Origin of the sequence: Kitasatospora sp. NPDC048194 (assembly GCF_043202455.1) — a bacterium.
GTDB lineage: Bacteria > Actinomycetota > Actinomycetes > Streptomycetales > Streptomycetaceae > Kitasatospora.
The window spans coordinates 110,954-167,331 of the sequence record NZ_JBIDAK010000013.1 but is presented as its reverse complement, the minus strand read 5'-3'; the positions used below and the strand labels follow the sequence as shown (position 1 = coordinate 167,331).

Here is a 56,378-nt window from a genome sequence, read left to right as displayed (position 1 = left end):
CAGGGCTGGACCCCGGGCCAGCCGGTCCTGATCAGCGACCACATCAACCTGACCGGGGACTCCCCGATCGTGGGCGCCAACTTCGTCGACCTCACCGACCTGTACTCCAAGCGCCTGCGCGCGCTCTGCCGCGAGGTCGACCCGAGCCTGGACGAGGCCGTCTACGTCCAGTTCCGCGGCCCGCACTACGAGACCCCGGCCGAGGTCAACATGGCCCGGGTGATCGGCGGCGAGCTGGTCGGCATGTCCACCACCCTGGAGGCCATCGCCGCCCGCGAGGCCGGCTCCGAGGTGCTCGGCATCTCCCTGGTCACCAACCTGGCCGCCGGCATGACCGGCGAGCCGCTCAACCACGAAGAGGTGCTGGAGGCCGGCAAGGCCTCCGCCGAGCGCATGGGCGAGCTGCTGGCGAAGGTCCTGGAGCGGATCTGACGCCTCCCGGGCGCAGAATCATGAGTGACGGGGCCCACGGCCGGCGTGATCCGACGATCGCGCCCTCCGGCGGGCCCCGTCCGCATGTGCACACCTCTTCCCGTCTTGCGCGGAACCCTCAGGCCGACACACCGACGCACTTCCCGATGGAGCTGGCAACATGACGCAGGCACCCACCACCGATCTCCTCGCCCGGGCCCGGACCTGGCTGGCCGAGGACCCCGACCCGCAGACCCGCGAGGAACTGACCGCCCTGCTGGCCCGGGCCGAGGCTCCGGAGGCCGAGGAGGACGGCGCGCTCGCCTGGTCCGAGCTCGCCGAGCGCTTCGCCGACCGCCTGCAGTTCGGCACCGCCGGACTCCGGGGCGAACTCGGCGCCGGCCCGATGAGGATGAACCGCGCCGTGGTGATCCGGGCCGCGGCCGGCCTGGTCGCGTACGTCAAGAAGGAGAACCTGGGCGACCTGGTCGTCATCGGCTACGACGCCCGGCACAAGTCGTACGACTTCGCCCGCGACACCGCCGCCGTGGTGGTCGCGGCCGGCCTGCGCGCCGCCCTGCTGCCGCGCCCGCTGCCCACCCCGGTGCTCGCCTTCGCCGTCCGCCACCTCGGCGCCGCCGCCGGCGTGACCGTCACCGCCAGCCACAACCCGCCGCAGGACAACGGCTACAAGGTCTACCTGGGCGACGGCTCGCAGATCGTCCCGCCGGCCGACGCCGGGATCGCCGCCGAGATCGACGCGATCGGCTCGCTGGACGACGTCCCCCGCGCCGAGGACGGCTGGGAGGTGCTCGGCGAGGACGTCGTCGAGGCCTACCTGACCCGCGCCGTCTCCATCGTCGACGCCCACAGCCCGCGCGAGCTGGACGTGGTCTACACCCCGATGCACGGCGTCGGCCGCGACACCCTGCTCGCCGCCTTCCGCCGGGCGGGCTTCCCGGCGCCCACGGTGGTCGCCGAGCAGGCCGAGCCCGACCCGGAGTTCCCGACCGTGGCCTTCCCGAATCCGGAGGAGCCGGGGGCGATGGACCTCGCCTTCCGCACCGCCGCCGCGGTCGGCCCGGACATCGTGATCGCCAACGACCCGGACGCGGACCGCTGCGCGGTGGCCGTCCCCCTGCACGGCAACGCGGCCGGCAGCGGCAACGGCACCGCCGGGTGGCGCATGCTGCGCGGCGACGAGGTCGGCGCCCTGCTCGGCTCCGCCCTGGTCGCCAAGAAGGTCGAGGGCACCTTCGCCACCACCATCGTCTCGGCCACCCTGCTCGGCCGGATCGCCGAGGCCGCGGGCCTGGGCTACGCCGAGACCCTGACCGGCTTCAAGTGGATCTCCCGGGCCGAGGGCCTGCGCTACGGCTACGAGGAGGCGCTCGGCTACTGCGTCGACCCGCAGGGCGTCCGGGACAAGGACGGCATCACCGCCGCCCTGCTGGTCGCCGAACTCGCCGCGACCCTCAAGCAGTCCGGCCGCACCCTGACCGACCTGCTGGACGACCTGGCGCTGGAGCACGGCCTGCACGCCACCGACCAGCTCTCCGTGCGGGTCCAGGACCTCTCGCTGATCGCCGACGCCATGCGCCGGCTGCGCGAGCACCCGCCGACCGTCCTGGCGGGCCTGACCGTCACCCGCGCCGACGACCTCTCGGCCGGCTCCGCGGAGCTGCCGCCGACCGACGGCCTGCGCTACTACCTGTCCGGCGAGTCCGTCCGCTCGGCCCGCATCGTGGTCCGTCCCTCCGGCACCGAGCCCAAGCTCAAGTGCTACCTGGAGGTCGTCCTCCCGGTCGACTCGGCGGCCGACCTGGCCGCCGCCCGCGGCCGGGCCGCCGACCTCCTGGACGCCGTCAAGCGGGACCTGGCCCGGGCCGCGGGCATCTGACCCGTCCGAGCCCCCGCGATCGGGAAAGGGCCCGCCGGTTCGCACCGGCGGGCCCTTCCGTACGCGTTCCCCGGGTCAGGCCAGGATCACCGCGACCAGGGCGACGAGGCCGAGCAGCGTGGGGGCGATGATCCACCAGCACCAGCGGACCACCACGGGGCCCGCGGCGGCGGGCCGGCCGGCGTTGCGCTCGGCCATCTCCTGGAGGACGTCGGTGACCTGGTCGGACCAGGCGCGGGTCGGGTCCGGCGAGCCCTGGACGACGGGGTTGCTCTGGCGGCCGAAGACCATGCCCATCCGGGAGGCGTGCTCGGAGGCCTCGGCGGTCCGGACGCGGTTGGCGCGCTTGCGCTGGCGCAGCGAGACCGGGACGGCCCACACCTGGTACTTCCTGCCGCCGGCGAGGAGCTCGACGGAGTAGCCCGCGCGCAGGGCGTCGACCGAGGCCCAAGGGGCGCTGATCGTCCGCCACGGGTTGCGGACCAGCAGGCGGCCGGCGTCGGCCCGCACCACCGGCCGCAGCGTGTAGGCGATCACCGGGAGGGCGAACACCGGTACGGCCGCGAGGGCGACGTACGGGGTCTTCCCGGTGCCGGTCGCCACGGCGTCGCCGATCAGCCAGGCGGCGATGGCCAGCAGGAACACGCCGGAGATGACGCCGGGGACGGAGCGGTACACGCGGTCCGCGTACTCGGGTTCCCCGTCGGGAGCGGCCGAGCCCGGGTGGGGCTTGCCGTCGGATTCGGTCATGGCGTCGATTCTGCCCCATGCCCCCTCGCCGACAGGTCTCGGTCCGGCCACGAATGGCTGGCACCCTAGCGGTCGGCTACGCGCGTAGATATGCTGGTCTGGTGACTATGTCCACTGTTGCAGCCAATGCCCTCGGCGTTGCGGGCAGCGGCCTCGCGGACGTTGCGGCGTCCGAGGCCTCGCTCCGCCGCTTCCTGCACGGCCTGCCCGGCGTCGACCAGGTCGGCCTGGAGGCGCGTGCCGCCACCCTCGGTACCCGCTCGATCAAGACCACGGCGAAGGCCAACGCCATCGACCTGGCGATCTCCATGATCGACCTCACCACGCTCGAGGGCGCGGACACGGTCGGCAAGGTTCGCGCCCTGTGCGCGAAGGGCAGGACCCCCGACCCGACCGACCCGACCACCCCGCGCGTCGCCGCCATCTGTGTCTACCCGGACATGGTCGCCACCGCGAAGGACGCCCTGAAGGGCACCGACATCCAGGTCGCCTCGGTGGCCACCGCCTTCCCGGCCGGCCGCGCCGCCCTCCCGGTCAAGCTCGCCGACACCGCCGACGCGGTGGCCGCGGGCGCCGACGAGATCGACATGGTGATCGACCGCGGTGCCTTCCTCTCCGGCCGCTACCTCGACGTCTTCCACGAGATCGTCGCCGTCAAGGAGGCGTGCAAGCGCGCCGACGGCAGCTCCGCCCACCTCAAGGTGATCTTCGAGACCGGCGAGCTGCAGACGTACGACAACGTCCGCCGCGTCTCCTGGCTGGCGATGCTCGCCGGTGCCGACTTCATCAAGACCTCCACCGGCAAGGTCGCCGTCAACGCGACCCCGCCGGTCACCCTGCTGATGCTGGAGGCGGTCCGCGACTTCCGCGCGCAGACCGGCGTCCAGGTCGGCGTGAAGCCCGCCGGCGGCATCAAGACCACCAAGGACGCCATGAAGTACCTGGTGATGGTCAACGAGACCCTCGGCGACGACTGGCTGACCCCGCACTGGTTCCGCTTCGGCGCCTCCAGCCTGCTGAACGACCTGCTGATGCAGCGCCAGAAGCTCACCACCGGACGCTACTCCGGCCCCGACTACGTGACGGTGGACTGATCACCATGGCCAAGAAGAAGAACATCGAGGAGCCCGTGCGCACGACCGGCCTCTTCGAGTACGCCCCGGCCCCCGAGTCCCCCGCCGCCGCGGGCGACATCGCCACCTCCTACGGCCACTTCATCGGCGGCGAGTTCGTCGACTCCTCCGGCAGCGAGGCCCTGAAGACGGTCAACCCGGCCACCGAGCAGGTGCTCGCCGAGTTCGCCCAGGGCACCGACGAGGACGTGGACCGCGCCGTCGCCGCCGCCCGGGCGGCCTTCGCCGACTGGTCGGCGCTGCCCGGCAGCGAGCGCGCCAAGTACCTGTTCCGGATCGCCCGGATCATCCAGGAGCGCAGCCGCGAGCTGGCCGTGCTGGAGTCGATCGACAACGGCAAGCCGATCCGCGAGACCCGCGACGTCGACCTTCCGCTGGTCGCCGCGCACTTCTTCTACTACGCGGGCTGGGCCGACAAGCTCGACTACGCGGGCTACGGCCCCAACCCGAAGCCGCTGGGCGTGGCCGGCCAGGTCATCCCGTGGAACTTCCCGCTGCTGATGCTGGCGTGGAAGATCGCGCCCGCCCTGGCGACCGGCAACACGGTCGTCCTGAAGCCCGCCGAGACCACCCCGCTGACCGCGCTGCGCTTCGCCGAGATCTGCCGCCAGGCCGGCCTGCCGAAGGGCGTGGTCAACATCGTCACCGGTGACGGCCGCACCGGCGCCGCGCTGACGGCCCACCCGGACGTCAACAAGGTCGCCTTCACCGGCTCCACCCCGGTCGGCCGGGCGATCGCCAAGCAGCTGGCCGGCACCCGCAAGAAGCTGTCGCTGGAGCTGGGCGGCAAGGCCGCCAACATCGTCTTCGACGACGCGCCGATCGACCAGGCGGTCGAGGGCATCGTCAACGGCATCTTCTTCAACCAGGGCCACGTCTGCTGCGCGGGCTCGCGCCTGCTGGTCCAGGAGTCCGTCCAGGACGAGCTGCTGGACGCCCTGAAGCGCCGGATGGGCACCCTGCGGGTCGGCGACCCGCTGGACAAGAACACCGACATCGGCGCCATCAACTCCGCCGAGCAGCTGGCCCGGATCACCGCGCTGACCGAGGCCGGCGAGGCCGAGGGCGCCGAGCGCTGGTCCCCGGCCTGCGAACTCCCGGGCACCGGCTTCTGGTTCAAGCCGACCCTGTTCACCGGCGTCAGCCAGGCCCACCGGATCGCCCAGGAGGAGATCTTCGGCCCGGTGCTGTCCGTGCTGACCTTCCGCACCCCCGAAGAGGCGGTCGCCAAGGCCAACAACACGCCGTACGGCCTCTCCGCCGGCATCTGGACGGAGAAGGGCTCGCGCATCCTCTGGATGGCCAACAGGCTCAAGGCCGGCGTGGTCTGGGCCAACACCTTCAACAAGTTCGACCCGACCTCGCCGTTCGGCGGCTACAAGGAGTCGGGCTACGGCCGCGAGGGTGGCCGTCACGGTCTGGAGGCCTACCTCGATGTCTGATGTCGCGACGCGTCTTGACGCCCCTGGACGCATCCAGGTCTTCAAGACCTACAAGCTGTACGTCGGCGGGAAGTTCCCGCGCTCCGAGAGCGGGCGGGTGTACGAGGTGACTGACTCGAAGGGCGAGTGGCTCGCCAACGCCCCGCTGGGCACCCGCAAGGACGCCCGCGACGCCGTCGTGGCCGCCCGCGCGGCGGTCAAGGGCTGGGCCGGCACCACCGCCTACAACCGCGGCCAGGTGCTGTACCGGGTGGCGGAGATGCTGCAGGGCCGGCGCGAGCAGTTCGCCGCCGAGGTGGCCGTCTCCGAGGGCGTCGGCCCCAAGAAGGCCGCCGCGCTGGTGGACGCGGCGATCGACCGCTGGGTCTGGTACGCGGGCTGGACGGACAAGGTCGCCCAGATCGCGGGCGGCGCCAACCCGGTGGCCGGCCCGTACTTCAACCTGTCCACCCCGGAGCCGACCGGCGTGGTCGGGATCGTCGCCCCGCAGGCCGGGTACGGGCACTCGCTGCTCGGCCTGGTCTCGGTGATCGCCCCGGCGATCGCCACCGGCAACACGGTCGTGGTCGCGGCCGCCGCGGACGCCCCGCTGCCCGCGCTGTCGCTGGGCGAGGTGCTGGCCACCTCCGACGTCCCGGGCGGCGTGGTCAACATCATCTCGGGCAGGACCGCGGACATCGCGCCCACCCTCGCCTCGCACCAGGACGTCAACGCGCTGGACCTCACCGGGGCCATCGCCTCCGACGGCCCCGGCGCGGCGGCCGCCCTGGAGGCCGCCGCCGCGGATACCCTGAAGCGGGTGGTCCGTCCGGAGCTGGACCCGTTCGCCCAGGACTGGACGCATGCGCCCGGTACCGACCGGCTACTCTCCTTCCTGGAGACGAAGACGGTCTGGCACCCGATGGGGATCTGACCCCCCGTCACCGATCGGCGACAACTCCACAGACTGGCCGTCCTCAGTGCCCTCACCCCCCCCAGGGCCCCGGACGGTCATTGGACGGACCCGCGCCTCTCCCCCCTGGCGCGGGTCCGTCGGCGTTCCGGCGGCCTTCGCCGGTGTCACGGCCGGCTTCCGGCCGGCCCAGTGCCCCGAACGATCAAACGCACACCGGTTTCGGCAACCGGCCGCCATGCGTCAGACTGGTGTCCCGTGAGCGACTCCCCCATGAACCCCGCCCCGCCGGCCCGTGCCCGGGTGATCCTGCTCTCCGGACCCTCCGGATCGGGGAAGTCCTCGCTCGCCGAGCGCAGCGGACTGCCGGTGCTCCAGCTGGACGACTTCTACAAGGACGGGGACGACCCGACCCTGCCCCGGCTGCCCGACGGCGCCGTGGACTGGGACTCCCCGCTCGCCTGGCACCGGGACCAGGCCGTCGCCGCGATCCGCGCGCTGTACGAGCACGGGCGCACGGACGTGCCCGTGTACTCGATCCCGCACAACGGGCGGATCGACACCCGGGCCCTCGACCTCGGCGGGGCGGCCGCGTTCATCGCGGAGGGCATCTTCGCCGCCGAGATCGTCGCGGAGTGCGCCGCCGAGGGCCTGCTGGGCGACGCCCTGTGCCTGCGCAACGGCGCGCTCACCACGGCCTGGCGCCGGCTGCGCCGGGACGTCCGCGAGGGCCGCAAGTCGCTGCCGGTGCTGCTGCGCCGGGGCTACCGGCTGATGCGGGCCGAGCGCTCCATCGTCGGGCGGCAGGTCTCGCTGGGCTCGTACCCGTGCGCCGGGCCGGAGGCCGAGCGGCGGGTCCGCGCGGCGGCCGGGCGGCGCGAGCTCTCCACCGTCTGACCCCGGGACCGGCCCCCCCGAGCGGGCCGGGCGGGTCGAACGCCCCCGGCGACGACGACGGACCCGGTGCGTCTCCCCCGCACCGGGTCCGTCGCCTTCCCGAACGGCTCTCGGCTCCCCACGGGCACCCGCTCCCCCGAGTCGGTGCCCCCCGAACCGCAACCGTCCGCTACCCGTCCCCCGACGGGAGTCCTCCGTGGGCGCTACGCGACCAGCTCGCCGAACGCCCGGGCGGTGTCGCCCGACTTGTTCAGGTGCTCGTCGTCGCGCAGCCGGCGCAGCGCGCGCCAGATGCTGCTCTTGACCGTGCCGACGCTGATCCCCAGCACGTCGGCGATCTCCGGGTCGGTCTTGCCCTCGTAGTACCGCAGCACCAGCATGGTCCGCTGGTTCTCCGGCAGCTTGGCCAGCGCCTGCCAGAGCACGGCGCGCAGCTCGGTGCCGCCCATCGCGTCGGTGTCGCCGGCCGTCTCCGGCAGCTCCTCGGTCGGGTACTCGTTGACCTTGCGGCGCCGCCAGGCGGAGATGTGCAGGTTGGTCATGGTGCGGCGGAGGTACCCGCCGACCGCGGCCTTGTCGGTGATCCGCCCCCAGGCCCGGTAGGTGCTGAAGAGCGCGCTCTGCAGCAGGTCCTCGGCCTCGTAGCGGTCACCGGTGAGGTGGTACGCCGTGGCGTACAGGGAGGCACGGCGCTCGCGCACGTACGCGGTGAACTCCGTGATGTGGTCCTCCGCGACGGCCGGGTGCTCCCCCTGCGCGCCTCCCTGTCCCGCCTCGGTGGTGCGGGCCGGTGCGGGGTTCAGCCGCAGCAGCGTCGCACCGGCGGCCTCGCGACCGGCCGGTTCCCCCGAACCGACCGTCCGCAGGCCGTTGTTCCCCCCGGCCCCCCTGGTCCCCCCCGGGGTGTCCGTGCCCTCGACGCGGACGGGGAGGATGCCCCGCAGCGTGAGGGTGGTGGCGGGGTCGGCCGCACTCCCCAGTCGGCCGATCCCGTACAGCTCCCCCGTCCTGCCGCCGCCGCTCACCCGGCGGGCGACAGGGTTACCACCGGTGCTGTGCGCGCACCCCCGTACGGTCACGGCACCGGAGTTCTCGTCGGTCCTGACCTCGTACCGGGTCCGATGGGCGGTCGCTGAGGAACGCGCGGTGCGGAGAGCCGGGTTGGTCCGGGTCTGAAGCGTGGCGTTCATCGTGCGCCCCCTGGGTCGGTACGAGCGGTTCCTGTGGCCGCCCTCCAGCCGGCCCTTGCGGCCCGCTGTCCTGCGGCGACAGGGAAAATCCTGCCCGGCGGTTGTGATGGCGCTGTCCGCCGACTGTCACAGGGGTGTCACAGGGGTGGGCCTTTCGTCCCGGTCCGGCTCCCTCCGTACCGGACGCCGGCGGCCGGGCTTCCGGTTCCCGTGCGCCCGGTGACCGGTCCGGGGGGTGATTCGGCGCTCCGGGTGGGCCAAAATGGGGCCGTGCCATTCCTCCTTCTGATCGAGGACGACGACGCCATCCGGACCGGCCTCGAACTCGCCCTCACCCGCCAGGGCCACCGCGTGGCCACCGCCGCTTCCGGTGAGGACGGTCTGAGGCTCTTCAAGGAGCAGCGGCCCGACCTGATCGTGCTCGACGTCATGCTGCCCGGCATCGACGGCTTCGAGGTGTGCCGCCGGATCCGGCGCACCGACCAGCTGCCGATCATCCTGCTCACCGCGCGCTCGGACGACATCGACGTGGTGGTGGGCCTGGAGTCCGGCGCGGACGACTACGTCGTGAAGCCGGTGCAGCCGCGCGTCCTGGACGCCCGGATCCGGGCCGTGCTGCGCCGCGGCGAGCGGGAGAGCTCGGACTCCTCCGCGTACGGCAGCGTGGTGATCGACCGGGCCGCGATGACCGTCACCAAGGACGGGCAGGACCTCCAGCTCACCCCGACCGAACTGCGGCTGCTGCTGGAGCTCAGCCGGCGGCCCGGCCAGGCGCTCTCCCGCCAGCAGCTGCTGCGGCTGGTCTGGGAGCACGACTACCTCGGCGACTCGCGGCTGGTGGACGCCTGCGTGCAGCGGCTGCGGGCGAAGGTCGAGGACGTGCCGTCCGCGCCGACGCTGATCCGCACCGTGCGCGGCGTCGGCTACCGACTGGACCCGCCGGCAGCCTGAGCGCCCACCTCCGGCATTCTGAACTCCCGTACGACGACAGGCTCTTGTGACTGACCATCAGCAGACTGCCCGGCGGTTCTCCGCGGGCCGGTGGCGGAAGCTGCGCTCCCTGCGGGTGCGGCTGATCGCGGTGTTCGCGGCGGTGGCGCTGCTCGCCGCCGTCTCGGCCTCCGGCATCGCGTACTGGCTCAACCGCGACGCCGTGCTCAAGCGCGCCCAGGACACGGCGCTGAACGACTTCCGGGTCTCGCTCAGCCGCAACGTCTCCGCGCTGCCGCTGAACGCCAGTTGCCCGGACCTCGCCGCGCTGGCGTCCAACGTGGCGAGCTCCGGGCTGAGTTACGACGTGGTGGTGGTCGACTCGGCCCATCCGGAGTGCCCGGCCTCCTCGGACCCGACGCACTACACGCTGGCGGACGTGCCGGCGGCGCTGCAGTCCACCGTGGCCAAGCCGCGCGAGGTCAGCGAGACCAACCCGTACCCGTACCACCTGTACTGGCAGCGGCAGAACCTGGAGGGCCGCCCGTTCCTGATCGGCGGCACCAAGGTGGTGCCGAACGGGCCGACGGCGTACGTGTTCAAGTCGCTGGAGAACGAGCGGGCCGACCTCAACACGCTGAGCTGGTCGCTGGCCATCGCGACCCTGCTCGCGCTGATCGGCTCGGCGCTGCTCGCCCAGGCCGCCTCGGCGACGGTGCTGCGTCCGGTCAAGCGGCTCGGCGACGCCGCCCGGCGCCTCGGCCAGGGACACCTGGACACCCGGCTCGAGGTCGAGGGCTCGGACGAACTCGCCGACCTGGCCCGCACGTTCAACCGGGCCGCGGAGTCGCTGCACGAGCAGGTCGAGGAGCTGAGCGCGCGCGAGGCGCAGAGCCGGCGGTTCGTCGCCGACATGTCGCACGAGCTGCGCACCCCGCTCACCGCGATGACCGCGGTGACGGACATCCTGGAGGACGAGGCCGAGTCGCTGGACCCGATGATCGAGCCGGCCGTGCGGCTCGTGGTGAGCGAGACCCGCCGGCTGTCCGACCTGGTGGAGAACCTGATGGAGGTGACCAGGTTCGACGCCGGCACCGCCAAGCTGGTCGCCGACGAGGTGGACATCGCCGACCTGATCATGTCCTGCATCGACGGCCGGGCCTGGTACGACGCGGTCGAACTGGACGCCCCGCGCGGCATCCTGGCCGTGGTCGACCCGCGCCGGCTGGACGTGGTCTTCGCCAACCTGATCGGCAACGCCCTCAAGCACGGCGGTTCGCCGGTGCGGGTCAAGGTCCGGCAGACCGAGGACTCGGTCGTGGTCGAGGTCTCCGACAGCGGCCCCGGCATCCCGGAGGACGTGCTGCCGCTGGTCTTCGACCGCTTCTACAAGGCCGACCGGGGGCGGGCCCGCTCGGAGGGCAGCGGCCTGGGGCTGTCCATCGCGATGGCCAACGCCCGGATCCACGGGGGGACGATCACGGCGGCGAACGGGGAGGTCGGCGCGGTGTTCACCCTGACGCTGCCGCTGACCCCGCCGCCCCCGCCGTCCGCGGGCGAGGCCGAGGGAGGCCCCGCCGGCGACGCCGCCGAGCACAAGGACGCCACGTGACCGCCCCCACCCGTACCCCCGCGCGCCGCGCCGCCGGCGTGCTGCTCCTGCTCGCGCTCGCCTCTGGCTGCGGCATCCGGCCGACCGCCGTGCCGGTCGACGCCGGCGCGCCCGCCAGCCGGACCGCCTGCCCGGCCACCCCGCACGTGCCGACCGCCCTGGCCACCCCGTCCGGCCCGGCGGCCACCGCCACCCCGGCCCGCGGCACGGCCACCAGGACGAGCGCGAGCCCGAGCCCCTCACCCACCCCGGTGCCGCCGAGCTCGCCGCCGCCGGACAACGTGTTCAGCGCGGTACCGACGGCCTCCCCCTGCAAGTGAGAGGGCCGCGCGAAGGAGCGTGCCCGGAAATGTTCACGCCGGGCGGGGAACCGCCGCGCCACCGGCCCACGTCCTTCCCCCCGTGCAGCGAGATGGCACTGGGGCCCCCCGCCCGGCGGACGGGAGTCTGGGGACGGGCCCCGGGACACGCGACGAGCGTTCCGGCGCACCGACCGAGACGGAGCCGGCGACGGTCGTCCACCGTCCCCTCCGGCGGGTCGGGCTGGCGGGCCTGGCCCTCCACCTGACCCTGGCCCTCTGGCTGGTGCTCAGACCCCTGCCGGTGGCCTGGGTGTACGACGCCAACCTGACCCCGCTCGCCTCGCTCCGCTCCTCCACCACCTGGCAGGTGGTCGGCGAGTTCCTGCTGCTCGCGCCGCTCGGCGTCCTGCTCCCGCTGGCCGGCGGCCGGATCCGGGCCCGCTGGCTGCCGTCCTTCCTGCGCACCACCGGCGTCTCCGCCCTGCTGGCGACCGGCCTGGAGTTCCTCTCCTCCTGGGCGCCCGGGCACGTCCTCAACGTGGACCACATACTGCTCGCCGTGATCGGCGTGATGGCCGCCCACCTGGCCCTCGTCCCCGGCCTGCGCCACCTGCTGCTGACCGCCCGGCTCGGCCGGCCGACGCCACCCGCGCCGTCCGCGCCGTCGGTGCCGCAGGTGCCCGTGCTGGTCGGGCCGCCCGTCCCGGCCGCCGCCACCCCGGCGGTGCCGGTCGCGCCCCCGGCCCGCCCGCGCGCCTACGCCGGGCCCACGCCGCCGGCGGGCTGAGCCCGCGCCCGCACCACCCGACCACCGACCTCGACCAGCCCACCCGGCAGCGGCCCGGTCAGCAGGAGCGAACCCCGGCCCTGGGTGACGGCCAGCGGCCGGCCGAGCCGGGCGGTCAGCAGCAGGGCCGCCGCGCCCGTCGCCTCGTCCTCGTCGATCCCGTCGCCCCGGCCCGGGAAGGCCCGCGCCCGGACCGTCCCGGCCGCCTCGTCCTGCCACGCCCAGGCGTAGACCCACTCCCCGGGCGGCGGCACCCGCAGCGCCTCCACCTCGGCCGCCGAGCCGTACTGCCGCAGGGTGCGTCCCGGGGCCCACTCCGGCCGGGCCGCGATCCGCACCAGCCCGTCCTCGCGCCGGACGCCGACCGGTCCGGCCGCGGTGACCAACCGGTCCACCCCGAGCAGCCACGCCACGCCCACACACGGATGCCCGGCGAACGGCAGCCGCACGCTCGGCGTGTAGATGTCCACCTCCCCGCGCTCCGGATCGTCGACGAACACCGTCTCGCTGAACCCGAGCCCACGCGCCACCGCCTGCCGCTCCGCGCGCCCCGGCACGGCGGCGCCGTCACGCACCACACCGAGCTCGTTGCCGTACTCGCCACCGGGCCCGCAAAAGACCCGCAGCACCTCATAGCCAGTCATTTCCCACCCCGTCAATTGCCTTGGTCGCAGCAAAAACGCTCGGGGCGTACCACCCGAACGCCCCGCAGGGCGGCCGGCCCGTTCCGCCGCAGGGCGCCGCGCCCGTCGCGCCGACCCAGCCGGGCGTTCCCGCGCAGCCGGTGGCGGGCAACCCGTACGCCCAGCCCGGCCAGCCGCAGGCGTCGCAGCACCCGGCCGGCTGATCGCACCGTACGACGGCCGGAGGCCCTCCCGTCACCCGCTGGACCAGCGGCTGGCGGGAGGGCCTTCCGGCGTGCGGGGTCAGTTCCGGGTGCGCCGCGTGGCGTTGCGGCGGTGGGCCACGATCAGGGTGGCGAGGCCGAGGGCGATCGCCATCGCGCCGGTGATCGCCATCGGGGCGGAGGAGGGGGTGCCGCCGGTGGTGGCCAGCCGGGTGTCCGTCGCGGCGGCCGGGGCTGCCGCGGGCCGGGCACGGGCACCGGAGCCCGGGGCGGGCTGCGTGGTGCCGGCCTCCGGGCTCGGCGCCGCGGTGGTGATCTGCGCGGCCGGGGCGGTGGTCGGCCCGGTGGCCTGGGCCTGGAAGGCGGCGGGAGGGGTGGGGGCGGAGGGCGCCGCGGCCTCGATCCGGAAGTCGACCTTCGGGCTGGAGGTGCCCCGCTCGGTCCCGCCCGGGCCGGCCAGGCTGTACCCGCCGGCAAGGATCGACTCGGCGGTCGCCGGGGTGTCCGCGGTCCAGGCGAGCCGCAGCTCGACCGTACGGCTCTGGCCGCTGGGCAGCACGAGGACGTCGGCTTCCTTGGAGCCGCTGCGCAGGTCCATCTCCAGCTGGGTGGTGGGGAGTTCGGATCCGTCGGGGCCGCCGGGCGTGCCCGCGACCCATGCGCCCGCCTGGGTCCGGAACTCGAGCCTGGCCATGGCCGCGCGGAGCGGGACCTCGCCCTGGAAGACGATCGCCGGGACGACCCGGAGGTCCGTTCCGGTGCGGTTGCCGTAGACCACCGTGAACGTCCTCGCCCCGCCGCCGGCGGTGAAGGCGGCGGGCATGCCCTCGACCTTCACGTCCGGGAGCCCGACCGGGGCCGGGGTGCTCGGGCCGCCGACCGGGACGACGGTGAAGGCCGGGGTACCGCCGAACGCCTGGCTGACGCGCTGCTCGGGGGGCAGCGTCGGGTCCGTGACCACCGCGGTCAGGGCCGCGGAGGCCTGGCCGGGGGTGGCGTCGGCGGCGAAGGTCAGCCGCAGCCCGTAGGCGGCTTCGGCTCCGGCCGCCAGGTGGAGTTCGGTGGCGAAGGGGTCGAGGTCCCACCGCGCCCCGGTGGTGGAGCCGGGCCGCAGCGTGGCGTCCTGCCACTGGGCGCTGCCCGGCTTCCGGACCTGCAGGTGGAGCTGGTTCTCCTGCACGCCGGCGCCGAAGGTCGCGACGACGAAGTCGGTCGTGACGTCCAGCTGGTGGTCGGCGGTGTTCCTGAGGGTCGAGCCGAACTCGACGGTGCCGCCGGCCGGGACGGCGGTCGGGAAGCCGGTCGTGGTGACCGTGACGGGCGAGGCCGGGCCGTGCGGCGCCGGCCCGGGGGCGGGGGCGGTGGTGGTGGCCGCGGTAGCCGGGCCGGTGGGAACCGATGCGGTGGGGCCGGTCGTCGGGGTCGCGCGGGCGGCCGGGGCAGAGGCCAGGGCGAGGCCGGACACCAGGGCGGAAGCCGCGGCCACGGCGAGGAGACTGCGGGACTGACTGCGCAACGGAACCTCACGGAGGAATTCGGGCGGGACCCGAGAAGAGTGCGAAATCGCAGGCGCGAGGGGTCGCTCGAGGCCTCGAGGACGCCGCCGGACCGCCCCCCGCCGATCAGCGACCGCGGAATCATATCCCCCTGGTCGGACCGTTCGGCGAACGGGTTTTCGCACCCCGTCGACGGCCGGAGGGCGGGTTGCCCGGCCGCGCGGGGCCGTCGGCCTCAGGGGTTCCCCTGAGGCCGACCCCGACGTCCGGCTACGCCTCCCCGGTGACCTGCCGGGGTGGGGAATCGCCTGGTGGGCTGAGGCTTCCGGGCCGCCGGCCGCCGAGTATGGAAGTACGCCCGCCGGACCAGCCGGACCGGGCCCGGCCCAAGGAGCAGACATGAGTGCCCGCCTCGCCCGTCCCCGCCACAACCGCGTCATCGCCGGCGTCTGCGCCGGGATCGCCGAGCGTTTCGGCCTGACCCCGTGGACCGTCCGGCTGATCTTCCTGCTCTCCTGCCTGCTCCCCGGCCCGCAGTTCCTGCTCTACCTCGCCCTGTGGGTGCTGCTCCCCCAGGAGCCGTGACGCCGTCCGTGCGGGCACGGCGACGGGCCGCCCGCTCCCGGGGTCTCCGGGGGCGGGCGGCCCGTCGTCGTACGGCGGCCGGGATCAGCCGAGCGGCAGGCCCGGGAGGGCGTTGGTGAGCCCGCCGACGGGGGTCTTGTCCAGGCCGGGGACGCTCGGGACGGCGCCGCGCTGCTGGGTGACCCCGGCGATCGGCGCGGCCTCGGCGGGCGCGGCCTGGCCGGCGGTGGGGGCCAGGGTGCCGAGGGTGCCGGCGACCTTGTCGCCGCCGGGCAGCTTGGCGGCGGTGTCGGTGACGGCACCGGTCACCGCGGGGTTCGTCACCGCGCCGGTGGGCAGCCCGAGGCCGCCGGTCGCCTGGCCGGCCGCCGCGGAGGCGGTGCCGGCGCCGACCGCCGCGATCGCGATGCCGAGCGCCGCGGTGCCGGCGGCCTTGAGAGCCTGCTTCATGGTTCGTCCCCTTGGGTCCTCGTCGGTGGCCGACATCGCACTCGCGACCGGCTGCCGGACGGCCGCCGCAGCGGCCTGTCATCAGTGACTGGCACACCGTAGTGACAGGGTCGCGTGAGAACCAAAGGGCCTTCACTCACTCGAGTGAGTAGTCGGATGAACGCCAACTTCCCCACCGGAAAGCCGCGTTCACCCGACCACTGAACGGCCCTGCTCAGTTGCCGGCGACACCCGTGCTGAACAGCCATTCCGCCTTGAGCTCGGCGTAGCCCGGCTTGATCACGTCGTTGATCATCGCCAGCCGCTCGTCGAAGGGGAGGAACGCGGACTTCATCGCGTTCACCGTGAACCACTCCATGTCGCCGAGCGTGTAGCCGAAGGCCTCCACCAGGTGGCCGAACTCCTGGCTCATGCTGGTCCCGCTCATCAGGCGGTTGTCGGTGTTCACGGTGACCCGGAACTTCAGCCGGCTGAGCAGCCCGATCGGGTGCTCGGCGTACGAGGTGGCGGCCGCGGTCTGGAGGTTGGAGGTCGGGCACATCTCCAGCGGGATGCGCTTGTCGCGCACGTACGCGGCCAGCCGGCCGAGCTGGACGCTGCCGTCCTCGTTCACCGTGATGTCGTCGACGATCCGCACGCCGTGGCCGAGCCGGTCGGCGCCGCAGCACTGCAGGGCCTCCCAGATCGACGGCAGGCCGAAGGCCTCGCCCGCGTGGATGGTGAAGTGGTTGTTCTCGCCCTTGAGGTAGTCGAAGGCGGCCTGGTGGCGGGTGGGGGGGTAGCCGGCCTCCGCGCCCGCGATGTCGAAGCCGACGACGCCCTGGTCCCGGTGGCGGTTGGCCAGCTCGGCGATCTCCTGCGAGCGGGCGGCGTGCCGCATCGCGGTGATCAGGGTGCCGATGCGGATCCGGTGTCCGGCCGCGCGGGCGTTGGCCTCGCCCTGGCGGAAGCCCTCCTGGACGGCCTCGACGACCTCGTCCAGGCTCAGGCCGCCCTCCAGGTGCTGCTCGGGGGCGTAGCGGACCTCGGCGTAGACGACGCCGTCCGCGGCCAGGTCCTCGGCGCAGTCGGCGGCGACCTTGATCAGGGCGTCCCGGGTCTGCATCACGGCACAGGTGTGCGCGAAGGTCTCCAGGTAGCGGACCAGCGAGCCGGAGTCGGCGGCCTCGCGGAACCACTCGCCGAGTTCCTTGGGGTCGGTGGTGGGGAGGCCTTCGTAGCCGGTCGCGGCGGCCAGCTCGACGATGGTCTCCGGGCGCAGCCCGCCGTCCAGGTGGTCGTGCAGCAGGACCTTCGGCGCGCGGCGAATCTGGTCGGCGGTGGGGATGCGCGGGCCCGTGCCCGCGGTGGTGACGGGGATCTGCTTCTCCATTACGGAAATATAGCCCCTACGCGCGTAGACCGACCACCGCGCACAGCACCGAATGGTCCAAACTCGCCCCGGAATTCCACCGCCCGGTCCATACGATCCGCCAATCAGTCGTGGTGCAGCAGCCGCCCCCGACGGGACAGCACGAAGTCCCGGAACGCCGCGACCGGCGGGGTCAGCGGCCGGCCGGCCGCCCAGGCCAGCCCGATCGCCCGCCGGGTCCGCGGGGCGGTCACCTCCAGCTCCACCACCCCCGGTCGCGGCACCAGCGCGGGCGGCAGCAGCGCCACCCCCAGCCCCGCCGCGACCAGTCCGCGCAGCGTCTCGGTCTCCTCGCCCTCGAAGGCCAACCGGGGCACGAACCCTGCCTGGGCGCAGAAGCCGTCCGTGATCACCCGCAGCCCGTAGCCCTGCTCCAGCCCGACGAACGGCTCCTCGGCCACCTCCGCCAGCCGGATCCGCCGCCGGCCGGCCAGCCGGTGGTCGGCCGGCACCACCAGGTTCAGCCGCTGCTCGTCCAGCGGCCTGGCGGTGAAGGCCGGCCCGTCCGGCAGCGGCGCCACCAGGCACAGGTCCAACTCCCCCGCCCGCAACCGCTCCAGCATCGCCATCCCGTAGTCCTGCACCAGCTGGAACCGCACCTGCGGGTGCTCCGCCCGGAAGCCCCGCAGCAGCGCCGGGACGGCGTCCGGCCCCATCGTGTGCAGGAAGCCGAAGGCCACCCGCCCGGCCGTCGGGTCCGCCTCCGCCCGGGCCGCCTCCGCGCCGCGCTCCACCTCCGCCAGCGCCCGCTCCACCGAGGCCAGCAGCAGCCGGCCCGCCCTGGTCAGCCGGACCGCCCGGCCCTGCCGGGCCAGCAGGTCCACCCCGAGGTCCGCCTCCAGCCGGGCCACCGCGCGCGACAGCGTCGGCTGCGGCACCCCGAGCAGCGCCGCCGCCTGCGTCACGTGCTCCAGCCGGGCCACCGCGGCGAACTGCGCCAGCCGCGGCGCCAGCAGCACGGCCGGCTCCTCCGGCCCCAAACCGGCCGCCCGGTACCGCTGTTCCGTGCCGTCAGACCCCTCGAACGCCGCCATCCCGCCGGCCACCTCCACTCATGCGCCAGTGCATCGATCATCCACTGTTCATGCATTGGACGCATCAGCGGCGCCGGGCCTACCGTCGACGGCATGCAGCCCGCCGATACCAGGGCGTCCGCGCCCGCCCCCGCCCCGTTCCAGGACGACCGCCACCGCCCCGGCCAGCGCGACTTCCGCCGCGCCAACCTCGCGCTGTTCGCCGCCGGGATCGCGACCTTCGTCCTGCTCTACTCGACCCAGGGCCTGCTGCCGGTCCTCTCGGCCGACCTCGACCTCACCCCCGGCCAGGCCAGCTGGACGGCCTCCGCCGCCACCCTCGGCCTCGCCCTCGGGCTGCTGCCGGCCAGCGCGCTGTCCGACCGGTACGGCCGCACCGCGGTGATGACGGCCTCCGTCCTCACCGCCACGGTCCTCGCCGCCGCCCTGCCGCTCGCGCCGGACCTCACCACCCTGGTCGCGCTGCGCGTCGTCCAGGGCGCCGTCCTCGCCGGACTGCCCGCCACCGCGATGGCCTACCTCGCCGAGGAGGTCCACCCCAGCGCCCTGGCCTCCGCGATGGGCCTGTACGTGGCCGGCAACAGCATCGGCGGCATGGGCGGGCGCCTGCTCTCCGGCTGGACCGCCGCCGCCCTCGGCTGGCGCTGGGGCCTGGCCGCCTCCGCCGCCCTCGCGCTGCTCGCGGTGCTCGCCTTCCGGCTGCTGATCCCCGCCGCCCGGCACTTCGCCCCGGCTGCGGTGGACGCCCGTGCGCTCGCCCGTACGGTGGGACGGCACCTGAGCAATCCGCTGCTGGTTCGGCTGTACGCGCTCGGCATGCTGTTCATGGCCGTGTTCGGCGCGGTCTACAACACCGTGGGCTACCGGCTGATCTCCGCGCCGTTCCACCTGCCGGAGTCGGTCGCCGCCTCGATCTTCACGGTCTACCTGGTCGGCACCGGCACCTCCGCCGCGGCCGGCCGCCTCTCCGGCCGCCTCGGACGGCGCGGCGCCCTGTACGTCTCGATCGGCGTCACCGCGGCCGGCCTGCTGCTGTCCCTCGCCGACTCCCTGGTCTGCGCGCTGCTCGGCCTGGTCCTGATCACCGCCGGCTTCTTCGCCGGCCACGCCACCGCCTCCTCCGCCGTCGGCCGCACCGCCACCGAGGGGCGCGCCCAGGCCTCCGCGCTCTACCTGATCGCCTACTACCTCGGCAACAGCCTCGGCGGCACCGTCGGCGCGGACGCCTACCACGCCACCGGCTGGCCCGGCGCCGCCACCGTCGGCCTTGCCGCCATGGCCATGGCCGCCGCGGTGACGCTCTACGCCACCCACCGGGCGCACGTCACGAGGCGTGCGGTCGCGGACGCTTGACAACGGACGCCGATACACTCCGGATATGAGCATCGATCCTGCTGTGTACACCAGGCTGCTCGAGATCGCGGATCAGCTGCCGAGGGTGCCGGGGATAGGGAAGATCGAGATCGCCGACGGTCAGATCGTCATGATCATGTCGCCGGTGAAGCGCCACGAGCTCGCCGTCCTGCGCATCGCCCGACAGCTCAACGCCCAGCTGCCGTCCACTCACCCGGGTCACATCGCCTACCACGGCGCGGACCTGCAGGACGCCGGACTCGGTCAGCTGCGCAACCCGGATCTGATGGTCTTCCCCGAGGCGACCCTGGAGGGCGAGCAGCGAGCCGTTCTCCCGCACGAGGTGGTGCTCGTGGTGGAGGTCGTGTCCGCCTCCAATCCCGAGAACGACTACCGCAACAAGGTCCGCGACTACTCGGCCATGGGCATCCCGTTCTACCTGATCGTCGATCCCCGCACCGGCACCGGCGTCGTGCATTCCGAACCGGGCTACGAGTCCCGGGAGAAGTTCGTCTTCGGCGACAGGATCGCCGTCGGCCCCTGGACCATCGACACCAGCGGTCTGCTCACGTACGCCTGACCCGGCGTACGCGAGCAGACCTCGGGACACTCAGGCGATGCGGTCCAGCACGATCGGGTTCGGGGTGAACTCCGTGCCCGCCGGGGAGACCCGGATGCCGTCCTTGAGCGCCTCGATGGCGTAGTCGTAGCGCTCCGGGGTGTCCGTGTGGAGGGTCAGCAGCGGCTGGCCGGCCACCACGGTGTCGCCCGGCTTGGCGTGCATCTCGACGCCGGCGCCGGCCTGCACCGGGTCCTCCTTGCGGGCGCGGCCGGCGCCCAGGCGCCAGGCGCAGACACCGACGGCGTAGGCGTCCAGCTCGGTGAGGACGCCGGAGGCGGGGGCCGGGATGACGTGCTGCTCGCGGGCGACCGGGAGCGGTGCGTCGACGTCGCCGCCCTGGGCGGTGATCATGCGGCGCCAGTGGTCCATCGCGGAGCCGTCCCGCAGGGCGTCGGCCGGGTCCTTGCCGTGCACGCCGGCCGCGGCGAGCATCTCGCGGGCGAGCGCGAGGGTCAGCTCGACGACGTCCGCCGGGCCACCGCCCGCGAGCACCTCGACGGACTCCCGGACCTCCAGCGCGTTGCCCGCCGTGAGGCCGAGCGGGGTGGACATGTCGGTCAGCAGGGCGACGGTGTTGACGCCGGCGGTGGTGCCGAGGCCGACCATGGTGCGGGCGAGCTCGCGGGCGTCGTCCAGGTTCTTCATGAAGGCGCCCGAGCCGACCTTGACGTCCAGGACGAGTGCGCCGGTGCCCTCGGCGATCTTCTTGGACATGATCGAGGAGGCGATCAGCGGGATCGCCTCGACGGTGCCGGTGACGTCGCGCAGCGCGTAGAGCTTCTTGTCCGCGGGCGCGAGGCCGTCGCCGGCCGCGCAGATGACGGCGCCCGCGTCGCGCAGCACGTCCATCATCTCGTCGTTGGAGAGCAGGGCCCGCCAGCCCGGGATGGACTCCAGCTTGTCCAGGGTGCCGCCGGTGTGGCCGAGGCCGCGGCCGGACAGCTGCGGGACGGCCGCACCGCAGGCGGCGACCAGCGGGGCGAGCGGGAGGGTGATCTTGTCGCCGACGCCGCCGGTGGAGTGCTTGTCGCTGGTGGGCAGCGGCAGCGAGGAGAAGTCCATCCGGACGCCCGAGCGGATCATCGCCTCGGTCCAGCGGCTGATCTCCCGCGGCTTCATGCCGTTCAGCAGGATCGCCATGGCCAGCGCGGACATCTGCTCGTCGGCGACCTCGCCGCGGGTGTAGGCGTCGATGACCCAGTCGATCTGAGCGTCGCTCAGCTCTCCGCGGTCGCGCTTGGTCCTGATGACGGAGATGGCGTCCATGCGTGCTCCCAGTGGGGTTTCTAAAAGCGAAAAGCGTCAAAAGCGAAGAGTGCCGCGAGATGACCGGGTTCCGGCCCACTCGCGACACTCTACGCGCGTAACAAGAATCGAGGCTAGAGCCGCTCCGGCCCGAACGCGTCGGGCAGGACCTCGCTCATCGGCTTCACGCCCGAGGCCAGCTCGATCAGCAGATCGGGGCCGCCGTGCTCGTACAGCAGCTGCCGGCAGCGCCCGCACGGCATCAGCAGCTCGCCCGCGCCGTCGACGCAGGTGAAGGCGACCAGCCGGCCGCCGCCCGAGGCGTGCAGCGCGGACACCAGCCCGCACTCGGCGCACAGGCCGAGCCCGTACGAGGCGTTCTCCACGTTGCAGCCGCTGACCACCCGGCCGTCGTCGACCAGCGCGGCCGCGCCGACCGGGAACCTGCTGTACGGGGCGTACGCGTGACCCATGGCCTCGCGCGCCGCCTCGCGCAGCCGCTCCCAGTCGATCCCGTCGGGCGCGGGGGCGGTCACTTGCCCTGGCCCTTGCGGTAGATCTGGCCGTCCGCCTTGGGCATCCGCAGGCGTTGCGAGGCCAGCGAGAGCACCACCAGGGTGATCAGGTACGGCGTGGCGACGATCAGCGGACGCTGGACCTCGTCGGTCAGCGCGTACCAGGCACCCAGACCGCCGGCCACCACGAAGGAGATCACCGTCGCGGTGTACTTGCGGCGGTACAGCTGCCACAGGGCGAGCAGCGCCATGGCGATCGAGACCGTCAGGATCAGCACGTGGACCGACTCCGGGTCGCGCAGCTGGAGGCTGTCGGTGAAGCCGAACAGACCGGCGCCCATGGCGAGACCGCCGGGCATCCAGTTGCCGAAGATCATCGCCGCGAGGCCGATGAAGCCGCGGCCCAGGGTCTGGCCGTCCTTGTAGAAGTGCGCGGCGACCAGCGAGAGGTACGCACCGCCGAGGCCCGCGAAGGCGCCGGAGGCGATGACCGCCAGGTACTTGTACTTGTAGACGTTGACGCCGAGCGACTCGGCCGCCGTCGGGTTCTCACCGCAGGAGCGCAGCCGCAGGCCGAACACCGTCCGCCAGAGCAGGAAGTAGCTGCCCACGATCAGCACCGCCGCCAGGACCACGACCACCGAGAGGTTGGTGACCAGACCGCCGAGCACGCCGGCGATGTCCGAGATCAGGAACCAGTGGTGGTTCTCGATGGTCTTCAGGCCCGAGGACAGCCCCGGAACGGTGATGTACGGCAGCGGATCCGCCGGCGGGGACTGGTTCGCACCGGCACCGGCCGAGATGTAGTCCTTGTAGTAGATCCGGTTGACGTACGCGCAGATCCCGGGGATCAGCAGGTTGATGCCGACGCCGGAGACGATGTGGTCGACGCCGAAGGTCACCGTGATGATCGCGTGCAGCAGACCGCCGAGCGCGCCGCCGAGCATGCCGGCCAGCAGGCCGACCCACGGGTTGACCAGGTAGCCGGCCCAGGCGCCGCAGAAGGTGCCGGCGACCATCATGCCTTCGAGGCCGATGTTGACCACACCGGCCCGCTCGGACCAGAGACCGCCCAGACCGGCCATGCCGATCGGCACGGCGGAGCCGAGGGCCGCGGTGACCTGCCCGGAGGAGGTCAGCGAGTGGTTGCCGGTCACCATGCCCACGGCGGCGAACAGCACCAGGGCGCCCGCGATCAGGAGCAGGACGACCGGCCAGGACAGCTTGCGCTTCTTCGCGGGCGCGCCCGGCGCCTTCGGACGAGCGGCAGTCGCCGTGCTCATGCCGACACCTCCTTCTTCTCAGTGGCCGCGAGCTGGGCGGCGAGCTGGGCGCCGACCTTCTGCTGCTGGCGCTTCAGGCCGTAGCGGCGCACGAGCTCGTACGCGACGACGACGCAGATGACGATGGTGCCCTGCATGACCGCGACGATCTCGAACGGGAACCCGCCCTTCAGTGGCAGCTGGGAGCCGGTGGCGTCCAGGAACGCGAACAGCAGCGCCGCGAAGGCCATGCCGATCGGGCTGTTGCGACCGAGCAGGGCGATCGAGATGCCCAGGAAGCCCAGGCCCGGCTGGAAGCTCTGCCCGTAGTAGTACGAGTTCTGCAGCAGCTCGGGCAGGCCGATCAGACCGGCGATCGCGCCGGAGACCACCATCGAGATGACGACCATGCGCTTGACGTTCACGCCGGACGCGGTCGCGGCGGACTCCGAGCGGCCGGTGGCCCGCAGGTCGAAGCCGAAGCGGGTGCGGGTCAGGGTGAACTGGAACAGCACACCCACCAGGACGGCGATGAAGAGGAAGCCCCAGAGGTCGCCACCCGCGGTGGGGATGGTGAAGAAGTGGCTGGACTCGGAGACCGGCTCGGTCTGGATCGAGTTGCTGGTGCCGCTCACCTTCGGCGCGAAGACGCCGGGGACGAGCAGCAGACCGACGATGGAGACCGCGATCGCGTTCAGCATGATGGTCGAGATGACCTCGCTGACACCGCGGTAGACCTTCAGCAGACCGGCGATGCTCGCGTAGAGGCCGCCGGCCAGCATGGCGGTGACCAGCAGCAGCGGGATCTGGATGATCGCCGGCAGGTCGACCTGGGCGCCGATGTACGCCGCGAACAGCGCCGCGACCTTGTACTGGCCCTCGACGCCGATGTTGAACAGGTTCATCCGGAACCCGAACGCGGCGGCCGCGGCGGCGAGGTAGTAGGTGGTGGCCCGGTTGAGGATCAGCACCTGGCCGTCCGACTTGGTGGCGTACGTGATCATCACGTTCCACGCGTCGAACGGGTTCTTGCCCGAGGTCGCCAGCAGGACGGAGCAGATCGCGACGGACAGCACGACCGCGAGCACCGGCGCGGCCAGTGCGAGCACGATCCGCTCACCGCTGATCCGCTGCGCCAGGCTGGGCTTCGCTGCGGGGTTGGGACTGGTCATGGATTACTCCCCCGCCTGCGTGTCGTCGGCGGTGTCGGTGTGCTGGCTCTCGGCCTCGGTGCCCTCGGCGGCGATGGCCTGCGCCTCGGCGAGGGCCTCCGGGTCGGACTCGATGTGGCCGGCGGCGGCACCGGTCATCGCGGTGCCGAGGTCCTCGGCGGTGACGGTGGCCGGGTCGGCGTCGGCGACCAGACGGCCGCGGTAGATGACCCGGATGGTGTCGGAGAGGCCGATCAGCTCGTCCAGGTCGGCGGAGATCAGCAGGACGGCCAGGCCCTCGCGCTGCGCGGACCGGATGTGCTCCCAGATCTGCGCCTGCGCGCCGACGTCCACACCGCGGGTCGGGTGGGCGGCGATCAGCAGCTTGGGCTGGTGGCTCATCTCGCGGCCGATGATCAGCTTCTGCTGGTTGCCGCCGGAGAGCGAGGCCGCGGTGACCTCGATGCCGGGGGTGCGGACGTCGTACTCCTTGACGATCCGCCAGGTGTCCTCGCGCGCGGCGGTGGGCTTGAGCAGCGCACCGCTGGAGTTGGGCGCCTCGGTCACGTGGCCGAGGATGCGGTTCTCCCAGAGCGGGGCCTCCAGCAGCAGGCCGTGCCTGTGGCGGTCCTCGGGGATGTAGCCGATGCCGGCCTCGCGGCGGGCGCGGGTCAGCGTGCCGGAGAGGTCCTTGCCGTCCAGGGTGACGCTGCCGCCGTCCAGCGGCAGCATGCCCATGATGGCCTCGACCAGCTCGGCCTGGCCGTTGCCCTCGACACCGGCGATGCCGAGGATCTCGCCCTTGTGGATGCGCAGCGAGATGTCGTCCAGGACGACGCGCTCGATGCCCTCGGCGTCGGTCTTGGCGATCCGCAGGTTCTCGACCTTGAGCATCTCGGTCGCGGTGACGGTCGACTCGCGGCTCTCCGGGGAGGGCAGCTCGGCGCCGACCATCATCTCGGCGAGCTGCCGGGCGGTGACGGCCTTGGGGTCGGCGTCGCCGACCGTGGTGCCGCGCCGGATGACGCTGATCGCGTCGGCCACGGCGAGCACCTCGTGCAGCTTGTGCGAGATGAAGATGACGGTGACGCCCTCGGACTTGAGTTCGCGCAGGTTGTCGAACAGCGCGTCGACCTCCTGCGGGACCAGCACGGCCGTGGGCTCGTCGAGGATGAGGATCTTGGCGCCGCGGTACAGCACCTTGAGGATCTCGACGCGCTGGCGGTCGGCGACGCCGAGGTCCTCGACCAGGGCGTCCGGGCGCACGCCCAGCCCGTACTGGTCGGAGATCTCCTTGATCTTCGCCTTCGCCTTGGCGCCGATGCCGTGGAGCTTCTCGCCGCCGAGGACGACGTTCTCCAGCACCGTGAGGTTGTCGGCCAGCATGAAGTGCTGGTGCACCATGCCGATGCCGCGGGCGATGGCGTCGCCCGGGGTGTGGAACTCGCATTGCTCGCCGTTGATCGCGATGGTGCCCTCGTCCGGCTTCTGCATGCCGTAGAGGATCTTCATCAGCGTCGACTTGCCGGCGCCGTTCTCGCCCATCAGGGCGTGCACGGTGCCGGTGCGGACGGTGAGGTTGATGTCGTGGTTGGCCACGACACCGGGGAAGCGCTTGGTGATGCCGCGCAGTTCGACGGCCGGTGTCGCCGTCCCCGCGCTGGGGGTGCCGTCCTTGCGCAGGGGGACGGGGTCGGATGCGGTGATGGCGGTCTCCTGGTGGTCTGGAGGCGCGTCGTTGCGCTCGGAGGGCCAAGGGGGGATACGGGGGGACGAGACGGGGCCCGGGGGTACGCGTTGAGCGCACCCTGCCGGGCCCCTCCCGTGAACTGTGTCGATCATCGCGCCACCGGGCAGGCGGCAGGCGCTGGTCGCGTCCGAGACGCGCGGACCTTACTGGGCCGGCGCGGTCGGGATCGTGGTGGCGCCGCTCTTGATGGCGTCGGCGGCGGCCTTCAGCTTGTCCTGGATGTCGTCGATCTTGCCGCCGGTGGTGGCGAGCGAGACACCGTCGGCCTTCAGGTCGAAGAGCTTGATGCCGGTGAACGGCGAGCCCTTCTTGACCGAGTCGATGTACGCGTAGACCGCGTTGTCGACGTTCTTGACCATCGAGGTCATGATGCTGTTCTTGAACTTCGCCAGGGCCGGCTGGCTGGCCTGGTCGGAGTCGACGCCGATGGCGAGCTTGCCCGCGTTGGCGACGGCCTCGATGGCACCGTTGCCGGAGGAGCCGGCGGCGGAGTAGATGATGTCCGCGCCCTTGTCGAGCTGGCCCTGCGCGGCCTCCTTGCCCTTGTCGGGCGAGTTGAAGCCGGAGAAGTCCGGGGGCGTGGTGAGGTAGGTCGTCTCGATCTGGATGTTCGGGTCGACGGACTTGGCACCCGCCTTGTAACCGGCCTCGAACTTCTTGATCAGCTCGGACTGCACACCGCCGATGAAGCCGATGTGGTGGGCCTTCGACTTGTTCGCGGCGGCGACACCGGCCAGGTACGAACCCTCCTGCTCGGCGAAGAGCAGCGAGGTGACGTTCGCCGGCTGGTCCTTGTCGTTCGAGTCGATGATCGCGAACTTGACGTTCGGGTTGTCCTTGGCGACCTTGTTGACCGCCTGCTGGTAGACGAAACCGACCGCGACGATGGTCTTGTAGCCACCGTCGATCAGGTTCTTGAGGCGGGTCTCCTTGTCGGCCTCGGCCTCACCGGTCTTGGCCTCGGCCTCGGTGACGGAGACGCCCAGGTCGGCCTTGGCCTTGTCCAGACCGCGGGCGGCGGAGTCGTTGAAGGACTGGTCGCCACGGCCGCCGATGTCGTAGGCCATGCCGACCTTCAGACCGTCGGAGGAGCCGGAGGAGGCGTTGGTGTCAGTGCTCTTTGCGCCGCAAGCGGCGAGCGAGGCCATGCCCAGGGAACCCGAGAGCACAACCGCGGCGAGCTTCATTGAACGGCGCAAGGGAGTATCTCCTTCTCACACGCACCCGTTTAGCGTGGTCGGACGCCACCGTAACGCGCGTAGAACACGGTTGTGTTACGGGGTGCCGGAGCATTCGGGTTGTTATCAAACCGTGGTCTGAAGGTCCTCCCGAGGCTCCCTTCCCGTCGAACGGGCGGCGTCCGAGACTGGTTCGGCCCAGTTTACGGAACCGCCCCGGAACCCCGGCCGCCGACGACCCGGTCGCGCGCCGACCGCGTACTCCCTGCGGACGGGGTCAGTTCGGCTCGTCCTCCAGGGCCAGCGCGGCGAACAGTTCCACGCCGATGCCGATCGCCCGCTCGTCCACGTCGAAGCGGCCCTGGTGCAGGTCGCGGACGGTGGGGTCGCCGGGGGCGCGGACGCCCAGCCGGGCCAGCGCGCCCGGGGCGTGCTCCAGGTACCAGGAGAAGTCCTCACCGCCGAGGCTCTGCTCGGTGCCCTCCACCACCTGGGCGCCGCCCTGCCCGAAGCGGGCGGTCATCATCGCGTCCAGCCGGGCGACCGACACGGCCTCGTTGACCACCGGCGGGACCCCGCGGTGGTAGTCCAGCGTCCACTTGGCCCGGTAGGTCTCGGCGAGCTTGGCGATCAGCTCGTGCAGCAGGTCCGGCGCCTCGCGCCAGCCGTCCAGCTCCAGGCAGCGGACGGTGCCCTCCAGTTCGGCGTGCTGCGGGATGACGTTGGGCGCGGAACCGGAGGCGATCCGGCCCCAGACCAGGCTGACGCCCCAGCGAGGGTCCATCCGGCGGGCCAGGGCGCCCGGCAGGTCGGCGGCCATCCGGGCGATCGCGGTCACCAGGTCGGTGGTCAGGTGCGGGCGGGCGGTGTGCCCGCCGGGCCCGTCCAGGTGCAGCACCAGGCGGTCGCAGGCCGAGGTGATCGCCCCGGTGCGCAGGGCGATCCGTCCGACCTCCACCTTGGGATCGCAGTGCACCGCGAAGATCCGGCCGACACCGTCCATCCCGCCGGCCTTGACGACGTCCAGCGCTCCGCCCGGCATGACCTCCTCGGCGGGCTGGAACACCAGCCGGACCGGGCGGCGCAGCTCGCCGGTGCGGGCGGCCTCGGCCAGCACCAGCCCGGTGCCGAGCACCACCGCGGTGTGCACGTCGTGCCCGCAGGCGTGGGCCCGGCCGGGGACGGTCGAGCGGTAGGGGACGTCGGTCTTGGCGTCGTCGATCGGCAGCGCGTCGATGTCCGCGCGGAAGGCCAGGAACTCGGTGCCCGGGGCCGTGCCGGCCGGGACGATGTCCACCAGCAGGCCGGTGCCCCCGGGCAGCACCCGCGGCTCCAGGCCCGCGGCCGTCAGCCGGTCGCGCAGCAGGTTGGTGGTGCGGAACTCCTGGCGGCCCAGCTCCGGGTGCCGGTGCAGATCACGACGGAAGGCGACCAGCTCGGGCTCCAGGCCCCTGACCCGGCCCCGCAGGTCGGCGGCGGGGCGTGCGGCGGCGAGGGTGGCGCCCGGCTGGGCGGGATCAGGACGGTTCATCTCCCCAAGCGTAGGCCCGTTGGGGGGATTTGGCCCGGCTTCCGGAAAACTAGTCCCCGGATGGGTGCATACCGGTCGGACAGGTGGGTATGACATCTCGTTTCAGCCGCCTTCTCCGGGTTGCTTGCCCTGTGCAACGATCACCCCGGCCGGTGGTCACGCCCACCGTCGGGTTGACGGTTCACCCGGTGGTTGACGCCCGTTCAGACGCCCGTTCAGAACCGCTCCACCGGCGCGTACGTCCCCCACACCCCGCGCAGCGCGTCGCAGACCTCGCCGACGGTGGCCCGGGCGGCCAGCGCCTCCTTCATCGGGTACAGCACGTTCTCCGGTCCCTCCGCCGTGCGGCGCAGCGCGTCCAGCGCCCGGGTCACGGCGGTCGCGGAGCGGTCCGCCCGCAGCCGGGCCAGCCGCTCGGCCTGCTGCCGCTCGATCGCCGGGTCCACCCGCAGCGGCTGGTACGGCTCCTCCTCGTCCAGCCGGAAGCGGTTGACGCCGACCACCGTCCGCTCGCCGGAGTCGGTCTCCTGCTGGAGGCGGTAGGCGGTGCGCTCGATCTCGCCCTTCTGGAACCCCTGCTCGATGGCCGCCACCGCCCCGCCCCGCTCCTCGACCCGGGCCATCAGGGCCAGCGCGGCGGCCTCCACCCGGTCGGTCAGCGACTCGACCGCGTAGGAGCCGGCGAAGGGGTCGACGGTGGCGGTGACGTCGGTCTCGTGGGCGAGCACCTGCTGGGTGCGCAGGGCCAGCCGGGCGGCCTTCTCGGTGGGCAGGGCGATCGCCTCGTCGAAGCTGTTGGTGTGCAGGGACTGGGTGCCGCCGAGCACCGCCGCGAGCGCCTGCACCGAGACCCGGACCAGGTTCACCTCCGGCTGCTGGGCGGTGAGCTGCACCCCCGCGGTCTGGGTGTGGAAGCGCAGCATCTGCGAGCGCGGGTCCTGCGCGCCGAACTCCTCGCGCATGATCCGGGCCCACATCCGACGGGCGGCGCGGAACTTGGCCACCTCCTCCAGCAGCGTGGTGCGGGCCACGAAGAAGAAGGAGAGCCGGGGGGCGAAGTCGTCCACGGCCATCCCGGCGGCGAGCGCGGTGCGCACGTAGGCGATGCCGTTGGCCAGGGTGAAGGCGATCTCCTGCGCCGGGTCGGCCCCGGCCTCGGCCATGTGGTAGCCGGAGATGGAGATGGTGTTCCAGCGCGGGATCTCGGCCCGGCAGTAGCGGAACACGTCCGCGACCAGCCGCAGCGAGGGCTGCGGCGGGAAGATGTAGGTGCCGCGGGCAATGTACTCCTTCAGCACGTCGTTCTGCACGGTGCCGGTGAGCGCGGACGGCGCCACCCCCTGGGCCTCGCCGACCAGCTGGTAGAGCAGCAGGAGCAGGGCGGCGGGCGCGTTGATGGTCATCGAGGTGGACACGGCGTCCAGCGGGATGCCGTCGAGGAGCACCGCCATGTCCTCGACGCTGTCCACCGCCACGCCCACCTTGCCGACCTCGCCGGCGGCGAGCGGAGCGTCCGAGTCGTAGCCCATCTGGGTCGGCAGGTCGAAGGCGACCGAGAGGCCGGTGCCGCCGCCCGCGATCAGCTGCCGGTAGCGGGCGTTGGACTCGGCGGCGGTGCCGAAGCCCGCGTACTGGCGCATCGTCCACGGCCGGCCGGTGTACATCGTCGGGTACACGCCCCGGGTGTACGGGTACTCCCCCGGGCGCCCCAGCCGGGTGTCCGGGTCCCAGTCGGCCAGCGCCTCCGGGCCGTACAGCGGTTCGATCGGGAAGCCCGATTCCGACCGGCGGGCTGGAGCCGGAGAGCGGGCTGGTTCGGCGGAACGCGGCTCGGACGCCATGGTCCCTCCACGGGATCGGCGGGGCACTGGTCGGTCCTCGAAATCTAGAGCGTGACCGGGCGGCGGGGGCGCAGACGCGGTTGAGATGATCGGGTGAACGACCGATGAGCCCCCAGGGAGTGGCAATGACCGAGCAGAAGGTGGCCGTGGTCACCGGTGCCAGCAGCGGAATCGGCGCGGCGACCGCCCGCCGGCTGGCCGCCGAGGGCTTCGAGGTGGTGCTGACCGCCCGCCGGACGGAGCGGATCGAGGCGCTCGCCAAGGAGATCGGCGACCGCGGCGGCGCGGCGCGGGCGGTCACGCTGGACGTCACCGACCGGGCCGCCGTGGACGCCTTCGCGGCCGGGGTCGGCCGGGTGGACGTCCTGGTGAACAACGCCGGCGGGGCGCTCGGCGCCGAGAGCGTCGAGCACGGCGACCCGGCCGACTGGCGGGCGATGTACGAGGTGAACGTGCTCGGGGTGCTGCACATGACCCAGGCGCTGCTGCCCGCCCTGCGCGCCACCGGCGACGGCACGGTGCTGGTGCTCTCCTCGACCGCCGCGCTGGCCGCGTACGAGGGCGGCGGCGGGTACGTCGCCGCCAAGCACGCCGCGCACACCATCGCGGCCACGCTGCGGCTGGAGCTGTGCGGGGAGCCGATCCGGGTGATCGAGATCGCCCCCGGGATGGTGAAGTCCGAGGGCTTCGCCGTCACCCGCTTCCGCGGCGACGAGGAGAAGGCCGCCGCCGTGTACGCGGGCGTGGCCGAACCGCTGACCTCCGAGGACATCGCGGACACCGTGGCGTGGACGGTCACCCGGCCCTCGCACGTGAACGTCGACCTGCTGGTGGTCCGCCCCCGGGCGCAGGCCGCCAACCACAAGGTCCACCGCGGCTGACCGGGACGCACCGGCAGCCGGGCGACCAGGCAACCCGGTGGCCCGGCGGCCCGGCGGGGGTCAAGATCGAACACGTCGTCCCGGGGTGGTACACACGTGCGATGAAGACCTTCCGGGCCGCCCGGCCACGCGTCCTGCTGACCGCGCTGGCGGCAGGCACCCTGCTGCTCGCCTCCGCCTGCGACGACTCCGCCAAGCCGGCCCAGGACCGGGCCGCCGGCAGCACCGCCGGCGCGGCTGCCACTGCCGGCGCGGCTGCCGGCAGCGGCCGGCCGGCAGAGGCGAGCTCCGGGCCGCGCGGCGAGGCCGACCCGGCGCTGAAGCCCTTCTACGGCCAGAAGATCGACTGGACCGCCTGCCCGGCCGACCCCAAGGCCGCGGAGGCCGGGGTCGACCTCGCCGGGATGAGGTGCGGCAAGCTGCACGTCCCGCTCGACTACGCCGCCCCCGACGCCGACGCGATCGACCTCGCGCTGATCAAGTACCCGGCCGGCAAGCAGGACCAGCGGATCGGCTCGCTGATGGTCAACCCCGGCGGCCCCGGCGCCTCCGGCGTCGAGATGGTCGAGTACGGCGCCAAGGACTTCGCCGGCGCCCTGCACGACCGCTTCGACGTGATCGGCTTCGACCCCCGCGGCACCGGCGACAGCTCGCCCGTGCGCTGCCTGGACGACAAGCAGCGCGACGCCCAGAACCAGGTGGACGCCCCGCTCGACCCGGACGCCCGCCGGGCCGCCGAGGAGAAGCAGAACGCCGAGTACATCGCCGCCTGCCAGGCCAGGTCCGGCAAGCTGCTGCCCTTCGTCGGCACCCGCAACACCGCCCGCGACCTGGACGTGCTGCGCGCGGCCGTGGGGGACGCGAAGCTCCACTACCTGGGCGTCTCGTACGGCACCTACCTGGGCTCGCTGTACGCCGAGGAGTTCCCGCAGAACACCGGCCGGCTGGTCCTGGACGGCGCCGTCGACCCGGCCGCCGACGACCTGGACTCCGTCGTCCGGCAGCGGATCGGCTTCGAGACCTCCTTCGAGCACTTCGCCGCCGACTGCGTCGAGAACCACGCGGACGAGTGCCCGCTCGGCAAGGACAAGGACCAGGCGGCCAAGCGGGCCGCCGACTTCCTGGACGGCCTGATCGACCACCCGCTGCCCACCAAGGACGGCCGCAAGGTCGGCCGCGACCTCGCCTGGAACGGCGTCACCGCCGCGCTCTACGGCGACCAGAACCAGGACTGGAAGTACCTGCGGGTGGGCCTCGGGATGGCGATGACCATGAAGCGCGGCGACATCCTGCTCGCCTTCTCCGACAGCTACCTGGAGCGCGACGAGAACGGCCACTACTCCCCGATGGAGTCGGCCCACACCGCGATCGGCTGCGCCGACGGCTCCGCCCCGGCGCCCTCGCCCGAACGCGCCCGGGCGGCCGTGCAGGAGCTCCAGGAGAAGGCCCCGCTGCTGACCAGGGGCGTCAGCACCGAGGACTTCACCGACGCGGCCTGCCAGGGCTGGCCGTACCGGTCCCCCGAGAAGCCGCACACCGTCCGGGCCGAGGGGGCCGCGCCCATCCTGGTGATCGGCACCACCAACGACCCGGCCACCCCGTACGCCGCGGCCGAGTCCCTGGCCAAGGGCTTCGCCAGGGCCACCCTGCTGACCCGGGTGGGCGAGGGTCACGGCGCCTTCGGCAAGGGCAACACCTGCGTGGACCGGGCACTGGAGGCCTACCTGACCGAGGGCACGATGCCCGCCGAGGGCACCCGCTGCTCCTGACCCCGCGTCCGCCGACCGGCGGAGGCGGAAGGGGAGGGCGATGACCGGAAAGTGTCAACGTCACAACTTGATAGCTCGTCCGAGTGAATTCCGCGCGCGCCCTCCCCAACTGATGACGGCTCAACTACCTTTGAGGCGCAGCCTGCCGACGCCGCGCGCCCCCGCAGGCCCCGCACTCCACCCGCCGCACCACTCCACCGGCACCTTCCCGCCCTCACGAGGAGGACCCGCTGGCCAGCGACATCCCGCCACAGCGGCCCGACGTCAGCGTCGAGCCGACCCTCCTCGGCCTGCACCGCTTCAACGAGGCCGACGCCGGCGCCGCCGAGGAGGCCCTGCTCGCGTGCTGCGGCAGCCACCGCTGGGCACTGCGGCTCACCGCGCACCGGCCGTACCCCGACATAGAGTCCCTGCTGGCCGCCGCCAGTGAGGCCTCCTACGACCTGCGCCCGGCCGACCTGACCGAGGCGCTGGCGGACGAGAGCTGGATGCCGCAGCCGCTGCTCGGCATGCGGGCGCCCGGCAGCCAGGCGGCGCACACCGCGCTGCGCGCCGCGCACGCCGCGTACGAGGCCCGGTTCGGCCACGTGTTCGTGGTCTGCCTGGACGGCGTCGAGCCGGAGGAGATGCTCGACACCGTGCTCTCCTCGATCCGCACCCGGCTGGCCAACGACCCGGACGAGGAGCGGCTGATCGCGGCGGACGAACTCCGCCGGATCGCCCTGAACCGGCTGGAGCACCTGGTCGCCACCCACTCGGAGGCCGGGGCCCGCTGAGCCCCGGCTACTCCGGGCCCGCCTGCGCGGCGCGCAGCTTGGCCACCTGCCGCCGGACGACCCGCTCGTCCGGCGGGCCGGCCGGTTCGGCGGCGACCCCGAGGGTGGTGAACACCGCGAGCGCCGGCCCGACCCGGACGAGCACGGCCCGCCGGGCCGGCACCGCCGTACCCGATTCATTCGTGAGGGTGAATCCGATCGCCGAGTCGGCTCCCTCGGGCGTGGGCGTGTCCTCCCTGTTCAGCCGGTGCCTGGTACGGACCGGCACCCTCTTCCCCGCCCGCTCGGCCGGCGGCGCCGGGACGGCGGAGGTGAAGGCGGCGCAGCGGCCGAACAGCTGCTCCAGTTCCGCCTGCAGTGCGGCCGCACCGCCGGCCGGGTAGCCGAGCAGCCCGCCGTGCACCTCGGCCTTCGGATCGGCGGACCGGGCCACGCTCAGCTCGGTCTCCGCGTACGGGTGACCGGATCCCGGCGAGGGCGAGGCCACGGCGCCCGCGCCCGGCGAGGGCGAGGCCGCCGTCCCCGCTCCCGGCGCGCCCGCTCCGGCGCCGGCGCCCGCCTGGCCCGGCGCGCCCACCTGGCCAGGTTCCGCGCCCGTCGAAACGGCCGGGCCGACCGCGTCCAGCAGCGGCTGGCAGGCGGCGACGTCCGCGGTCTCCCGACCGGCGGCCGCCCCGGCGCCGCCGCGACCGGGGGCGATCAGTGTCACCGTGTACCCCGGCCCGAGGTCGGTGCCGACCACCGCGGCGGCCCGCAGCTCGGCCGCGGACAGCTCCCGGCCGGCCGCGGCGCGGTCCCCGGGGCCGCCGACCGTGGTGCAGCCCGCGGCGAACAGCAGCAGACCGACCAGGACGGCGCGCGGACGGGCGGGGCGGAGCGGCACGGGCGCCTCGGCAGGGTGTCGGCGGACGGGAGTTCGCCACCGTAGCGCAGCCGTACGGTCACCCAGAGCCACCGAACGGCGTCCGGTTCCCGCGCGGCTAGGCCAGAAGTGCCTGATTGATCACACCTGGGGGCCCCGGAGGCGGTTACCGAGAACGCGTCGATAGGATGCTCGCGGCCGGTGGACCGACCCGGCCGGGCTGACCGACACCGAAGCCGGCCGAGCCCCCAATCGCTTCCGGAGGGTTTTTCCGTGCCGGCTGGAACGCTGTACCGCGGCCGGGAAGGCATGTGGAGCTGGGTGGCTCATCGAGTCACCGGCGTCCTCATCTTCTTCTTCCTGTTCGCCCACGTCCTGGACACCGCCCTGGTGCGAGTGTCGCCGGAGTCCTACGACACCGTCATCCAGACGTACAAGACTCCCCTCGTGAACCTGATGGAGTACGGCCTGGTGGCCGCCATCCTGTTCCACGCCCTCAACGGCCTGCGCGTCGTGGCCGTGGACTTCTGGTCCAAGGGCCCGAAGTACCAGAAGCAGATGCTCTGGACCGTGGTCGGAGTCTGGGTCGTCCTGATGGCCGGCTCGTTCTACGGGATCCTGCAGCACACGCTGATCTCCTGGTTCGGGAAGTGAGCTGAGACATGTCCACGGAAATCTCGGACGCCGTCGTCGTCCCGTCCAAGCACGCGCACACCGGCAAGGGCCTCGGCACCGGCAACCCGGCCGACGCCTTCGTCATCGAGCCGCCGCGCAAGCGGACCGCGCGGACGCCGCGCCGCACCCGCACCAACTTCGAGATGCTGGCCTGGCTCTTCATGCGCCTGTCCGGTGTCGTCCTGGTCGTGCTGATCCTCGGCCACCTGCTGATCATGCTGGTCCTCGACGGAGGCGTCTCCAAGATCGGCTTCGCCTTCGTGGCCGGCCGCTGGGCCTCGCCGTTCTGGCAGGGCTGGGACCTCCTGATGCTCTGGCTCGCCATGCTGCACGGCGCCAACGGCATGCGTCAGGTCATCAACGACTACGCCGAGAAGGACTCGACCCGGCTCTGGCTCAAGGGGCTCATGGGTACCGCCACGGTCTTCACCGTGCTGCTCGGCACCCTGGTGATCTTCACCTTCGACCCCAACATCTGAGCCGCGAGCACCATCGACCATCGGCAGAGGCCAGAGGCGAGTTAACCCCCCATGCAGATTCACCAGTACGACACCGTCATCGTCGGCGCCGGCGGCGCCGGCATGCGCGCGGCCATCGAGGCCACGCAGCGCAGCCGCACCGCCGTCCTGACCAAGCTCTACCCCACCCGGTCCCACACCGGCGCGGCCCAGGGCGGCATGTGCGCCGCCCTCGCCAACGTCGAGGAGGACAACTGGGAGTGGCACACCTTCGACACGGTCAAGGGTGGTGACTACCTGGTCGACCAGGACGCCGCCGAGATCATGTGCAAGGAGGCCATCGACGCCGTCCTCGACCTGGAGAAGATGGGTCTGCCCTTCTCCCGCACCGAGCAGGGCCGGATCGACCAGCGCCGCTTCGGCGGTCACTCCCGCAACCACGGCGAGGCCCCGGTCCGCCGCTCGTGCTACGCGGCCGACCGCACCGGCCACATGATCCTCCAGACGCTGTTCCAGAACTGCGTCAAGCACGGCGTCGAGTTCTTCAACGAGTACTACGTCCTCGACCTGCTGCTCAACGAGGGCAAGACGGCCGGCGTCGTCGCCTACGAGCTGGCCACCGGCGAGATCCACGTCTTCCAGGCCAAGTCGGTCGTGTTCGCCTCCGGCGGCACCGGCAAGATGTTCAAGGTCTCCTCGAACGCCCACACCCTCACCGGTGACGGCCAGGCGGTGGCCTACCGCCGCGGCCTGCCGCTGGAGGACATGGAGTTCTTCCAGTTCCACCCGACGGGCATCTGGCGCATGGGCATCCTGCTCACCGAGGGCGCCCGCGGCGAGGGCGGCATCCTGCGCAACAAGGACGGCGAGCGCTTCATGGAGCGCTACGCCCCGGTCATGAAGGACCTCGCGTCCCGTGACGTCTGCTCCCGCGCGATCTACACCGAGATCCGCGAGGGCCGCGGCTGCGGTCCGGACGGCGACCACGTCTACCTGGACCTGACCCACCTGCCGCCGGAGCAGCTGGACGCCAAGCTCCCGGACATCACCGAGTTCGCGCGCACCTACCTCGGCATCGAGCCCTACACGGACCCGATCCCGATCCAGCCCACCGCGCACTACGCCATGGGCGGCATCCCGACCAACGTCGAGGGTGAGGTCCTGCGCAACAACACGGAGGTCGTCCCGGGCCTGTACGCGGCCGGCGAGGTCGCCTGCGTGTCCGTCCACGGCGCCAACCGCCTGGGCACCAACTCGCTGCTGGACATCAACGTGTTCGGCCGTCGCGCTGGCATCGCCGCCGCCGACTACGCCAACGCGAACGACTTCGTGCCGCTGCCGGAGAACCCGGAGGCGCTCGTCCAGGACATGGTCGAGAAGCTGCGCGAGTCCACCGGCACCGAGTCCGTGGGGCAGATCCGCAAGGAGCTGCAGGAGACCATGGACGCCAACGCGATGGTGTACCGCACCGGCGCCACCCTGAAGCAGGCGGTCGAGGACATCGCCGCCCTCAAGGAGCGCTTCAAGAACGTCTCGATCCAGGACAAGGGCTACCGCTACAACACGGACCTCCTGGAGGCCATCGAGCTGGGCAACCTGCTCGACCTGGCCGAGGTGCTGGCCGTCTCCGCGCTCGCCCGCGAGGAGTCCCGCGGCGGTCACTACCGCGAGGACTTCCCGACCCGTGACGACGTGAAGTTCATGCAGCACACCATGGCGTACCAGGAGGTCGCCGCCGACGGCACCACCTCCATCCGCCTCGACTACAAGCCGGTCGTCACGACCCGCTACCAGCCGATGGAGCGTAAGTACTGATGAGCACTCCGACCGTGGAGAAGCACTCGGCCGCTCTGGACGCGGCCGAGGCCGGTGGCGTCCAGCTGATCACCGTCACCTTCCGGATCCGCCGGTTCAACCCGGAGGAGCACCCGGAGCCGGTGTGGGTCGACTACCAGCTGACGATGGACCCGAAGGAGCGCGTCCTGGACGCGCTCAACAAGATCAAGTGGGAGCAGGACGGCACCCTCACCTACCGCCGTTCCTGCGCGCACGGGATCTGCGGCTCCGACGCGATGCGGATCAACGGCCGCAACCGGCTGGCGTGCAAGACCCTGATCAAGGACGTCAACCCGGAGAAGCCGATCACGATCGAGGCCATCAAGGGCCTGACGGTCCTCAAGGACCTGGTCGTGGACATGGACCCGTTCTTCCAGGCGTACAAGGACGTCATGCCGTTCCTCATCACCAAGGGGAACGAGCCGACCCGCGAGCGCCTGCAGTCCGCCGAGGACCGCGAGCGCTTCGACGACACCACCAAGTGCATCCTGTGCGCCGCGTGCACGTCGTCCTGCCCGGTGTTCTGGAACGACGGCCAGTACTTCGGCCCGGCCGCCATCGTCAACGCGCACCGCTTCATCTTCGACTCGCGCGACGAGGGCGCCGAGCAGCGCCTGGAGATCCTCAACGACCGTGAGGGCGTGTGGCGTTGCCGCACCACCTTCAACTGCTCCGAGGCCTGCCCGCGCGGCATCGAGGTCACCAAGGCGATCCAGGAAGTCAAGCGGGCGCTGGTCACCCGCCGCTTCTGACCCCCGCCTGACAGCACGAAGGCCCCGCCCCGGTCACCCGGGCGGGGCCTTCGTGCTGCCGGGCCCCGCCAGGGGGCCCGCCGCGGCGGCGGGGCTCTCAGTCGGTGGCCGGGGTGCGGCGGGTGGCGCGGAGGCCGCGCACGCCGATGGTGCCGACGGCGATGCCGAGGGCGAAGGAGGTGACGGCGAGCAGCAGGTGCACCCAGAAGAAGGCGGTGGGCCGGGAGTGGTCGCCGTTCACGAAGGCCTGGCCCCCGGAGTCCTTCCAGAGGTTCTTGACGAAGGTGGTCCAGATGATGACCGACCAGACGCCGAAGGCGGTCAGGAACCAGGAGGTACGGCGGCTGAGCTTCATGGGGTGGTCCTCGGCGGGGGTGTGAAGGCGGTGTGCCTCCCCAGTATGCGCGGCCGCCGATCGGCGTACGGCGGGCCCCTCCCGGGGACGACCCGCCCGGAGTGGCGAGCGGCCGGCGCCCGTAGTGGGTACGGTCAGCTGGTGCCAACTCCCCGTCACACGATCACTCGGCTGTGCGCCGCGGCCACCGCGGCCCTCCCGGTCCTGCTCGCCGCCCCGGCGGCGGTCGCGACCCCGCAGGCGCCGCCGCCGTCGACCGCGGTCGGCGGCGAGCGGCTGGGGCTCCCCGGGGTCCAGGTCAATCCGCTGCCGGGCTCCCCGGCACTGCCGACGGACCTCACCGGCCAGTCCTGGATAGTCTCCGACGCCTCGTCGGGGGAGGTGCTCGCGGCCTACAACCCGCACCTCAAACTGCCGCCGGCCAGCACCCTGAAGATCCTCTTCGCCGACACCGTGCTGCCCAAGTTCGACCGCAACGCGGTGCACAAGGTGGCGGACGAGGAGATCCAGAACATCGGACCCGGCAGCAGCCTGGTCGGCATCAAGGAGGACCTGGAGTACCGGGTCGAGGACCTGTGGCGCGGCGTGTTCCTGAGCTCCGGCAACGACGCCGTGCACGTCCTGTCGCACATGAACGGCGGCATCCAGCGGACCGTCGCCGAGATGCAGGCCCGCGCCGACGCGCTCCAGGCGAAGGACACCAAGGTGATCTCCCCGGACGGCTACGACATGGACGGCCAGGTCTCCTCGGCGTACGACCTGTCCCTGTTCGCCCGGGCCGGGCTGCGCAACGCGGACTTCCGGGCGTACTGCGCGACCCGGGACGCGATGTTCCCGGGCGCCGTGGACAAGAACACCGGCCGGCGGGGCAGCTTCGGGATCGCCAACACCGACCGGCTGCTGGGCAAGTACCCCGGCCTGATCGGGGTCAAGAACGGCACCACCACCAACGCCGGTTCGACCTTCGTCGGCGCCGCCGAGCGCGACGGACGCACGCTCCTGGTGACCGTCATGCACCCGGCCAGCTACCAGAAGGTCTACGACGAGACGGCCGAGCTGCTGGACTGGGGCTTCGCCGCCGCCGCCAAGGTCAAGCCGGTCGGCAGGCTGGTCGACGAGCGACCGGCCGGAGGTGCCCAGGCCACCGACCCGGCCGACGGCGCCACCGGCACCCCGGCCCCGCCGCCGCACCCCGCCCCCACCGCGGACCGGCCCACTGCGGCGGCTCCGGCCGGGGACGGCGGGCGCGGCTGGGCGATGCCGGCCGCCCTGGGCGTCGCGGCCGCCGTGGCCGTGGTCACGGCGGGGGCCGTCGTGGTCCTGCGGCGCCGAGCGGGCCGCGGCGGGGCCTGAGCCCCGGCGGCCCGGCCTCATCCGCGGGGCCGGGCCGCCTTCGCCGTCTCCGCCGCTTCCGACGCCTCCGCCGCCGCCGACGCGTCGGCCGCCGCCAGCAACGCCCGGCCGTGCGCCCGGGTCCGCTCCCGGGCGGCCTCCGGGTCGGCCGTCGCCGTCCAGGCCACGCAGTACATCAACAGCCGGCAGACGAAGTTGATCCACAGCAGCAGGGCCACCGGCGTGGCGAAGGCCCCGTACAGGCTCCGCCCGGCGACCGAGCCGAGGTAGGAGGCGAGCAGCAGCTTCAGCAGCTCGAAGCCGACCGCGCCGATCAGCGCACCGACCAGCAGGTCCCGGCGTCGCTGGCCGCTGATCCCGGGGAAGGGCGCCAGCAGGTAGGCGAAGAGCAGGGTGTCGCACCCTATGGCGATCAGCACGCCCACCCCGGTGAGCAGGTAGCCGCTGCCGAGGCCGATCTCGCCGGCGATCCGCCCGGCGAGCGTCGTCCCCGCGGCGGAGGCGGCCATCGAGAACAGCGACACCAGGCCGAGGCCGGCGAGCACCGCGACGTCCCAGGCCTTGCGCAGCACCGGGTTGGCCTCCTCCTCGGGCAGCTGCCAGAGGTCCCGGATCGAGGTGCGCATGGTGTCCACCCAGCCGAGGCCGGAGATCAGCAGCAGCGCCCCGCCGACCAGCCCGACCGTGCCCGCGTTGGCGACCAGCGACGGCAGGTCGAGCGCGTCCGAGATGCCCGGCAACTGGTCGGAGATGCGCTTCTGCAGGTCGTTCACCTGGCTGCCGCTGAGCGTCGCCACGGCGACCGCCAGGCCCACCGTCAGCAGCGGGAAGAGCGCCAGGAAGCCGAAGAAGGTGACGGCGCCGGCCAGCCGGTTGCCGCGGGCGGCGGTGAAGTACTCGTACACCCGGTACGGGCGGCTGCGCAGCACCCGGGCCACCAGCGGGCCGACGACCGGAAGGCGGGTCAGGAAGTCCACCCGACCGGTTATACCGGTCCGTCCCCCGAACGGCCGTCAGGCACGGCCTCCGGGCCGTCTCCGCCGCGGGGGGGACGGGCCTAGCGCTTGACCAGTCGGCGGGCCCGGGCGAGGGCCCGGACGGCCTGGTAGGCGCCGTAGCGGCCGTGGCTGAGCAGTTCGGTGCGCACGCCCTCCACGCCGGCCGGGGGGCGGTAGCCGGCCGGGCGCAGCCGGGCGCAGTGCGCGGCGGCGCGGCGGAAGTACTCGCGGCGGTCGCCGGGTGGGACGCGGCCGGGCTTGGCGACCACGGTGTTCAGGTGGTGCAGCATCTTCCCGTAGACGACCGGGCGCCAGCGGTCCAGGTCGGGGCGGCGGTCGAGGAAGGCGAAGACCAGGTCGTACTGGGCGAACACGTCGAAGTGCTTGCGGCTGGCGGTGGCCAGGATGTTGCCGCCCTCCTGGCGCTGGCGGTAGTGCACGCCGACCTGGTCGAGCAGGGTGATGCTGGCGGCGGCGAGCAGCGCCGGGTACGTCCAGGGGGTGTCCTCGTAGTAGCCGGCCGGGAAGACCAGCCGCTGCTCGGCGACGAAGGCGCGGCGGTAGGCCTTGTTCCAGACGACCTGGAGCAGGTCGAGCAGGTCGGGGCGGGCGGCGAGGTCGAAGACGTCCGGGGAGGCGGCGCCGAAGACGTGGGCCGAGGCGGCCCGGGTGATCCGGCCGTCGGCGTAGGTGCGGGCGTAGTCGTAGACCAGGACGTCCGGGTCGCCGGTGGCGGCGAGCCGGTCGTCGACGGCCTTCAGCAGGCCGGGGGTGAGGGTGTCGTCGCTGTCGAGGAAGAGCACGTAGTCGCCGGTGGCGACCTCCAGGCCGGCGTTGCGGGCCTGGCCGAGGCCGACGTTCTCCGGCAGGTGCAGCACCCGCACGCGGGGGTCGGCGGCGGCCGCCTCGTCCAGCAGGGCGCCGCAGCCGTCCGGGGAGCGGTCGTCCACCGCGATCAGCTCGAAGTCGGGGCCGCCCTGGCCGAGGACCGACTCGAGGCACTCGGCGAGGTAGTCCTGGACCTGGTACACGGGGACGATGACGCTGAAGCGGGGCACGGGGCCCAAGCGTAGTGGCCCGAAGGGGGCCCGGAGCCCGGAGGTAGGATCGGGGCGCACGTACGCACCGATTCCGATGTGCGGCCAGGCCCTCACCGGGCTGCCACGCTCCTCCCGAGAAAGGCCTGCGTAGCCGATGGCTCCCCGCCTCTCCATCGTCGTCCCCATCTACAACGTCGAGCGTTACCTCGTCGAATGCCTCGACTCGATCGCCGCCCAGACCTTCACGGACTTCGAGTGCGTCATGGTCGACGACGGTTCGAAGGACGACAGCGCGGCCCTCGCCGAGGCGTACGCGGCCAAGGACTCGCGGTTCCGGCTGGTCCGCCAGGTGAACAAGGGCCTCGGCGCGGCCCGCAACACCGGCATCCGGCACATCGACCCGGACTCCGAGTTCCTGTGCTTCGTGGACAGCGACGACTCGATGCCGCCGAGCGCGTACGAGTTGATGATCAACACGCTGGACGAGACCGGCTCGGACTTCTGCACCGGCAACGTGCTGCGGTTCCGCGCGGTGGGCTACTACCAGTCCGGCGGCCACGTGAAGCCGTTCAAGACGACCAAGCTCAAGACCCACATCACCGAGATCCCGGCGCTGGTCACCGACCGCACCGCGTGGAACAAGGTGTACCGGCGGTCGTTCTTCGACGCGGCCGGCCTGCTGTACCCCGAGGGCATCCTGTACGAGGACGCGCCGGTCAGCGTGCCGCACCACTACCTGGCCAAGAGCGTCGACGTGCTCTCCGAGCCGATCTACCACTGGCGCGAGCGCGAGGTCGGCGAGATGTCGATCACGCAGATGCGCACCAACCCCAAGGGCCTGATCGACCGGGTCACCTCCGTCGAGCTGGTCCGCGGCTGGCTGAAGAAGCAGACCGAGCCGCGCTTCGCCCAGTACCTGCGCTCCTACGACGAGAACACCCTCGTCGAGGAGATCCCGATGTTCTTCTGGTCCGTCGTCGACGGCGACAAGGAGTACCGGGACGCCTACGTCCAGCACGTCAGCCGGCTGCTCCGGGCGATCGGCCCCGAGCAGGTCCGCAAGCTGCGCGCCCCGCTGCGGCTGAAGTACCACCTGACCCTGGCGGGCCGGGTGGACGAGCTGGTCGAGCAGATCAAGTACGAGGGCGAGAGCGGCGGCGGCGTGCAGGCCCGCGGTCTGCTGCGCCCGTACGCGGACTACCCGTTCCTGCGCGGCGGGCGCAAGAGCGTGCCGGCCGGCGTGCTCAAGCTGGACAACTCGCTGGTCATGCGCAGCCGGCTGTACGAGAGCGCCTGGGTCGGCGGGAAGCTGCAGCTCACCGGGCACGCGTACCCGGAGCAGCTGGGCGCGGCGGCCAAGCACGACATGGTCCGCACCCTGGTGCTGCGCGAGGCCAAGGGCCGCCGGGTCGTCGCCGTGCCGATGAAGACCCAGTACAGCCCCGAGGCGACCGCGAGCTGCAACCACGACCTGTACAGCTGCGACTGGTCCGGCTTCACCGTCGCCCTGGACCCGAAGAAGCTCAAGCACCGCGGCCAGTGGAAGGACGGCCACTGGCGCGTCCTGGTGGCCGGCGCCGGCAAGGGCGGGGTCTACAAGGGCCGCGTCTCGGCCGGTTGGAGCGACACCGCGCAGTACGTCCCGACGCACTGGGTCGAGCCGGACGTGCGGATCGTGCCGTGGGTCCGGGACAACTTCCTCTACCTGCACGTGGAGACGGTCAAGGCGCGGGTGACCGGCCTGGCCGCGCAGGACGGCCGGGTGGAGGTCTCCGGCGCCGCCCGCTCCGGGGCGAACTTCGCCGGGGCCCGGCTGCGGCTCACCCACGTCGAGTCGGACCGCGAGCTGTCCTTCCCGCTGGAGCTGGGTGCTCCGGTCGGCACGCTCCAGCCGTTCACGGCCTCCTTCCCGGTGGCCGAGCTGACCGCCGTCCGCGAGGCCTGGGCCGAGCTGGACCCGCTGGCCGCCGAGCGCAGCCGTGACCGCTGGGACAGCGCGCTGCTGCTGGCCGACGGCAGCGTCGTCCGGCTGGCCTGGGACGACCGCAACGCCCCCGAGCCGCTGCACCTGCCGCTGGAGCCGCGGTCCTCGGCCGAGCCGCGGCGGGCCCTCTACTCCAAGCCCTCCCCGGGCGGCCACCTGCAGTTCTGCGACCAGTTGCTGCAGCCGCTGGTGGACGAGGTGTCCGCGCGCGGCGCCGACGGCTTCCTGCTGGCCGGCTCGTTCCCGCTGCCCGGTGCCCACCGCTGGGAGCTGGTGGTCCGGCACCACTGGCGCGAGGAGGAGCACGTCTACCCGGTGGAGATCTCGGACGGCCGGTTCCGCACCGCGCTGCCCGCCGTGCCGACCGCCTCCTTCGCCGGCCGGGTGCCGCTCGCCACCGGCACCTGGGCCGTCTCCTTCCGCCCGGTCGGCGTGTCGGCGGCCGAGCTGCCGAACGCGTCGGCGCTGATCGACCCGGCCTGCTTCGGCGCGCTGCCCCTGGAGGTGGAGTCCCGCGGCAAGCGGATAGTGCTGGAGCGCCGCTACCACGACGGGCTGTCGCTGGAGTCGCACTCGGCGCTGCTGCCCGAGGAGCGGGCCGGCTACCGCCAGCGGCTGCTGCGCACCGAGCACTACCCGGCCGCCCGGCGCCTGCCGGTTCGCGACACGGTGCTGTACAACGCCGGGCACGGCAGCGTGTACGCCGACTCGCCGAGGGCCATCCACGAGGAGCTGGTCCGCCGCGGCCTGCCGCTGGAGCACCTGTGGGGCAACGACGACCTGCAGGCCGACCTGCCGCAGTCGGCGACCTCGGTCCGGCTCTGGAGCCCGGAGTGGTTCGAGGCGCTGGCGACCGCGAAGTACATCGTGACCAGCACCCACCTGCCCGACTTCTTCGTCCGCCGACCCGGTCAGGTGGTCGTGCAGACCTGGCTCGGCACCCCGCTGAAGCAGATCGGCCTCGACTTCGAGAAGGTCTGGTTCACCGACTCCAACTACCTCAAGAGCCTGGCCCGCGAGGTCCCGAACTGGAGCCTGCTGGTGGCCGGGAACACCTGGTCGGCCCCGGTCCTCAGGCGCGCCTTCGACTTCAAGGGCGAGATCCTGGAGAGCGGCTCGCCCCGGAACGACCTGCTGTTCGCGGCCGACCGGGAGAAGACCGCCGAGCAGGTCCGGGAGCGGCTCGGCCTGCCCGAGGGCAAGAAGGTCGTGCTGTACGCGCCGACCTGGCGCGAGGACCGGCGGCGGCCGAACGGCGGCTACCAGATCGACCTGCGGATCGACCTGGAGGCGGCCAAGGCCGCGCTCGGCGAGGACCAGGTGCTGCTGGTGCGCCGGCACACCGTGATGTGCGGTCAGATCCCGGGCGCCGGCAACGGTTACATCTGGGACGTGGGCAGCTACCCCGACATGGCGGAGCTGCTGCTGATCGCGGACGTGCTGGTCACCGACTACTCGGCGAGCGTGTTCGACTTCGCCTCCACCGGCAAGCCGATGCTCTTCTTCACCCACGACCTGGAGCACTACCGGGACAACCTGCGCGGCTTCAGCCTGAACTTCGAGGCCGAGGCGCCCGGTCCGCTGCTGGCCACCTCGGAGGAACTGGTCGCCGCGCTCGGCCGGGTGGACGAGGTCGCGGCCGAGTACGCCGACAAGGCGGCCGCGTTCCGCGAGGCGTACTGCGATCTGGACGACGGCAAGGCCTCCGCCCGGGTGGTCGACGCGATGCTCCGCAAGGAGTAGTCACCCGCCACCGGTGAACACGCCACCGAGGCACTGAGGCACTGAGGCACCCGCGAGGCGCCCGGCGAGAACCGCGCCGGGCGCCTCGCGGCGTCCGGCTCCGCGTCCCTGCTCGCCGGACGAGGGGAGTCGGAGGCCGAGGGAGGGAAGGGCCGAGGGGGGAGGCACGCCGCGCGGAGGGCGGGGGGAGCAGGTCACGCGTGCCGCCGGCCGGACGGAAGCCGCGGAGCAACGGCCGGTGGCGCGTCGCAGGACCACGGGGGAAGGGCCCCGTCGGGCACCACCGCGCTCAGCGGTGCCGGGGCCGGGCGGCGGGGGCCGGCTCTCAGGAGAAGGCGTAGCTCCGCCAGGGCCGCCAGACCTCGTCCGCGTCGAAGCGGGAGAGGGAGAAGCCCGGGACGGTGAAGGACGCCCGGAAGCCGCGCGCCTGCTCGTACGCCTGGTCCAGGACGTCGTCCGGCAGGCCGTGCGCGACCGTCACGTGCGGGTGGTACGGGAAGGCCAGCTCACGGGCCAGCGGGCCGGAGCGGACGTCCGCCTCCAGCAGCCGGCACTCCTGCGCGCCCTCCTCGACCCGGACGAACACCACCGGGGAGACCGGGCGGAAGGTGCCGCCGCCGCGCAGCAGCATCCGGAACGGCCGGTGCGCGGCCGCCACCGCCGCGAGGTGCTCCTCGATCTTCGGCAGCGCCTCGGCGGGCACCTCGGTCGGCGGCAGCAGGGTGACGTGCGTCGGTATCGAACGGGCCTGCGGGTCGCCGTGCCCGGCCCGGGCGTCCTGGATCAGCGTCCCGTACGGGTCGGGCACGCTGACGGACACGCCGATGGTGACGACCTCCGGGAGGTCGTCACCACCGGGCAGGCGTGTGAGGGGAGTCACCGCTTGGCGGCCGGGAGGAAGCCGATCCGGTCGTAGACCGTCGCCAGCGTCTCGGAGGCGACCGCGCGGGCCTTCTCGGCGCCGATCGCGAGCACCCGGTCCAGCTCGGCCGGGTCGTCCAGGAAGCTGCGGGTGCGCTCCTGGAAGGGGGTCACCCACTCGGTGAACAGCTCGGCCAGCTCGGTCTTGAGGGCGCCGTACATCTTGCCCTCGAAGTGCGCGACCAGCTGCTCGACGGGCTGGCCGCTGAGCGCGGAGTGGATGCGCAGCAGGTTGGAGACGCCCGGCTTCTGCTCCTCGTCGTAGGAGACGACGGTGCCGGTGTCGGTCACGGCGCTCTTGAACTTCTTGGCGCTGGCCTTCGGGTCGTCCAGCAGGCTGACCAGGCCCTTGGGCGAGGACGCCGACTTGCTCATCTTGACGCCCGGGTCCTGGAGGTCCTGGATCTTCGCCGTCTCCTTGAGGATGTACGGCTTCGGGATCGTGAACGTCGGGGCGTAGCGCGAGTTGAAGCGCTCCGCGATGTCGCGGGTGATCTCCACGTGCTGGCGCTGGTCCTCGCCGACCGGGACGGCGTCGGCCTGGTAGAGCAGGATGTCCGCGATCTGCAGGATCGGGTAGGTGAACAGGCCGACGGTGGTGCTGTCGGCGCCGTACCGGGAGGACTTGTCCTTGAACTGGGTCATCCGGGACGCCTCGCCGAAGCCGGTGAGGCAGTTCATCACCCACGCCAGCTGCGCGTGCTCGGGCACGTGCGACTGGACGAACAGGGTGCAGTGCTCCGGGTCCAGGCCGGCGCCGAGCAGCTGGGCGGCGGAGATCCGGGTGTTCTGGCGCAGGGTCACCGGGTCCTGCGGAACGGTGATCGCGTGCAGGTCGACCACCATGTAGAAGGCGTCGTTGTCCTTCTGCAGGTCGACCCACTGGCGCACCGCGCCCAGGTAGTTGCCGAGGTGGAACGAGCCGGAGGTGGGCTGGATGCCGGAGAGCACCCGGGGACGGTCCTTGACCGGACCAGTGACCGCTGCGTTGACCATGCGGGCCATTCTTCCAGTTCCACCGGGCGCTCAGGAAACCTCCGCCCCCGCAGGCTCGGCGGGTGTGACGGCACTCACCCTCACCCGGGCGATCCGCCTGCCCTCCACCTTGGCCACCGTCAGCAGCACCGCCCCGCCGCCGCGCAGCGGGACGCGGGCCTGGTCGCCGTCCCGGGGCAGCCGGCCCAGCGAGGCGACCAGGCAGCCGGCCACCGTCTCGTACGGGCCCTCGGGCAGGGTGACGCCGGTCTCCTCCTCGAAGTCGCCGAGGTTGAGCAGGCCGTCCAGTTCGATGCCGCCGCCGGCCAGCCGGCGGGTGGTGGCGGTCTCCGGCCGGTCGTACTCGTCCCGGATCTCGCCGACCACCTCCTCGACCAGGTCCTCCAGGGTGACGATCCCGGCGGTGCCGCCGTACTCGTCGACCACGATGGCCAGGTGGTGGCCCTCCCGGCGCATCTCGCCCATCGCCTCCAGCACCCGCTTGGTGCCGGGGAGCAGCTTGACGGGACGGGCGAGGTCGCGGACCTTGACGGCCTGCTCGCCGCGGGCGCCGTAGAGGTCCCGGACGTGGACGAAGCCGACCACGGCGTCGGCGCTGCCCTCGACCACCGGGTACCGCGAGTGCGGCGAGGTCTCGGCCTGGTGCCGTACGGCGTTCAGCGGGCGCTCGGCGTCCAGGAAGGTCACCTCGGTGCGCGGGACCATCACCTCGCGCAGCTGGCGCTCCCCGGCGGCGAACACGTCCGCGATCAACGCCCTTTCGTCGCTGCCCAGTTCGGTGTTGGCCGCGACCAGGCCGCGGAGCTCCTCGGAGCTCATCGAGCCGCGTCCGGCCGCCGGGTCGCCGCCGAGCAGGCGGACCATCAGGTTGGTGGAGTGGCCGAGCAGCCAGATCACCGGACGCAGCGCCACGGACATCACGTCCACCACGGGCGCGGCGACCACCGCGATGGACTCGGCGCGCTGGAGGCCGATCCGCTTGGGGGTGAGCTCGCCGAGCACCAGCGAGACGTAGCTGATCACCAGGGTGAGGCCGACCAGGGCGACCGCGTCGGCCACGCCCTCGGACAGCCCGGCCCGGACGAACAGCGGGGCGACCTTGCCCGACAGGGTGTCGGCGCCGAAGGCGGCGGACAGGAAGCCCATGCAGGTCACACCGACCTGGACGGCGGCCAGGAAGCGGTTCGGATCGGCGGCCAGGTGGGCGGCACGGGCCGAGCGCCGGGTGCCGTGCCCTTCCAGCGCCCGGATCTGGCCCTCGCGCAGCGAGATCAGCGAGATCTCGGCGACGTTGAACAGCCCGCCCAGCAGGATGAAGACGAGGACGAGCGCGGCGTCCCCGAGGGTTTCGTTCACAGCGGGCCAGTGTAGGTGGCCGGTGCGGTCGAAGCCCCGGACACGGCGGCGGCCCGCCGCCTCCCGGTCGCGGAAGGGGCGGGCCGCCGGGACGGACCGTGCGGGCGGGGCTCAGATGAGGCCCAGCTCCTGGACCGCGTCGCGCTCCTCGGCCAGCTCCTTGACCGAGGCGTCGATGCGGGCGCGCGAGAAGTCGGAGATCTCCAGGCCCTGGACGATCTCGAACCTGCCGTCCTTGGTGGTGACCGGGAAGGAGGAGATCAGGCCCTGCGGGACGCCGTAGGAGCCGTCGGAGACGACGCCCATGGAGGTCCAGTCGCCCTCGGCGGTGCCGTTGACCCAGGTGTACACGTGGTCGATGGCGGCGTTGGCGGCCGAGGCGGCCGAGGAGGCGCCGCGGGCGTCGATGATGGCGGCGCCCCGCTTGGCGACGGTCGGGATGAAGTCGTTCTCCAGCCAGGCCTGGTCGCTGCCGACGGCCTCGAAGGCCGGCTTGCCGGCGACCTCGGCCTGGAAGATGTCCGGGTACTGGGTCGCGGAGTGGTTGCCCCAGATGGTGACGCGCTTGATGTCCGAGACCAGGGCGCCGGTCTTGGCCGACAGCTGGCCGACGGCGCGGTTGTGGTCCAGGCGGGTCATCGCGGTGAAGCGCTCGGCCGGGACGTCGGGGGCGTTGCGCTGGGCGATCAGGGCGTTGGTGTTGGCCGGGTTGCCGACGACCAGGACCTTGATGTCGTCCGCGGCGTGGTCGTTGATGGCCTTGCCCTGCGGGCCGAAGATGCCGCCGTTGGCCTGCAGCAGGTCGCCGCGCTCCATGCCGGCGGTGCGCGGACGGGCGCCGACCAGCAGCGCGACGTTGGCGCCGTCGAAGGCCTCGTTCGGGTTGTCGGTGATCTTGATGTCCCGCAGCAGCGGGAAGGCGCAGTCGACGAGCTCCATCGCGGTGCCCTCGGCGGCCTTGAGGCCCTGCGGGATCTCCAGGAGGCGCAGGTTCACCGGCACGTCGGCACCGAGCAGGTGGCCCGAGGCGATGCGGAAGAGCAGCGCGTAGCCGATCTGGCCGGCGGCTCCGGTGATGGTGACGTTGACGGGGGTGCGGGTCATTTCTACCTTCTCCAGCAAATCGCCAGGTGCCCCAGGCACACCGGCACTGGAGCCAGGATGATCTCTCGACATCGAGAGACCGGCGTCAGGTTATCGCAAAGCGAAGCGTACGCCGCGTGTGCGGGCGTGGCTGATGCGTCACAGAACAGACCGGAGGGGACGCACCGCGGCCCCCGTCCGGACGGGCGGACGGGGGCCGCGGCCGCGCGCAGGGCGGGCTCAGTGCTTGGGCCTGCCGATCAGCTGGCCGATGTTGTCGAGCAACGGGATCTCCAGCCACGGGTTCGGCTGCGCCACCAGGGTCAGCAGCACGATCGAGGCCCCCAGGAAGGCCAGCACCAGCACGTCGGTGAAGCGGCTGCGGACCGCCAACATCCCGACCTCGGGCAGCACCAGCCGCAGCACGGCGCCGAGCAGCACCCCGATGCCGAGGATCAGCAGCCCGTACTTGAAGCCGTCCTTGAAGTCGGCGAACCAGGTGACCGCGAGACCGGCCCCGACCACCGACAGGACCAGCGTTATCGGCCACTGCCGGACCGGCAGGGCGTGGTCGCGCCCGAGGGCGGGGGCCGCGCCCTCGGGCGGCAGGGTGCCGGTGGTCTTGACCGGCCTGCGCCGGGACCGCGCCGGTCGCGGTTCAGTCATGCTCGCCGTCCCTCTGGGGTCAGACGCCGACGCGGCGCTCGGCCGCCTCGACGATGTTGTTGAGCAGCATCGCGCGGGTCATCGGGCCCACGCCGCCGGGGTTCGGGGAGATCCAGCCTGCCACCTCGGCCACGCCCGGGTGCACGTCGCCGACGATCCTGCCCTCGCTGCGGCTGACGCCCACGTCCAGCACCGCCGCGCCCGGCTTGACGTCCTCCGGCTTGACCAGGTGCGGCACGCCCGCGGCGGCCACGATGATGTCGGCCTTGCGCAGGTGCGCGCCGAGGTCGCGGGTGCCGGTGTGGCACAGGGTCACGGTGGCGTTCTCGCTGCGGCGGGTCAGCAGCAGGCCGATCGAGCGGCCGACGGTGATGCCGCGGCCGACCACGACCACCTCGGCGCCGTCGATCTCGACGTCGTGGCGGCGCAGCAGCTCGACGATGCCCAGCGGGGTGCACGGCAGCGGGCCCTCGATGCCCAGGGCGAGCCGGCCCAGCGAGGTCGGGTGCAGCCCGTCGGCGTCCTTGTCCGGGTCCATCAGCTCCAGGACGGGGTTCTGGTCCAGGCCCCTGGGCAGCGGCAGCTGCACGATGTAGCCGGTGCAGGCCGGGTCGGCGTTGAGCTCGCGGACGACGTTCTCGACGTCCTCCTGGGTGGCGGTCGCGGGAAGCTCGCGCTGGATCGAGGCGATGCCGACCTCGGCGCAGTCCTTGTGCTTCCCGTTGACGTACCAGCGGCTGCCCGGGTCGTCGCCGACCAGGACGGTGCCGAGGCCGGGCGTGACGCCCTTCGCCTTGAGGGCCGCCACGCGGGCGGCGAGTTCGGACTTGATCGCGGCGGCGGTGGCCTTGCCATCGAGAATCTGGGCAGTCATGACCCCATTCTCCCGGATCGCGGCCGCCCTCCGTACCGGGGCCGCCCGGGCGACCGAACGGGTACGGAAGGTCCGCACCACATTGCGGTTGCGCCACAGTCTCGGCCCGGCCCGCGGAACCGGCTGGACACGGTACTGCCGTCCGGACGACGATATGCGGGCATCCCCTGCCGCGACCCGGCCCGGTGACGGGCCGACGGATCCCACGGCGGGGGCGTACCCGGGGGAAAGAGCCAGTGATCCGACCACAGCAGACCGAGCAGCCCGACCGCCACGGCGCCGTCCTCGCCGTGCCGCGCCCGTCCCGGCGCGTGCTCGTCCGTTCCTCACCGGACTGCTGAGCCGGCCCGCGCCCGTCACCGCCGCCGGGCTGTCACTGCGCTCCGATACCGTCCCGTTCCGTCGTCGACCCGACTCGCCGGCCGCAACCGGGTCCTCCGCCGTCCCGTCCCCGTGTCCCGTAACTGCCCGGAGGCATCCATGACTTACCCGCCCGACCCGAACAACCCGTACGGCCAGCCGCCCGCACCGGGCTACGGCTACCCGCAGCAGGCCCCGCCGCCGCCCTCCCCGGGGTACGGCTACCCGCCGGCCGCGCCGGGTTACGGCTACGCGCCGGCCGTTCCGCAGTCCATGCCGGGCCTGGTGATGACCGCCCGGGTGCTGCTGTTCATCGTGGGCGGCGTGCAGACGATCCTCGCGATCATCTACCTGATCATCGGTGCGGCCGCCAAGGACGCCACCAACACCATCAAGCACACGACGGACGACAACCCGTTCACCGCGATGGGCGACGCCGCCGCCGGCGTCATCATCGTCGTCGCCGTCCTGTTCGCGCTCTTCGCCGCGCTGTCCATCACGCTCGGCGCGAAGTTCGGCAAGGGCGGCAACACCGTCCGGGTCACCACCATCGTGTACGGCTCGCTCGGGGGCCTGGTCGGCCTGCTCATCCTGCTGGGCGCCATCTCGGCCGGCACCGCCGTGGGCCTGGTGATGGCCTTCCTGTGGCTGGCGATCAGCATCATCTGGATCACCGCCATGTGCGTCCGGGACGGCGTCAACTGGTTCAACCGGCCGCGCTACTGACCGGACGGCAGGACAACACGAAGCGGCCCGGCCCCTCCTCGGAGGGGCCGGGCCGCTTCGTGCACTCAGTGGAAGAAGTGCCGGGCGCCGGTGAAGTACATCGTCACGCCCGCCTTGGCGGCCGCCTCGACGACCTGCTCGTCACGGATCGAACCGCCCGGCTGCACGATCGCCTTCACGCCCGCGGCGATCAGGATCTCCGGGCCGTCCGGGAACGGGAAGAAGGCGTCCGAGGCCGCGTACGAGCCCGCGGCCCGCTCGCCGGCCCGCTCGACCGCGAGCTTGCAGGAGTCGACCCGGTTGACCTGGCCCATGCCGACGCCGACCGAGGCGCCGTCCTTGGCCAGCAGGATCGCGTTGGACTTGACGGCCCGGCAGGCCCGCCAGGCGAAGGCCAGTTCGGCCAGCTCGGCCTCGGAGAGCGCCTCGCCGCTGGCCAGCGTCCAGTTCGCCGGGTCGTCGCCCTCGGCGTGCACCCGGTCGGCGTCCTGGAGCAGCACGCCGCCGGAGATCGGACGGATCTCCTGGCGGTTGGCCGGGGGCTCCGGGGCGAGCAGCACCCGCAGGTTCTTCTTGCGGGCCAGCACCTCGACCGCGCCCTCCTCGTAGCCGGGGGCCACGACGACCTCGGTGAAGATCGGGGCGATCTGCTCGGCCAGCTCGACGGTGACCGGGCGGTTGACCGCGATCACGCCGCCGTACGCGGAGACCGGGTCGCACTCGTGCGCCTTGCGGTGCGCCTCGACGACGTCGGCGCCGATCGCGATGCCGCACGGGTTGGCGTGCTTGATGATCGCGACGGCCGGCTCGGCGTGGTCGTACGCGGCGCGGCGGGCGGCGTCGGTGTCGACGTAGTTGTTGTACGACATCTCCTTGCCGTGCAGCTGCCGCGCGCCGGCCAGGCCGCCCGTGCCGTCGCTGTACAGCGCGGCGCCCTGGTGCGGGTTCTCGCCGTAGCGCAGCACGTCCTGCCGCTCCCAGGTGCCGCCGAGGAAGCCGGGGAAGCGCTCGTCGCCGGGGGCGTAGCCGGCCTCGAACCAGGAGGCGACGGCCACGTCGTAGGCGGCGGTGTGGGCGAACGCGGCACCGGCCAGGCGCTTGCGGGTGGCCAGGTCGAAGCCGCCGTCCTGGACGGCCTTGAGCACGTCGGCGTAGCGGGCCGGGTCGACCACGACGGCCACCGAGGGGTGGTTCTTGGCGGCGGCGCGGACCATGCTCGGGCCGCCGATGTCGATCTGCTCGACGCACTCGTCCGGGGTGGCGCCGGAGGCGACGGTGGCCTTGAACGGGTAGAGGTTGACCACGACCAGGTCGAAGGGCTCGACGCCCAGCTCGGACAGCTGCGCGCGGTGCGACTCCAGCCGGAGGTCGGCCAGCACGCCGGCGTGCACCCGGGGGTGCAGCGTCTTCACGCGGCCGTCCAGGCACTCCGGGAAGCCGGTCAGCTCGGAGACCTCGGTCACCGGGACACCGGCGGCGGCGATCCGGCCGGCGGTGGAGCCGGTGGAGACGATGGCGACCCCGGCGGCGTGCAGGCCCTGGGCCAGCTCCTCCAGACCGGTCTTGTCGTACACGCTGATCAGCGCGCGACGGATCGGACGGATGTTCTCCGAAACGGGCGGCGTGGTGGAGCTCATGCCGGAATCCATACCTTTCGGTCCTCGATGCGGTGACCTTCGCGGGCCAGCCGGCCCACGACGTCGACGAGCAGCTTGCGCTCGACAGTCTTGATGCGCTCGTGCAGCGCGTCGCCGCCATCGGCGTGGTCGGCGTCGACGACCTCGACGACGCCCTGCGCGATGATCGGCCCGGTGTCCACCCCGGCGTCGACCAGGTGGACGGTGCAGCCGGTGACCTTCACCCCGTACGCGAGGGCGTCGCGGACGCCGTGGGCGCCGGGGAAGGCGGGCAGCAGTGCGGGGTGGGTGTTGACGATCCGCCCGGCGAAGGCCGTGATGAACCGGGGGCCGAGGATCTTCATGAAGCCGGCCGTGACCACCAGGTCCGGCTCGTGTCCGGCGACGGAGGCGGTCAGCGCGCGGTCCCACTCGGCCCGGTCCGGGAAGTCCTTCACGCGGTGGACGAAGGTCGGCAGACCGGCCTTCTCGGCGCGCTCCAGACCGGCGATGCCGTCCCGGTCCGCACCCACGGCGACGATCTCGGCGCCGTAGGCGGGGTCGGCGACGGCGTCGATCAGCGCCTGCAGATTGGTGCCGGAGCCGGAGACCAGCACCACCAGGCGAGCCGGTCCGGGCGTACGGGGCGGGAAGAGCTGGGCGGGGGCGGCGGCCACTGCGCGATTCTCCGTTGGTCGGGCGCCGTCCGCTGGTACGTCCACCGGCGGTGGGGCCACTACGAACGGCAGGTCGAGCGAAGGGGAACACCGGGGGAACCCGCCGCGACGCGGAGCCCCGGGAACCGATGTGAGCTGCTGACCGTCACCACGATAACGGCTGGTCGGACGGCCTCCGCACGGTCCGGGCAGCGCTACGCGCGTAGTTGAGACGGGGATCTCCTCGGGCCCGGGGCGCCCCGGTCGCGGACCGCCGCCGGGCCGGAACGCGACTGCCCGCCGGCCCGAGTGCGGGACCTCGCCGAGCCGGGGCCGGGACTCCCCGCCGGCCCGGGGGCACGGGCCCCCGCCGGGCGCCCGGACGGCTGCGGGATCATGGGGGGACGCGGAGACCGCTCCGACACGAGACCCTCCGCCCGGGCCCCGACCGAGAAGGAATGGCTGAACCGATGAGCAGCGGCGACGACAACGGCGAGCACAACCCCTTCGCGCCGCCGCCGGCGGACGCCCCGGACCAGCCGTGGCAGCCGCGCGGCGGCTGGCCCGGCCAGGGCCCGGGGGGCAACGGCGGCCAGGGCGGCGACGACCGCCCCCAGCTGCCGCCGCCGTGGGGACAGGGCCCCGGCGACGGCCGCCCCGGGCAGCGCCCGCCCGCACCGCAGCCGCCGCGCCTCGACCCGACCGACCCGACCCACCGCCGGGCCCGCAACGCCGCGCTGGCCGGGCCGTTCGCGCTGCTCTGCCTGTTCGCGGAGTTCCACTGGGTCGCGCTGCTGGTCGCCCTGCTCGCCATCTACTGGGGGGTCAGCGCGCTGCGGGCCAAGCGGCCGACGGCCGGCGCCGGCTCGACCGGCGCCACTGCGGCCGGGGCGGCGGCCTCCGGGGCCCCCGCGCCGAACCCGCTCACCCGGGCGCCGAACCCCCTCACCCCGGCCGCGCTCGCCGGGATCCTGACCGGTGCGATGACCGTCGCGATGGTCGGGCTGATGATCGGGCTCGGGGTCTACTACCAGGACTACGTGACCTGCGTCCAGGATTCGCTGACCACCGTCGGTACCGAGAACTGCGACCGGTACGCGCCGCAGTGGTACGTGGACTTCACCG

At 72.8% G+C, this 56,378-nt stretch carries 52 protein-coding genes (2 of these 52 running past the window's edge); 25 read left to right on the top strand and 27 right to left on the bottom strand.

What is annotated here, in order from left to right; all coding sequences use genetic code 11:
* Positions 1-432, top strand: the 3' portion of a protein-coding gene (locus ACGF07_RS18390; protein WP_392899858.1) for a purine-nucleoside phosphorylase. The gene continues 390 nt to the left of window position 1, outside the view; only the last 432 of its 822 coding nucleotides appear in the window; its start codon lies off the left edge, out of view; the stop codon is at positions 430-432.
* A 160-nt stretch (positions 433-592) separates the two neighbouring features.
* The gene (locus ACGF07_RS18385; RefSeq protein WP_392899855.1) at positions 593-2,311 is read left to right on the top strand and encodes a phospho-sugar mutase; all 1,719 of its coding nucleotides are present in this window, start codon (positions 593-595) and stop codon (positions 2,309-2,311) included.
* Positions 2,312-2,386: 75 nt separating this feature from the next.
* Here ACGF07_RS18385 and ACGF07_RS18380 read toward each other — a convergent pair whose 3' ends face one another.
* Positions 2,387-3,061, bottom strand: coding sequence for a PH domain-containing protein (locus ACGF07_RS18380; protein WP_350735977.1), 675 nt, complete (start codon positions 3,059-3,061; stop codon positions 2,387-2,389).
* 107 nt (positions 3,062-3,168) lie between these two features.
* On the opposite strand from ACGF07_RS18380, the gene deoC reads away from it, so the two are divergent.
* The 4 genes from deoC to ACGF07_RS18360 all read left to right on the top strand — a co-directional run bounded on the left by deoC (position 3,169) and on the right by ACGF07_RS18360 (position 7,425).
* On the top strand, positions 3,169-4,155 hold the full coding sequence (gene deoC / locus ACGF07_RS18375) for a deoxyribose-phosphate aldolase (protein ID WP_350735974.1): 987 nt from the start codon (positions 3,169-3,171) through the stop codon (positions 4,153-4,155).
* A 5-nt stretch (positions 4,156-4,160) separates the two neighbouring features.
* Positions 4,161-5,636, top strand: coding sequence for an aldehyde dehydrogenase family protein (locus ACGF07_RS18370; RefSeq protein ID WP_392899852.1), 1,476 nt, complete (start codon positions 4,161-4,163; stop codon positions 5,634-5,636).
* Positions 5,629-6,549: an aldehyde dehydrogenase family protein gene (locus ACGF07_RS18365; RefSeq protein ID WP_392899849.1), complete on the top strand. Its 921-nt coding sequence runs from the start codon at positions 5,629-5,631 to the stop codon at positions 6,547-6,549. Before ACGF07_RS18370 ends, ACGF07_RS18365 begins: the two co-directional genes overlap by 8 nt.
* A gap of 237 nt (positions 6,550-6,786) precedes the next feature.
* Positions 6,787-7,425: an ATP-binding protein gene (locus ACGF07_RS18360; protein ID WP_392899846.1), complete on the top strand. Its 639-nt coding sequence runs from the start codon at positions 6,787-6,789 to the stop codon at positions 7,423-7,425.
* Between the two features lie 203 nt (positions 7,426-7,628).
* Here ACGF07_RS18360 and ACGF07_RS18355 read toward each other — a convergent pair whose 3' ends face one another.
* The gene (locus ACGF07_RS18355) at positions 7,629-8,615 is read right to left on the bottom strand and encodes a SigE family RNA polymerase sigma factor (protein ID WP_392899843.1); all 987 of its coding nucleotides are present in this window, start codon (positions 8,613-8,615) and stop codon (positions 7,629-7,631) included.
* 270 nt (positions 8,616-8,885) lie between these two features.
* Here ACGF07_RS18355 and ACGF07_RS18350 point away from each other — a divergent pair, with 270 nt between their 5' ends.
* From ACGF07_RS18350 to ACGF07_RS18335, 4 genes are read left to right on the top strand one after another with little or no spacing between them, the layout of a single operon-like run.
* Complete coding sequence (locus ACGF07_RS18350) at positions 8,886-9,566, top strand: response regulator transcription factor (protein ID WP_196948246.1); 681 nt, start codon at positions 8,886-8,888, stop codon at positions 9,564-9,566.
* A 46-nt stretch (positions 9,567-9,612) separates the two neighbouring features.
* Positions 9,613-11,157 carry a HAMP domain-containing sensor histidine kinase gene (locus ACGF07_RS18345; RefSeq protein WP_350735965.1) on the top strand — a complete coding sequence of 515 codons (1,545 nt, stop codon included), beginning with the start codon at positions 9,613-9,615 and terminating at the stop codon, positions 11,155-11,157.
* Complete coding sequence (locus ACGF07_RS18340) at positions 11,154-11,477, top strand: hypothetical protein (protein WP_392899841.1); 324 nt, start codon at positions 11,154-11,156, stop codon at positions 11,475-11,477. The genes ACGF07_RS18345 and ACGF07_RS18340 overlap by 4 nt, the downstream gene beginning before the upstream one ends.
* 19 nt (positions 11,478-11,496) lie before the next feature.
* Entirely contained in the window at positions 11,497-12,246 is a 750-nt protein-coding gene (locus ACGF07_RS18335) for a VanZ family protein (protein WP_392899838.1), read from the top strand.
* On the opposite strand, the gene ACGF07_RS18330 is transcribed toward ACGF07_RS18335, so the two are convergent.
* On the bottom strand, positions 12,216-12,890 hold the full coding sequence (locus ACGF07_RS18330) for a PhzF family phenazine biosynthesis protein (RefSeq protein WP_392899835.1): 675 nt from the start codon (positions 12,888-12,890) through the stop codon (positions 12,216-12,218). The genes ACGF07_RS18335 and ACGF07_RS18330 overlap by 31 nt on opposite strands.
* Positions 12,891-12,910: 20 nt before the next feature.
* Between ACGF07_RS18330 and ACGF07_RS18325 the strand changes: the two genes are divergently transcribed.
* The gene (locus ACGF07_RS18325) at positions 12,911-13,093 is read left to right on the top strand and encodes a hypothetical protein (protein ID WP_392899833.1); all 183 of its coding nucleotides are present in this window, start codon (positions 12,911-12,913) and stop codon (positions 13,091-13,093) included.
* 79 nt (positions 13,094-13,172) lie between these two features.
* Here ACGF07_RS18325 and ACGF07_RS18320 read toward each other — a convergent pair whose 3' ends face one another.
* On the bottom strand, positions 13,173-14,579 hold the full coding sequence (locus ACGF07_RS18320) for a hypothetical protein (protein WP_392899831.1): 1,407 nt from the start codon (positions 14,577-14,579) through the stop codon (positions 13,173-13,175).
* Positions 14,580-14,988: 409 nt separating this feature from the next.
* Here ACGF07_RS18320 and ACGF07_RS18315 point away from each other — a divergent pair, with 409 nt between their 5' ends.
* Positions 14,989-15,174, top strand: a complete 186-nt coding sequence (locus ACGF07_RS18315) for a PspC domain-containing protein (RefSeq protein WP_350735952.1) — start codon at positions 14,989-14,991, stop codon at positions 15,172-15,174.
* Positions 15,175-15,258: 84 nt separating this feature from the next.
* Here the strand turns inward: ACGF07_RS18315 and ACGF07_RS18310 are convergent, their stop codons facing one another.
* The 3 genes from ACGF07_RS18310 to ACGF07_RS18300 all read right to left on the bottom strand — a co-directional run bounded on the left by ACGF07_RS18310 (position 15,259) and on the right by ACGF07_RS18300 (position 18,069).
* Positions 15,259-15,624 carry an ATP-binding protein gene (locus tag ACGF07_RS18310; RefSeq protein WP_350735949.1) on the bottom strand — a complete coding sequence of 122 codons (366 nt, stop codon included), beginning with the start codon at positions 15,622-15,624 and terminating at the stop codon, positions 15,259-15,261.
* Positions 15,625-15,838: 214 nt separating this feature from the next.
* Positions 15,839-16,996, bottom strand: coding sequence for an adenosine deaminase (locus ACGF07_RS18305; protein ID WP_350735946.1), 1,158 nt, complete (start codon positions 16,994-16,996; stop codon positions 15,839-15,841).
* A gap of 104 nt (positions 16,997-17,100) precedes the next feature.
* Positions 17,101-18,069 carry a LysR family transcriptional regulator gene (locus tag ACGF07_RS18300; protein ID WP_392899828.1) on the bottom strand — a complete coding sequence of 323 codons (969 nt, stop codon included), beginning with the start codon at positions 18,067-18,069 and terminating at the stop codon, positions 17,101-17,103.
* A 93-nt stretch (positions 18,070-18,162) separates the two neighbouring features.
* Here ACGF07_RS18300 and ACGF07_RS18295 point away from each other — a divergent pair, with 93 nt between their 5' ends.
* Together ACGF07_RS18295 and ACGF07_RS18290 are read left to right on the top strand one after the other, a co-directional pair.
* On the top strand, positions 18,163-19,422 hold the full coding sequence (locus tag ACGF07_RS18295) for an MFS transporter (protein WP_392899825.1): 1,260 nt from the start codon (positions 18,163-18,165) through the stop codon (positions 19,420-19,422).
* Between the two features lie 25 nt (positions 19,423-19,447).
* Positions 19,448-20,002 (top strand): Uma2 family endonuclease, encoded by a 555-nt coding sequence (locus ACGF07_RS18290; RefSeq protein WP_392899822.1) that lies wholly within the window; start codon positions 19,448-19,450, stop codon positions 20,000-20,002.
* Between the two features lie 30 nt (positions 20,003-20,032).
* On the opposite strand, the gene ACGF07_RS18285 is transcribed toward ACGF07_RS18290, so the two are convergent.
* The 8 genes from ACGF07_RS18285 to ACGF07_RS18250 form a co-directional block, all read right to left on the bottom strand.
* Positions 20,033-21,310 (bottom strand): thymidine phosphorylase, encoded by a 1,278-nt coding sequence (locus ACGF07_RS18285; protein WP_350735935.1) that lies wholly within the window; start codon positions 21,308-21,310, stop codon positions 20,033-20,035.
* A 113-nt stretch (positions 21,311-21,423) separates the two neighbouring features.
* Complete coding sequence (locus ACGF07_RS18280; protein ID WP_350735932.1) at positions 21,424-21,825, bottom strand: cytidine deaminase; 402 nt, start codon at positions 21,823-21,825, stop codon at positions 21,424-21,426.
* Entirely contained in the window at positions 21,822-23,087 is a 1,266-nt protein-coding gene (locus tag ACGF07_RS18275) for an ABC transporter permease (protein ID WP_350735929.1), read from the bottom strand. The genes ACGF07_RS18280 and ACGF07_RS18275 overlap by 4 nt, the downstream gene beginning before the upstream one ends.
* Positions 23,084-24,238 carry an ABC transporter permease gene (locus ACGF07_RS18270; protein ID WP_350735926.1) on the bottom strand — a complete coding sequence of 385 codons (1,155 nt, stop codon included), beginning with the start codon at positions 24,236-24,238 and terminating at the stop codon, positions 23,084-23,086. The genes ACGF07_RS18275 and ACGF07_RS18270 overlap by 4 nt, the downstream gene beginning before the upstream one ends.
* A gap of 3 nt (positions 24,239-24,241) precedes the next feature.
* Positions 24,242-25,762 (bottom strand): ABC transporter ATP-binding protein, encoded by a 1,521-nt coding sequence (locus tag ACGF07_RS18265; RefSeq protein WP_392899929.1) that lies wholly within the window; start codon positions 25,760-25,762, stop codon positions 24,242-24,244.
* Positions 25,763-26,110: 348 nt separating this feature from the next.
* Positions 26,111-27,166 (bottom strand): BMP family ABC transporter substrate-binding protein, encoded by a 1,056-nt coding sequence (locus ACGF07_RS18260; RefSeq protein WP_350735923.1) that lies wholly within the window; start codon positions 27,164-27,166, stop codon positions 26,111-26,113.
* A 256-nt stretch (positions 27,167-27,422) separates the two neighbouring features.
* Positions 27,423-28,676, bottom strand: a complete 1,254-nt coding sequence (locus tag ACGF07_RS18255) for an amidohydrolase (RefSeq protein WP_392899818.1) — start codon at positions 28,674-28,676, stop codon at positions 27,423-27,425.
* Positions 28,677-28,891: 215 nt separating this feature from the next.
* The gene (locus ACGF07_RS18250) at positions 28,892-30,517 is read right to left on the bottom strand and encodes a methylmalonyl-CoA mutase (RefSeq protein ID WP_392899815.1); all 1,626 of its coding nucleotides are present in this window, start codon (positions 30,515-30,517) and stop codon (positions 28,892-28,894) included.
* A 125-nt stretch (positions 30,518-30,642) separates the two neighbouring features.
* Between ACGF07_RS18250 and ACGF07_RS18245 the strand changes: the two genes are divergently transcribed.
* The 3 genes from ACGF07_RS18245 to ACGF07_RS18235 all read left to right on the top strand — a co-directional run bounded on the left by ACGF07_RS18245 (position 30,643) and on the right by ACGF07_RS18235 (position 33,943).
* A complete protein-coding gene (locus tag ACGF07_RS18245; protein ID WP_350735913.1) occupies positions 30,643-31,398 on the top strand; it encodes an SDR family oxidoreductase in 756 nt (251 codons plus the stop codon).
* A 101-nt stretch (positions 31,399-31,499) separates the two neighbouring features.
* Complete coding sequence (locus tag ACGF07_RS18240) at positions 31,500-33,167, top strand: alpha/beta hydrolase (RefSeq protein WP_392899812.1); 1,668 nt, start codon at positions 31,500-31,502, stop codon at positions 33,165-33,167.
* A gap of 230 nt (positions 33,168-33,397) precedes the next feature.
* Positions 33,398-33,943 carry a 2-oxo-4-hydroxy-4-carboxy-5-ureidoimidazoline decarboxylase gene (locus ACGF07_RS18235; protein WP_392899926.1) on the top strand — a complete coding sequence of 182 codons (546 nt, stop codon included), beginning with the start codon at positions 33,398-33,400 and terminating at the stop codon, positions 33,941-33,943.
* A 7-nt stretch (positions 33,944-33,950) separates the two neighbouring features.
* Here ACGF07_RS18235 and ACGF07_RS18230 read toward each other — a convergent pair whose 3' ends face one another.
* Entirely contained in the window at positions 33,951-34,826 is an 876-nt protein-coding gene (locus ACGF07_RS18230; protein WP_392899809.1) for a hypothetical protein, read from the bottom strand.
* A gap of 252 nt (positions 34,827-35,078) precedes the next feature.
* Between ACGF07_RS18230 and sdhC the strand changes: the two genes are divergently transcribed.
* Genes sdhC through ACGF07_RS18210 form a run of 4 tightly spaced genes read left to right on the top strand, consistent with a single transcriptional unit; the run spans position 35,079 to position 38,526 of the window.
* Entirely contained in the window at positions 35,079-35,459 is a 381-nt protein-coding gene (gene sdhC, locus ACGF07_RS18225) for a succinate dehydrogenase, cytochrome b556 subunit (protein WP_033332398.1), read from the top strand.
* 8 nt (positions 35,460-35,467) lie between these two features.
* Entirely contained in the window at positions 35,468-35,959 is a 492-nt protein-coding gene (gene sdhD, locus ACGF07_RS18220; RefSeq protein ID WP_350735903.1) for a succinate dehydrogenase, hydrophobic membrane anchor protein, read from the top strand.
* Between the two features lie 51 nt (positions 35,960-36,010).
* Positions 36,011-37,753 carry a succinate dehydrogenase flavoprotein subunit gene (gene sdhA / locus ACGF07_RS18215; protein WP_350735900.1) on the top strand — a complete coding sequence of 581 codons (1,743 nt, stop codon included), beginning with the start codon at positions 36,011-36,013 and terminating at the stop codon, positions 37,751-37,753.
* A complete protein-coding gene (locus ACGF07_RS18210; protein WP_350735897.1) occupies positions 37,753-38,526 on the top strand; it encodes a succinate dehydrogenase iron-sulfur subunit in 774 nt (257 codons plus the stop codon). The genes sdhA and ACGF07_RS18210 overlap by 1 nt, the downstream gene beginning before the upstream one ends.
* A gap of 97 nt (positions 38,527-38,623) precedes the next feature.
* On the opposite strand, the gene ACGF07_RS18205 is transcribed toward ACGF07_RS18210, so the two are convergent.
* Entirely contained in the window at positions 38,624-38,881 is a 258-nt protein-coding gene (locus tag ACGF07_RS18205) for an SCO4848 family membrane protein (RefSeq protein ID WP_350735894.1), read from the bottom strand.
* Positions 38,882-39,022: 141 nt separating this feature from the next.
* Here ACGF07_RS18205 and ACGF07_RS18200 point away from each other — a divergent pair, with 141 nt between their 5' ends.
* On the top strand, positions 39,023-40,234 hold the full coding sequence (locus ACGF07_RS18200) for a D-alanyl-D-alanine carboxypeptidase family protein (RefSeq protein ID WP_392899804.1): 1,212 nt from the start codon (positions 39,023-39,025) through the stop codon (positions 40,232-40,234).
* Positions 40,235-40,251: 17 nt separating this feature from the next.
* Here ACGF07_RS18200 and ACGF07_RS18195 read toward each other — a convergent pair whose 3' ends face one another.
* Together ACGF07_RS18195 and ACGF07_RS18190 are read right to left on the bottom strand one after the other, a co-directional pair.
* A complete protein-coding gene (locus ACGF07_RS18195; RefSeq protein WP_392899801.1) occupies positions 40,252-41,211 on the bottom strand; it encodes a YihY/virulence factor BrkB family protein in 960 nt (319 codons plus the stop codon).
* Between the two features lie 80 nt (positions 41,212-41,291).
* Positions 41,292-42,290 carry a glycosyltransferase family 2 protein gene (locus tag ACGF07_RS18190; protein WP_392899798.1) on the bottom strand — a complete coding sequence of 333 codons (999 nt, stop codon included), beginning with the start codon at positions 42,288-42,290 and terminating at the stop codon, positions 41,292-41,294.
* A 136-nt stretch (positions 42,291-42,426) separates the two neighbouring features.
* Here ACGF07_RS18190 and ACGF07_RS18185 point away from each other — a divergent pair, with 136 nt between their 5' ends.
* A complete protein-coding gene (locus ACGF07_RS18185) occupies positions 42,427-45,999 on the top strand; it encodes a CDP-glycerol glycerophosphotransferase family protein (RefSeq protein WP_392899796.1) in 3,573 nt (1,190 codons plus the stop codon).
* A 325-nt stretch (positions 46,000-46,324) separates the two neighbouring features.
* Here ACGF07_RS18185 and ACGF07_RS18180 read toward each other — a convergent pair whose 3' ends face one another.
* The 6 genes from ACGF07_RS18180 to ACGF07_RS18155 form a co-directional block, all read right to left on the bottom strand.
* A complete protein-coding gene (locus tag ACGF07_RS18180) occupies positions 46,325-46,879 on the bottom strand; it encodes a 2'-5' RNA ligase family protein (protein WP_350735879.1) in 555 nt (184 codons plus the stop codon).
* Complete coding sequence (trpS, locus tag ACGF07_RS18175) at positions 46,876-47,871, bottom strand: tryptophan--tRNA ligase (RefSeq protein WP_392899923.1); 996 nt, start codon at positions 47,869-47,871, stop codon at positions 46,876-46,878. The genes ACGF07_RS18180 and trpS overlap by 4 nt, the downstream gene beginning before the upstream one ends.
* Before the next feature lie 75 nt (positions 47,872-47,946).
* Positions 47,947-49,272 (bottom strand): hemolysin family protein, encoded by a 1,326-nt coding sequence (locus ACGF07_RS18170; protein ID WP_392899793.1) that lies wholly within the window; start codon positions 49,270-49,272, stop codon positions 47,947-47,949.
* A gap of 111 nt (positions 49,273-49,383) precedes the next feature.
* The gene (locus tag ACGF07_RS18165) at positions 49,384-50,376 is read right to left on the bottom strand and encodes a malate dehydrogenase (RefSeq protein WP_350735870.1); all 993 of its coding nucleotides are present in this window, start codon (positions 50,374-50,376) and stop codon (positions 49,384-49,386) included.
* A gap of 219 nt (positions 50,377-50,595) precedes the next feature.
* Complete coding sequence (locus ACGF07_RS18160) at positions 50,596-51,021, bottom strand: DUF3017 domain-containing protein (protein WP_350735867.1); 426 nt, start codon at positions 51,019-51,021, stop codon at positions 50,596-50,598.
* Positions 51,022-51,040: 19 nt separating this feature from the next.
* Positions 51,041-51,895 carry a bifunctional methylenetetrahydrofolate dehydrogenase/methenyltetrahydrofolate cyclohydrolase gene (locus ACGF07_RS18155; protein WP_350735864.1) on the bottom strand — a complete coding sequence of 285 codons (855 nt, stop codon included), beginning with the start codon at positions 51,893-51,895 and terminating at the stop codon, positions 51,041-51,043.
* A gap of 480 nt (positions 51,896-52,375) precedes the next feature.
* On the opposite strand from ACGF07_RS18155, the gene ACGF07_RS18150 reads away from it, so the two are divergent.
* The gene (locus ACGF07_RS18150; RefSeq protein ID WP_350735861.1) at positions 52,376-52,981 is read left to right on the top strand and encodes a hypothetical protein; all 606 of its coding nucleotides are present in this window, start codon (positions 52,376-52,378) and stop codon (positions 52,979-52,981) included.
* Positions 52,982-53,046: 65 nt separating this feature from the next.
* Here ACGF07_RS18150 and purH read toward each other — a convergent pair whose 3' ends face one another.
* Both purH and purN read right to left on the bottom strand, forming a co-directional pair.
* Positions 53,047-54,618, bottom strand: coding sequence for a bifunctional phosphoribosylaminoimidazolecarboxamide formyltransferase/IMP cyclohydrolase (gene purH, locus ACGF07_RS18145; RefSeq protein ID WP_392899789.1), 1,572 nt, complete (start codon positions 54,616-54,618; stop codon positions 53,047-53,049).
* Entirely contained in the window at positions 54,615-55,274 is a 660-nt protein-coding gene (gene purN, locus ACGF07_RS18140) for a phosphoribosylglycinamide formyltransferase (protein ID WP_350735855.1), read from the bottom strand. Before purN ends, purH begins: the two co-directional genes overlap by 4 nt.
* 449 nt (positions 55,275-55,723) lie before the next feature.
* Here purN and ACGF07_RS18135 point away from each other — a divergent pair, with 449 nt between their 5' ends.
* On the top strand, positions 55,724-56,378 hold the 5' portion of the coding sequence (locus tag ACGF07_RS18135) for a hypothetical protein (protein WP_392899787.1). Its footprint extends 14 nt past the window's final position; 655 of the gene's 669 nt are visible here — the first part of the coding sequence; its start codon is at positions 55,724-55,726; the stop codon falls past the right edge of the window.

Bases quoted from the DNA above. Each gene is read 5' to 3' on its own strand.
- deoC (WP_350735974.1), top strand. From the start codon at position 3,169: ATGTCCACTGTTGCAGCCAATGCCCTCGGCGTTGCGGGCAGCGGCCTC.
- ACGF07_RS18185 (WP_392899796.1), top strand. From the start codon at position 42,427: ATGGCTCCCCGCCTCTCCATCGTCGTCCCCATCTACAACGTCGAGCGT.
- ACGF07_RS18330 (WP_392899835.1), bottom strand. From the start codon at position 12,890: ATGACTGGCTATGAGGTGCTGCGGGTCTTTTGCGGGCCCGGTGGCGAG.
- ACGF07_RS18160 (WP_350735867.1), bottom strand. From the start codon at position 51,021: ATGACTGAACCGCGACCGGCGCGGTCCCGGCGCAGGCCGGTCAAGACC.
- ACGF07_RS18250 (WP_392899815.1), bottom strand. From the start codon at position 30,517: ATGGCGTCCGAGCCGCGTTCCGCCGAACCAGCCCGCTCTCCGGCTCCA.
- ACGF07_RS18245 (WP_350735913.1), top strand. From the start codon at position 30,643: ATGACCGAGCAGAAGGTGGCCGTGGTCACCGGTGCCAGCAGCGGAATC.
- ACGF07_RS18295 (WP_392899825.1), top strand. From the start codon at position 18,163: ATGCAGCCCGCCGATACCAGGGCGTCCGCGCCCGCCCCCGCCCCGTTC.
- purH (WP_392899789.1), bottom strand. From the start codon at position 54,618: ATGAGCTCCACCACGCCGCCCGTTTCGGAGAACATCCGTCCGATCCGT.
- ACGF07_RS18255 (WP_392899818.1), bottom strand. From the start codon at position 28,676: ATGAACCGTCCTGATCCCGCCCAGCCGGGCGCCACCCTCGCCGCCGCA.
- ACGF07_RS18370 (WP_392899852.1), top strand. From the start codon at position 4,161: ATGGCCAAGAAGAAGAACATCGAGGAGCCCGTGCGCACGACCGGCCTC.
- ACGF07_RS18385 (WP_392899855.1), top strand. From the start codon at position 593: ATGACGCAGGCACCCACCACCGATCTCCTCGCCCGGGCCCGGACCTGG.
- ACGF07_RS18265 (WP_392899929.1), bottom strand. From the start codon at position 25,762: ATGGGCGAGAACGGCGCCGGCAAGTCGACGCTGATGAAGATCCTCTAC.
- ACGF07_RS18310 (WP_350735949.1), bottom strand. From the start codon at position 15,624: ATGAAGCAGGCTCTCAAGGCCGCCGGCACCGCGGCGCTCGGCATCGCG.
- ACGF07_RS18315 (WP_350735952.1), top strand. From the start codon at position 14,989: ATGAGTGCCCGCCTCGCCCGTCCCCGCCACAACCGCGTCATCGCCGGC.
- ACGF07_RS18270 (WP_350735926.1), bottom strand. From the start codon at position 24,238: ATGACCAGTCCCAACCCCGCAGCGAAGCCCAGCCTGGCGCAGCGGATC.
- ACGF07_RS18240 (WP_392899812.1), top strand. From the start codon at position 31,500: ATGAAGACCTTCCGGGCCGCCCGGCCACGCGTCCTGCTGACCGCGCTG.
- sdhD (WP_350735903.1), top strand. From the start codon at position 35,468: ATGTCCACGGAAATCTCGGACGCCGTCGTCGTCCCGTCCAAGCACGCG.
- ACGF07_RS18285 (WP_350735935.1), bottom strand. From the start codon at position 21,310: ATGGACGCCATCTCCGTCATCAGGACCAAGCGCGACCGCGGAGAGCTG.
- ACGF07_RS18305 (WP_350735946.1), bottom strand. From the start codon at position 16,996: ATGGAGAAGCAGATCCCCGTCACCACCGCGGGCACGGGCCCGCGCATC.
- ACGF07_RS18290 (WP_392899822.1), top strand. From the start codon at position 19,448: ATGAGCATCGATCCTGCTGTGTACACCAGGCTGCTCGAGATCGCGGAT.
- ACGF07_RS18380 (WP_350735977.1), bottom strand. From the start codon at position 3,061: ATGACCGAATCCGACGGCAAGCCCCACCCGGGCTCGGCCGCTCCCGAC.
- ACGF07_RS18300 (WP_392899828.1), bottom strand. From the start codon at position 18,069: ATGGCGGCGTTCGAGGGGTCTGACGGCACGGAACAGCGGTACCGGGCG.
- ACGF07_RS18165 (WP_350735870.1), bottom strand. From the start codon at position 50,376: ATGACCCGCACCCCCGTCAACGTCACCATCACCGGAGCCGCCGGCCAG.
- ACGF07_RS18155 (WP_350735864.1), bottom strand. From the start codon at position 51,895: ATGACTGCCCAGATTCTCGATGGCAAGGCCACCGCCGCCGCGATCAAG.
- ACGF07_RS18150 (WP_350735861.1), top strand. From the start codon at position 52,376: ATGACTTACCCGCCCGACCCGAACAACCCGTACGGCCAGCCGCCCGCA.
- ACGF07_RS18275 (WP_350735929.1), bottom strand. From the start codon at position 23,087: ATGAGCACGGCGACTGCCGCTCGTCCGAAGGCGCCGGGCGCGCCCGCG.
- ACGF07_RS18365 (WP_392899849.1), top strand. From the start codon at position 5,629: ATGTCTGATGTCGCGACGCGTCTTGACGCCCCTGGACGCATCCAGGTC.
- ACGF07_RS18355 (WP_392899843.1), bottom strand. From the start codon at position 8,615: ATGAACGCCACGCTTCAGACCCGGACCAACCCGGCTCTCCGCACCGCG.
- ACGF07_RS18210 (WP_350735897.1), top strand. From the start codon at position 37,753: ATGAGCACTCCGACCGTGGAGAAGCACTCGGCCGCTCTGGACGCGGCC.
- sdhA (WP_350735900.1), top strand. From the start codon at position 36,011: ATGCAGATTCACCAGTACGACACCGTCATCGTCGGCGCCGGCGGCGCC.
- ACGF07_RS18205 (WP_350735894.1), bottom strand. From the start codon at position 38,881: ATGAAGCTCAGCCGCCGTACCTCCTGGTTCCTGACCGCCTTCGGCGTC.